Source organism: Leisingera sp. M527, assembly GCF_025141525.1.
Taxonomy (GTDB): Bacteria; Pseudomonadota; Alphaproteobacteria; order Rhodobacterales; family Rhodobacteraceae; genus Leisingera.
Window position 1 is genome coordinate 2,965,080 of record NZ_CP081037.1, and the last position, 55,632, is coordinate 3,020,711.

The 55,632-nt window shown below is 62.7% G+C and carries 57 protein-coding genes (2 of these 57 running past the window's edge); 29 read left to right on the forward strand and 28 right to left on the reverse strand.

All coding sequences use genetic code 11. The annotated features are described in order from the left end of the window. The 4 genes from K3555_RS14815 to coxB form a co-directional block, all read right to left on the reverse strand. Positions 1-17 carry the 5' end (the start) of a cytochrome c oxidase assembly protein gene (locus tag K3555_RS14815; protein ID WP_259997659.1) on the reverse strand. The gene continues 571 nt to the left of window position 1, outside the view, so only the first 17 of its 588 coding nucleotides appear in the window; it begins with the start codon at positions 15-17; the stop codon falls past the left edge of the window. Beyond that, a complete protein-coding gene (locus K3555_RS14820) occupies positions 17-181 on the reverse strand; it encodes a cytochrome C oxidase assembly protein (protein ID WP_259986640.1) in 165 nt (54 codons plus the stop codon). The genes K3555_RS14815 and K3555_RS14820 overlap by 1 nt, the downstream gene beginning before the upstream one ends. Before the next feature lies 1 nt (position 182). Next, positions 183-1,124, reverse strand: a complete 942-nt coding sequence (gene cyoE / locus K3555_RS14825; RefSeq protein ID WP_260005981.1) for a heme o synthase — start codon at positions 1,122-1,124, stop codon at positions 183-185. A gap of 96 nt (positions 1,125-1,220) precedes the next feature. Then, on the reverse strand, positions 1,221-2,066 hold the full coding sequence (coxB, locus tag K3555_RS14830; RefSeq protein WP_260005982.1) for a cytochrome c oxidase subunit II: 846 nt from the start codon (positions 2,064-2,066) through the stop codon (positions 1,221-1,223). Between the two features lie 198 nt (positions 2,067-2,264). Here coxB and tldD point away from each other — a divergent pair, with 198 nt between their 5' ends. The 5 genes from tldD (at position 2,265) to K3555_RS14855 (ending at position 9,725) form a co-directional block, all read left to right on the forward strand. Continuing rightward, on the forward strand, positions 2,265-3,686 hold the full coding sequence (tldD, locus tag K3555_RS14835; RefSeq protein WP_260005984.1) for a metalloprotease TldD: 1,422 nt from the start codon (positions 2,265-2,267) through the stop codon (positions 3,684-3,686). 239 nt (positions 3,687-3,925) lie between these two features. After that, on the forward strand, positions 3,926-5,107 hold the full coding sequence (gene dprA, locus K3555_RS14840) for a DNA-processing protein DprA (RefSeq protein WP_260005990.1): 1,182 nt from the start codon (positions 3,926-3,928) through the stop codon (positions 5,105-5,107). Positions 5,108-5,302: 195 nt separating this feature from the next. After that, positions 5,303-7,930: a type I DNA topoisomerase gene (topA, locus tag K3555_RS14845; RefSeq protein ID WP_260005991.1), complete on the forward strand. Its 2,628-nt coding sequence runs from the start codon at positions 5,303-5,305 to the stop codon at positions 7,928-7,930. Between the two features lie 443 nt (positions 7,931-8,373). Then, a complete protein-coding gene (locus tag K3555_RS14850; RefSeq protein ID WP_129371720.1) occupies positions 8,374-9,096 on the forward strand; it encodes a CoA transferase subunit A in 723 nt (240 codons plus the stop codon). Beyond that, entirely contained in the window at positions 9,096-9,725 is a 630-nt protein-coding gene (locus tag K3555_RS14855; protein WP_259997649.1) for a CoA transferase subunit B, read from the forward strand. Before K3555_RS14850 ends, K3555_RS14855 begins: the two co-directional genes overlap by 1 nt. 72 nt (positions 9,726-9,797) lie before the next feature. Here K3555_RS14855 and K3555_RS14860 read toward each other — a convergent pair whose 3' ends face one another. Next, a complete protein-coding gene (locus K3555_RS14860) occupies positions 9,798-10,274 on the reverse strand; it encodes a hypothetical protein (RefSeq protein WP_260005992.1) in 477 nt (158 codons plus the stop codon). A gap of 247 nt (positions 10,275-10,521) precedes the next feature. Here K3555_RS14860 and K3555_RS14865 point away from each other — a divergent pair, with 247 nt between their 5' ends. Beyond that, entirely contained in the window at positions 10,522-11,091 is a 570-nt protein-coding gene (locus tag K3555_RS14865; protein ID WP_260005993.1) for a TetR/AcrR family transcriptional regulator, read from the forward strand. A gap of 7 nt (positions 11,092-11,098) precedes the next feature. Here K3555_RS14865 and K3555_RS14870 read toward each other — a convergent pair whose 3' ends face one another. Next, positions 11,099-11,908: a lytic transglycosylase domain-containing protein gene (locus tag K3555_RS14870; RefSeq protein ID WP_259986673.1), complete on the reverse strand. Its 810-nt coding sequence runs from the start codon at positions 11,906-11,908 to the stop codon at positions 11,099-11,101. Between the two features lie 355 nt (positions 11,909-12,263). On the opposite strand from K3555_RS14870, the gene K3555_RS14875 reads away from it, so the two are divergent. The 17 genes from K3555_RS14875 (at position 12,264) to K3555_RS14955 (ending at position 28,697) form a co-directional block, all read left to right on the forward strand. Then, complete coding sequence (locus K3555_RS14875; protein WP_129371725.1) at positions 12,264-12,455, forward strand: Flp family type IVb pilin; 192 nt, start codon at positions 12,264-12,266, stop codon at positions 12,453-12,455. A 394-nt stretch (positions 12,456-12,849) separates the two neighbouring features. After that, entirely contained in the window at positions 12,850-13,041 is a 192-nt protein-coding gene (locus tag K3555_RS14880; protein WP_129371726.1) for a Flp family type IVb pilin, read from the forward strand. A 343-nt stretch (positions 13,042-13,384) separates the two neighbouring features. After that, positions 13,385-13,561, forward strand: a complete 177-nt coding sequence (locus K3555_RS14885; protein ID WP_259986674.1) for a hypothetical protein — start codon at positions 13,385-13,387, stop codon at positions 13,559-13,561. A gap of 98 nt (positions 13,562-13,659) precedes the next feature. Further along, on the forward strand, positions 13,660-14,517 hold the full coding sequence (gene cpaB / locus K3555_RS14890; protein ID WP_259986675.1) for a Flp pilus assembly protein CpaB: 858 nt from the start codon (positions 13,660-13,662) through the stop codon (positions 14,515-14,517). Positions 14,518-14,732: 215 nt separating this feature from the next. Further along, on the forward strand, positions 14,733-16,139 hold the full coding sequence (locus tag K3555_RS14895) for a type II and III secretion system protein family protein (protein WP_259986676.1): 1,407 nt from the start codon (positions 14,733-14,735) through the stop codon (positions 16,137-16,139). Between the two features lie 15 nt (positions 16,140-16,154). Further along, positions 16,155-16,784: an OmpA family protein gene (locus K3555_RS14900; protein ID WP_259997637.1), complete on the forward strand. Its 630-nt coding sequence runs from the start codon at positions 16,155-16,157 to the stop codon at positions 16,782-16,784. A 154-nt stretch (positions 16,785-16,938) separates the two neighbouring features. Beyond that, positions 16,939-18,168, forward strand: coding sequence for an AAA family ATPase (locus K3555_RS14905; protein ID WP_260005998.1), 1,230 nt, complete (start codon positions 16,939-16,941; stop codon positions 18,166-18,168). 23 nt (positions 18,169-18,191) lie between these two features. Further along, positions 18,192-19,628 carry a CpaF family protein gene (locus K3555_RS14910; protein WP_259986679.1) on the forward strand — a complete coding sequence of 479 codons (1,437 nt, stop codon included), beginning with the start codon at positions 18,192-18,194 and terminating at the stop codon, positions 19,626-19,628. Next, positions 19,628-20,596 (forward strand): type II secretion system F family protein, encoded by a 969-nt coding sequence (locus tag K3555_RS14915; protein ID WP_259986680.1) that lies wholly within the window; start codon positions 19,628-19,630, stop codon positions 20,594-20,596. The genes K3555_RS14910 and K3555_RS14915 overlap by 1 nt, the downstream gene beginning before the upstream one ends. Before the next feature lie 10 nt (positions 20,597-20,606). Then, positions 20,607-21,578 (forward strand): type II secretion system F family protein, encoded by a 972-nt coding sequence (locus tag K3555_RS14920; RefSeq protein ID WP_259986681.1) that lies wholly within the window; start codon positions 20,607-20,609, stop codon positions 21,576-21,578. Between the two features lie 11 nt (positions 21,579-21,589). Further along, positions 21,590-22,180: a tetratricopeptide repeat protein gene (locus tag K3555_RS14925; RefSeq protein WP_260006000.1), complete on the forward strand. Its 591-nt coding sequence runs from the start codon at positions 21,590-21,592 to the stop codon at positions 22,178-22,180. Between the two features lie 30 nt (positions 22,181-22,210). Continuing rightward, positions 22,211-23,059 (forward strand): lipopolysaccharide assembly protein LapB, encoded by an 849-nt coding sequence (locus K3555_RS14930; protein ID WP_260006002.1) that lies wholly within the window; start codon positions 22,211-22,213, stop codon positions 23,057-23,059. Positions 23,060-23,062: 3 nt separating this feature from the next. Then, positions 23,063-23,560, forward strand: coding sequence for a prepilin peptidase (locus K3555_RS14935; protein ID WP_259997632.1), 498 nt, complete (start codon positions 23,063-23,065; stop codon positions 23,558-23,560). Between the two features lie 151 nt (positions 23,561-23,711). After that, entirely contained in the window at positions 23,712-25,019 is a 1,308-nt protein-coding gene (locus K3555_RS14940) for an ATPase (RefSeq protein WP_260006003.1), read from the forward strand. A gap of 90 nt (positions 25,020-25,109) precedes the next feature. After that, a complete protein-coding gene (locus K3555_RS14945; protein WP_260006004.1) occupies positions 25,110-27,527 on the forward strand; it encodes a ligase-associated DNA damage response DEXH box helicase in 2,418 nt (805 codons plus the stop codon). A 37-nt stretch (positions 27,528-27,564) separates the two neighbouring features. Next, a complete protein-coding gene (gene pdeM / locus K3555_RS14950) occupies positions 27,565-28,215 on the forward strand; it encodes a ligase-associated DNA damage response endonuclease PdeM (RefSeq protein WP_260006006.1) in 651 nt (216 codons plus the stop codon). Positions 28,216-28,289: 74 nt separating this feature from the next. Beyond that, the gene (locus tag K3555_RS14955; protein WP_260006008.1) at positions 28,290-28,697 is read left to right on the forward strand and encodes a PaaI family thioesterase; all 408 of its coding nucleotides are present in this window, start codon (positions 28,290-28,292) and stop codon (positions 28,695-28,697) included. A gap of 90 nt (positions 28,698-28,787) precedes the next feature. On the opposite strand, the gene folD is transcribed toward K3555_RS14955, so the two are convergent. The 18 genes from folD to ruvC form a co-directional block, all read right to left on the reverse strand. Further along, a complete protein-coding gene (gene folD, locus K3555_RS14960) occupies positions 28,788-29,690 on the reverse strand; it encodes a bifunctional methylenetetrahydrofolate dehydrogenase/methenyltetrahydrofolate cyclohydrolase FolD (RefSeq protein ID WP_259988087.1) in 903 nt (300 codons plus the stop codon). A 103-nt stretch (positions 29,691-29,793) separates the two neighbouring features. Beyond that, positions 29,794-30,099 carry a chorismate mutase gene (locus K3555_RS14965; protein ID WP_260006010.1) on the reverse strand — a complete coding sequence of 102 codons (306 nt, stop codon included), beginning with the start codon at positions 30,097-30,099 and terminating at the stop codon, positions 29,794-29,796. 59 nt (positions 30,100-30,158) lie between these two features. Continuing rightward, a complete protein-coding gene (locus tag K3555_RS14970; RefSeq protein ID WP_259986691.1) occupies positions 30,159-31,835 on the reverse strand; it encodes a formate--tetrahydrofolate ligase in 1,677 nt (558 codons plus the stop codon). Positions 31,836-32,023: 188 nt separating this feature from the next. Next, entirely contained in the window at positions 32,024-32,599 is a 576-nt protein-coding gene (locus K3555_RS14975; RefSeq protein ID WP_260006011.1) for an MOSC domain-containing protein, read from the reverse strand. Positions 32,600-32,873: 274 nt separating this feature from the next. After that, the gene (gene ftsH / locus K3555_RS14980) at positions 32,874-34,787 is read right to left on the reverse strand and encodes an ATP-dependent zinc metalloprotease FtsH (RefSeq protein WP_259986693.1); all 1,914 of its coding nucleotides are present in this window, start codon (positions 34,785-34,787) and stop codon (positions 32,874-32,876) included. Between the two features lie 78 nt (positions 34,788-34,865). Then, complete coding sequence (gene tilS / locus K3555_RS14985) at positions 34,866-36,119, reverse strand: tRNA lysidine(34) synthetase TilS (RefSeq protein ID WP_260006014.1); 1,254 nt, start codon at positions 36,117-36,119, stop codon at positions 34,866-34,868. Then, entirely contained in the window at positions 36,116-36,946 is an 831-nt protein-coding gene (ybgF, locus tag K3555_RS14990) for a tol-pal system protein YbgF (protein WP_260006018.1), read from the reverse strand. Before ybgF ends, tilS begins: the two co-directional genes overlap by 4 nt. Positions 36,947-36,950: 4 nt before the next feature. Continuing rightward, positions 36,951-37,460, reverse strand: a complete 510-nt coding sequence (gene pal / locus K3555_RS14995; protein ID WP_027259881.1) for a peptidoglycan-associated lipoprotein Pal — start codon at positions 37,458-37,460, stop codon at positions 36,951-36,953. 91 nt (positions 37,461-37,551) lie between these two features. Then, positions 37,552-38,877 carry a Tol-Pal system beta propeller repeat protein TolB gene (tolB, locus tag K3555_RS15000; protein ID WP_259986696.1) on the reverse strand — a complete coding sequence of 442 codons (1,326 nt, stop codon included), beginning with the start codon at positions 38,875-38,877 and terminating at the stop codon, positions 37,552-37,554. Continuing rightward, a complete protein-coding gene (locus K3555_RS15005) occupies positions 38,874-40,013 on the reverse strand; it encodes an energy transducer TonB (RefSeq protein WP_260006020.1) in 1,140 nt (379 codons plus the stop codon). Before K3555_RS15005 ends, tolB begins: the two co-directional genes overlap by 4 nt. Positions 40,014-40,028: 15 nt before the next feature. Further along, positions 40,029-40,520 (reverse strand): protein TolR, encoded by a 492-nt coding sequence (tolR, locus tag K3555_RS15010; protein WP_129371750.1) that lies wholly within the window; start codon positions 40,518-40,520, stop codon positions 40,029-40,031. Between the two features lie 3 nt (positions 40,521-40,523). Then, positions 40,524-41,219, reverse strand: a complete 696-nt coding sequence (tolQ, locus tag K3555_RS15015; RefSeq protein WP_259986698.1) for a protein TolQ — start codon at positions 41,217-41,219, stop codon at positions 40,524-40,526. Positions 41,220-41,324: 105 nt separating this feature from the next. After that, positions 41,325-41,708 carry a tol-pal system-associated acyl-CoA thioesterase gene (gene ybgC / locus K3555_RS15020; protein ID WP_259986699.1) on the reverse strand — a complete coding sequence of 128 codons (384 nt, stop codon included), beginning with the start codon at positions 41,706-41,708 and terminating at the stop codon, positions 41,325-41,327. Between the two features lie 61 nt (positions 41,709-41,769). After that, positions 41,770-42,312 carry an RNA 2',3'-cyclic phosphodiesterase gene (gene thpR, locus K3555_RS15025; RefSeq protein WP_260006025.1) on the reverse strand — a complete coding sequence of 181 codons (543 nt, stop codon included), beginning with the start codon at positions 42,310-42,312 and terminating at the stop codon, positions 41,770-41,772. Beyond that, positions 42,312-42,980, reverse strand: a complete 669-nt coding sequence (locus K3555_RS15030) for a hypothetical protein (RefSeq protein WP_260006027.1) — start codon at positions 42,978-42,980, stop codon at positions 42,312-42,314. Before K3555_RS15030 ends, thpR begins: the two co-directional genes overlap by 1 nt. A 364-nt stretch (positions 42,981-43,344) precedes the next feature. Then, positions 43,345-44,376, reverse strand: a complete 1,032-nt coding sequence (ruvB, locus tag K3555_RS15035) for a Holliday junction branch migration DNA helicase RuvB (RefSeq protein ID WP_259997607.1) — start codon at positions 44,374-44,376, stop codon at positions 43,345-43,347. 144 nt (positions 44,377-44,520) lie between these two features. Next, positions 44,521-45,210 (reverse strand): Holliday junction branch migration protein RuvA, encoded by a 690-nt coding sequence (gene ruvA / locus K3555_RS15040; protein WP_260006029.1) that lies wholly within the window; start codon positions 45,208-45,210, stop codon positions 44,521-44,523. Between the two features lie 13 nt (positions 45,211-45,223). Further along, complete coding sequence (gene ruvC, locus K3555_RS15045; protein WP_260006031.1) at positions 45,224-45,721, reverse strand: crossover junction endodeoxyribonuclease RuvC; 498 nt, start codon at positions 45,719-45,721, stop codon at positions 45,224-45,226. Positions 45,722-46,047: 326 nt separating this feature from the next. On the opposite strand from ruvC, the gene K3555_RS15050 reads away from it, so the two are divergent. Further along, positions 46,048-46,266, forward strand: a complete 219-nt coding sequence (locus K3555_RS15050) for a DUF1127 domain-containing protein (protein WP_260006032.1) — start codon at positions 46,048-46,050, stop codon at positions 46,264-46,266. A gap of 170 nt (positions 46,267-46,436) precedes the next feature. Here K3555_RS15050 and K3555_RS15055 read toward each other — a convergent pair whose 3' ends face one another. From K3555_RS15055 to K3555_RS15065, 3 genes are all read right to left on the reverse strand, one after another. Continuing rightward, the gene (locus K3555_RS15055; RefSeq protein ID WP_260006034.1) at positions 46,437-46,781 is read right to left on the reverse strand and encodes a hypothetical protein; all 345 of its coding nucleotides are present in this window, start codon (positions 46,779-46,781) and stop codon (positions 46,437-46,439) included. Between the two features lie 103 nt (positions 46,782-46,884). After that, a complete protein-coding gene (locus tag K3555_RS15060) occupies positions 46,885-47,757 on the reverse strand; it encodes a 50S ribosomal protein L11 methyltransferase (protein ID WP_259986707.1) in 873 nt (290 codons plus the stop codon). A 146-nt stretch (positions 47,758-47,903) separates the two neighbouring features. Then, positions 47,904-49,139, reverse strand: a complete 1,236-nt coding sequence (locus K3555_RS15065; protein ID WP_260008547.1) for an MFS transporter — start codon at positions 49,137-49,139, stop codon at positions 47,904-47,906. Positions 49,140-49,261: 122 nt separating this feature from the next. Here K3555_RS15065 and K3555_RS15070 point away from each other — a divergent pair, with 122 nt between their 5' ends. After that, entirely contained in the window at positions 49,262-50,323 is a 1,062-nt protein-coding gene (locus K3555_RS15070; protein WP_260006036.1) for a YeeE/YedE family protein, read from the forward strand. 137 nt (positions 50,324-50,460) lie between these two features. Here the strand turns inward: K3555_RS15070 and K3555_RS15075 are convergent, their stop codons facing one another. Beyond that, positions 50,461-52,656, reverse strand: coding sequence for a primosomal protein N' (locus K3555_RS15075; protein WP_260008548.1), 2,196 nt, complete (start codon positions 52,654-52,656; stop codon positions 50,461-50,463). Positions 52,657-52,737: 81 nt separating this feature from the next. Here K3555_RS15075 and fsa point away from each other — a divergent pair, with 81 nt between their 5' ends. The 4 genes from fsa to K3555_RS15095 all read left to right on the forward strand — a co-directional run. Then, positions 52,738-53,391 carry a fructose-6-phosphate aldolase gene (gene fsa, locus K3555_RS15080; protein ID WP_259986709.1) on the forward strand — a complete coding sequence of 218 codons (654 nt, stop codon included), beginning with the start codon at positions 52,738-52,740 and terminating at the stop codon, positions 53,389-53,391. 397 nt (positions 53,392-53,788) lie between these two features. Beyond that, positions 53,789-54,487: a DUF484 family protein gene (locus tag K3555_RS15085; protein WP_260006037.1), complete on the forward strand. Its 699-nt coding sequence runs from the start codon at positions 53,789-53,791 to the stop codon at positions 54,485-54,487. Beyond that, positions 54,484-55,404, forward strand: a complete 921-nt coding sequence (locus K3555_RS15090; protein WP_259986711.1) for a tyrosine recombinase XerC — start codon at positions 54,484-54,486, stop codon at positions 55,402-55,404. The genes K3555_RS15085 and K3555_RS15090 overlap by 4 nt, the downstream gene beginning before the upstream one ends. A 51-nt stretch (positions 55,405-55,455) precedes the next feature. Continuing rightward, positions 55,456-55,632 carry the 5' portion of a GDCCVxC domain-containing (seleno)protein gene (locus K3555_RS15095; protein WP_259997598.1) on the forward strand. Its footprint extends 51 nt past the window's final position, so only the first 177 of its 228 coding nucleotides appear in the window; it begins with the start codon at positions 55,456-55,458; its stop codon lies beyond the right edge, outside the window.

The following is a 55,632-nucleotide window of genomic DNA, read 5'->3' on the forward strand; positions in this document are numbered from 1 at the left end:
GGCCCCTGCAACGCCATCAGTTCTGCTCTCCCTGGGCGTCCGGGAATTTGAAAGTGGCCGAGGTCACCTTGGCCATGGTCAGCGCCATCACCAGCACCACAAAGGCGCCCAGCAGGATGCCAACACCCTTATTGAGGCCGGAGCGGCGTTTGTGGATCTCATGCTGTTTTCGCAATGCCATCTTACCAGCCTCCCAGGCCGTAGGGCTTCAGCAATGCTTCTGCCAGGATCGCACCGAAATGCAGGAACAAGTAGAGCAGCGACAGTTTGAAGAAGCTGCGCTCCACCTTGAAGTTATCGTTCTCGGAATCGTCCTCATCGCGGCGGGTGATCTTCCAGGCGCCGTGCAGGAACAGCGCGTTCATGACCAGCGCTGCGGCCAGATACAGCGGGCCGCCGATGCCGGAGAACGCGGTGCCAATGGCCAGCACCGCCAGCAGGACTGTGTATACCAGAATATGGATACGGGTGGCGCGGCGGCCGTGGGTCACGGTCAGCATCGGCACGCCGGCGTCGTCATAGTCCGAGCGCATGAACAGCGCCAGCGCCCAGAAATGCGGCGGCGTCCACATGAAGGTGAGCAGGAACATCAGCCAGGGCTCAACCGACATGGTGCCAGTGGCGGCAATCCAGCCGATCACCGGCGGGAAGGCCCCCGCAGCACCGCCGATCACAATGTTCTGCGGTGTCGCGCGTTTCAGCCACATGGTGTAGACCACCACATAAAAGAAAATGGTGAAAGCCAGGAAGGCGCCGGCAAAAACATTCGCCGCCAGCGCCAGCATGATCACCGACAGGCCCGACAGCGCCAGACCCAGCGCCAAAGCCTCGCCCGCCTCCACCTTGCCGGACGGAATCGGGCGGGTCCTGGTGCGCTTCATCACCTTGTCGATGTCAGCGTCCCACCACATGTTGAGCGCACCGGACGCACCGCCGCCAATGGCGATGAACAGGATGGCGCAGAAGCCGATAACCGGATGCACGGAGACAGGCGCGGCCAGCAGCCCGACCAAAGCGGTGAACACCACCAGCGACATGACACGGGGCTTCAGCAGGGCGAAGTAATCGCCGAAACTGGCTTCGTCTTCATATACACGGCTTGCGTTGATGCTTGCGTCGCTCATCTTGGGTCCTTTGGCGGCAATAGGTGCGCATTGCTGCGCACCCTGATCTTTTGACTATACCACACGAAGCGCTCTCAAGCTCCGTATGGCCAGGTCTCAGTTGGAGGCGACCTGATAGGCCTGCGGCAGGCCCGCGTATTCTTCCTTGGCGCCTTCCAGCCAGGCGTCATATTCCGCCTGAGTCACAACCTTGACGGTGATCGGCATATAGGCGTGGTCCTTGCCGCACAGCTCGGAGCACTGACCGAAATAGATGCCTTCCTTGCCTTTATCGACGTTGAACCACAGTTCTGCCAGACGGCCAGGAACAGCGTCCTGTTTCACGCCGAATGCGGGAATGGTCCAGGAGTGGATCACGTCAGCCGCAGTCACCTGCATCACAACGGTTTTGCCCGACGGCACCACAACAGCCGTGTCGGTGGCCAGCAGCCACTCGTCCTCGGCATAGCCGTTTGCAGCCAGCTGGTCCTTGGGCAGCAGGAAGCTCTCAAAGCCGAATTCGTGGTCGGTGTATTCATAGCCCCAGTACCACTGGTAACCCGTCACCTTGATGGTGATGTCGGCCTTGGGGATTTCCTGCTGGGCAAACAGCTGCGGCAGCGAGAAGGAACCGATGAACACCAGCACCAGGATCGGGATAATGGTCCAGGCGATTTCAACCGGGGTGTGGTGGGTGAACTTGGCCGGCGTCGGGTTGGCGCGCTTGTTAAAGCGGACAATGGCGTACAGCATCAGGCCGGCAACAAAAACACAGATCACGGTAATGATCACCAGGATCATGTAATCCAGTTTCTGCAAGCCATCCGCCAGCGAGGTCGCCGCCGGCTGGAAGTTCAGGCCGCCGTCAACCGGCTTGCCAATGGTTTTCAGACCTTCTTGCGCCATTGCCGGAAGGCTTGAAAGGCCGGCGAAAAGGCCCGAAAGCATCAAAGCGTTTTTCATGTTCTGTCCTGATCGGTTGATCGCATTGTTCCTGCGGCAGCACGAAATGCGGGGGGAATCATTGATTCCCACAAAACGCACCTGCCCCGTTGTCTTTGACGCTGGTTAAAATCATATTCGGGGACACAGATAAAGAGGCAGCCAAGCGTCAAACCGTCGCTTTCTTGATTTAGATCAAAAAAATCCGAGGACCGTGCCATGGAAAACCCAGCCTTCCGTCCCTTTGAAACCGCGCTCCCCGAGGATGAGGCCCTCGCCAGCTTGCGCGATGCGCTGAATGGTGCAGAGGATGGCGAGATCTTTGCAGAGCGCCGCAAATCCGAAGCGCTGTCCTTTGATGACGGGCGGCTGCGCAGCGCCAGTTATGATGCCTCCGAAGGCTTTGGCCTGCGGGCTGTGAACGGCGATGTGGCAGGATATGCGCATTCTACCGATGTCTCCATTGCGTCACTGAAGCGGGCGGCAGAGACCGCCAAGCTGGCAGTGGGAACCGGCGGCGGCACCTATTCGGATGCGCCGCAGGCGACCAATGCCAAGCTGTACACCGATGCCGACCCGATCAGCGCCATGCCGTTCCCGGTGAAGGTAGAAACCCTGCGTGAGGTTGACGCCTATGCGCGCGGCTTGGACCAGCGCGTGGTGCAAGTGTCTGCATCGTTGGCCGCCTCGCTGCAGGAAGTGGAGATCCTGCGCGCTGACGGAACGCGTGTGCGCGACATCCGCCCGATGGCGCGGTTCAACGTGTCGGTGATCGTGGAAAAGGACGGCCGCCGCGAAGGCGGCTCGGCCGGCGGCGGCGGGCGGCTGGGGCTGGACGGGCTGGTCGACCCTGAACATTGGCAGGCCCAGGTGCAGGAGGCTTTGCGGATTGCGCTGGTGAACCTGGATGCGGTGCCAGCGCCCGCCGGAGAAATGGATGTGGTGCTTGGCCCCGGCTGGCCCGGCATCCTGCTGCACGAGGCGATCGGCCACGGGCTGGAGGGCGATTTCAATCGCAAAGGCTCCTCGGCGTTTGCCGGGCTGATGGGCCAGCAGATCGCCGCCAAGGGCGTTACAGTACTCGACGATGGCACCATTCCCGACCGGCGCGGATCCATCACCGTGGATGACGAAGGCACCCCCAGCCAGAAAACCACTCTGATCGAGGACGGCGTGCTGGTCGGTTTCATGCAGGACCGCCAGAACGCACGGCTGATGGGGGTTTCCCCCACCGGCAACGGGCGGCGTCAAAGCTACGCCCACGCGCCGATGCCGCGGATGACCAATACCTATATGCTGGGCGGCAAGGCCGATCCCGGTGATCTGGTCGCAGGCATCAAGGACGGCATCTGGGCCGTGGGATTCGGCGGCGGCCAGGTGGACATCACCAATGGCAAGTTCGTGTTCTCCTGCACCGAGGCTTACAGGGTGAAAGACGGCAAGGTCGGCGCACCGGTTAAGGGCGCCACGCTGATCGGCGACGGCGCCACCGCGCTGAAACAGATTCGCGGGCTTGGCAACGACATGGCGCTGGACCCCGGCATGGGCAATTGCGGCAAGGCGGGCCAATGGGTGCCGGTTGGCGTCGGCCAGCCCTCGGTGCTGATGGGCGGCCTGACGGTGGGCGGGTCAGCGGCCTGAGGCAGCGCAAATTCACGGTAAAACCATGTTTTGACCGTAAAAATCCGGGCCGCCCGCCAGTGTTGCCGGCCCGGGTTACGGCAATGCCTCCCCGTTCGAACTGTGAGCGAAAGGTAATTTCCCCCATTTTCCGGCTACTTAAGAAAATTTTCGGGGAATTGGCCGAAAACCTTCCGGCGTTCACCACCTGTTAACCCCCTTAAGGTTAATTCTGGTTCTGCAAACAGGCGGAGCTGCGGATGACCGAAGAAACACTTTCTTCCACTCACCCCCCACTCCCACCCACCACGGAAGATACCCGGTTTTCCTGGCTTCGCCTTTTGCGCTCTAAACGGGTCGGCCCGGTGACCTTTCACCGGCTGCTCGCCGAATATGGTTCAGCGCAGAACGCGCTGGATGCGTTGCCCGAAGTGGCACGTTCCGCAGGTATCAAAGGGTATGAAACATGCCCCGCCAAGGCGGTAGACGCTGAAATTAGGACCGCAAAAGCCGCCAAAGCGCGGCTTTTGTGCTTTTCCGACCCGGAATACCCTGAACTCCTCCGCAGCCTGAAAGATGCACCGCCGCTGTTGTGGGCCATTGGCGACCTTGCGGCATTGCGGCGTCCGATGATTTCCATGGTCGGCGCCCGCAACGCGTCTTCGCTGGGGTTGCGCATGGCCAGATCGCTGGCGCAAAACTTGGGCGACGCCGGCTATACTGTTGTCTCCGGCATGGCCCGCGGCATCGACACCGCCGCGCATCAATCGGCGCTGCAAACAGGAACAATTGCCATTCTGGCGGGCGGCGCCGATGTGATCTACCCGGCAGAAAACGCCCGGCTTGCCGAAGACATAACCGGAACCGGACTGCGCCTGTCAGAGCAGCCGATGGGCAAGACACCGCAGGCCCGCGACTTCCCCAAACGCAACCGGATCATTGCCGGCATGTCCCGCGCCGTTGTGGTGGTGGAGGCGGCCGCCAAATCCGGCAGCCTGATCACGGCCCGCGACGCGCTGGACTACGGCCGCGAGGTTCTGGCGGTGCCCGGCCATCCCTTTGATGCCCGCAGTTCCGGCTGCAACAGGCTGATCCGCGACGGCGCCTTGCTGGTCCGCAGTGCCGCCGACGTGCTGGAGGCGCTGCCGCCGCAAGACCTGTCACAGGAACAGGCGCCGGCAACCGGCAGTCCGCAGCAGGCCCTGGCCGGCCTGCCGCAGCAGCCGCCCGAACGGCGCAGCCTTGCGCAGACCAACGCCCTGCATCAGCAGATCCTCGGCAGGCTCGGGCCCTCCCCCACATCTGAGTCCGACCTGCTGCGCGAACTTTCCTTGCCGCCGCAGCTGCTGGCCCCGGCGCTGACGGATCTGGAGCTGGAAGGCGCGATCCGGCGCCAGCCGGGCGGGTTGCTGTCCAAGGCTTTTCCGGAAAATGAAGACTGACCCTGCGCGCCTTGCCTTGCCCCTGCCTGCCGCGCCGGACAGCAGGAACAGGCTGCCGCGAACCGTCGGAATACCACCGTAAAAGGCCCGTTTCCCGCCGCGTCGAATGCACCTGGATTGACAATCTCCCCTTGCGCCCCACATCCTGCCCCGCCATAGAACCCGCAGAAGCGGTCCGAAGAGGTTACAGAATTTATGCCAGTAGTCGTTGTCGAATCCCCGGCCAAAGCAAAGACAATCAACAAATATCTTGGCTCCAACTATACGGTTCTGGCGTCTTACGGGCATGTGCGCGACCTGCCGGCCAAGGATGGTTCGGTCGACACTGACGCCGATTTCGACATGACCTGGGAGGTCGGCAATGATTCCCGCAAGCACGTCAAGGCGATTGCCGACGCGCTGAAAGAGGACAATGCGCTGATTCTCGCTACCGACCCCGACCGCGAGGGCGAGGCGATCAGCTGGCACCTGCAGGAGGCGTTGACCAAACGGCGCTCGATCAAGAAGGACACGCCGGTCAGCCGGGTGACATTCAACGCGATCACCAAAGAAGCGGTGACCGAAGCGATGCAGAACCCGCGCCAGGTCGACATGCCGCTGGTCGAGGCCTATCTGGCCCGCCGCGCGCTGGACTATCTGGTGGGCTTCAACCTGTCGCCGGTGCTGTGGCGCAAGCTGCCGGGCGCGCGGTCCGCGGGCCGGGTGCAATCCGTCTGCCTGCGCCTGATCGTCGAGCGCGAGATGGAGATCGAAGCCTTCAACGCCCAGGAATACTGGTCCGTGCGCGCCCAGATGGCGACCCCGCGCGGCCAGGAGTTCGAAGCCCGCCTGACGGTGCTGGGCGGCGACAAGCTGGACAAATACAGCCTGAAGACGTCCACCGCTGCCGAACTGGCGGTGCAGGCCGTGGCCTCGCGCCAGCTGTCAGTGCTGTCGGTCGAAGCAAAACCCGCTTCCCGCAACCCCTCTGCCCCGTTCATGACGTCGACCCTGCAGCAGGAAGCCAGCCGCAAATTCGGCATGGGCGCGCGCCAGACCATGAACGCCGCGCAGCGCCTTTATGAGGCCGGTCACATCACCTATATGCGGACCGATGGCATCGACATGGCGCCCGAAGCGGTGCAGGCCGCGCGTGCCGAGATCGAAACCCGCTATGGCGCTGAATATGTGCCCTCCTCCCCGCGGATCTACAAGAACAAGGCGAAGAACGCCCAGGAAGCGCACGAATGTATCCGCCCGACGGATATGAGCCGCGATGCGGCCAGCCTGAAGGTCACGGACGACGATCAGCGCAAGCTCTATGACCTGATCTGGAAGCGCACCCTGTCGTGCCAGATGGAAGGTGCCCGTCTGGAACGCACCACTGTCGATATCGGCTCGGATGACAAACAGGTGGTGCTGCGCGCCACTGGCCAGGTGATGCTGTTTGACGGTTTCATGCGGGTTTATGAAGAAGGCCGCGATGATGTGGCCGACGAAGACGACAAGCGCCTGCCGCAGATCATGCAGGGCGAAGCGCTGAAATTTGCATCCTCGCTGGCCGCGCAGGCTGACAAGGCCGGCAAAGAGGCATCCGTGCTCTCTGAAGACGGCGCTGTGCTGGCGCTGCAGCACCATACCCAGCCGCCGCCGCGCTATACCGAGGCGACACTGGTCAAGCGGATGGAAGAGCTGGGCATCGGCCGCCCCTCGACCTATGCCTCCGTGATCACCACGATCCAGGACCGCGAATACGTCCGCAAGGACAAGAACCGCCTGTTCCCCGAGGACAAAGGCCGGATCGTTACGATCTTCCTGCTGAATTTCTTCCGCAAATACGTCGGCTATGAATTCACCGCCAATCTGGAAGAAGAACTGGATGATGTCAGTGCCGGCAACGGCGACTATAAGGAACTGCTGGGCAAGTTCTGGCGCGATTTCTCGGCTGCCATTTCGGAAACCTCCGAGTTGCGGATCACCGAAGTGCTGGATGTGCTGGATGACGCCCTTGCACCGCAGCTTTATCCGCCGCGCGAAGACGGCACCGACCCGCGCGTCTGCCCCAAATGCGGGGCGGGCCAGCTGCATCTGAAAACCTCGCGCACCGGCGGCTTTGTCGGCTGCGGCAATTACCCGGAATGCACCTACACCCGCCCCATCGCCGGCGAAGGCGCTGATGGCGACGAGCGGCTGCTGGGGATGGATGGCGAAGATGAGATCCACCTGAAGGCCGGCCGCTTTGGACCCTATGTTCAGCGCGGCGAAGCAACGCCCGAAAACAAGAAGCCGCCGCGCGCCAGCCTGCCCAAGGGCTGGAGCAAGGACGATATGGACCTGGCAAAAGCGCTGACCCTGCTCAGCCTGCCGCGCCAGATCGGCGACCACCCCGAAGGCGGTGTGATTGCCTCCAACTTCGGCCGCTTCGGCCCCTATTTGATGCACCAGCTGCCCGAAGAGGAAAAACCTGTCTACGCCAACCTCAAGGACCCCAACGACGTCTTTGAAATCGGCATGAACCGGGCGGTGGAACTGCTGGCGGAAAAGCGCGCCAATCCGGGCCGCCGCGGCAGCCGGGCTGCTGCCAAACCGCTGAAGGAGCTGGGGGATCACCCCGACAGCGGTGGCGCCATCAACATCATGGACGGCCGCTACGGGCCTTACGTCAAATGGGAAAAGGTCAATGCCACACTGCCCAAGGACGTGGAACCCAAGGACGTGACCATGGAAATGGCGATGGAGCTGATTGCGGAAAAATCCGCAAAGGGCGGCAAGAAGAAGGCAGCGGCCAAAAAGCCCGCAGCCAAGAAAAAAGCAGCCCCTAAGAAGGCCGCAGCGAAAGATTGACAACCGGCGGCGTGGACTTGGGCGGGGTGCTCCCGCCGGTTCCAGGCGCATTGACATGCGCCCTCACCGTTGGGCCCGGCGCCGCTAACGCGGCGCGGGTCATGTCCTGCCCGCGTCCTTCTCTATTCTGCGCTGCGTCAAGGGCGGCCCTGCCGCTGCGTCAGCGGCTTGACCTTGGCGCGGCGCAGAACAGTTTCACTCCCGCGAATGCCCAATAAGGACAAAGCTAACCTTATTGGCTTATCAGCAAAGCTTTCCTTTGCGCCGCAAAGCGGCGCCACGCCCAAGGCTGATGGAGCATCTGCCGAAGGCAAATGCACCAGGAAGGCACGGGAGCCTTGCCCTCTCTGTTCTCCGTAGAAATACGTGCCCGTCTCCGTATTCATTGACTCTGCTCCAGCAGGCAGCCAGAAATCCCGCAACCGGCATACTGGGAGAACTCCATGAAGAAGGTATATTCCAACGCTGCTGAAGCGCTCGACGGGCTGCTTCACGACGGCATGTACATCGCTGCGGGCGGTTTTGGCCTCTGCGGCATCCCCGAACTGCTGCTGCAGGCGATCAAGGACGCAGGCACCAAGGATCTGACCTTTGCCTCCAACAACGCCGGCGTCGATGATTTCGGCATAGGCATCCTGCTGCAGACCCGGCAGGTGAAAAAGATGATCTCGTCCTATGTGGGCGAAAACGCGGAATTCATGCGCCAGTACCTGAGCGGCGAGCTGGAACTGGAATTCAATCCGCAGGGCACCCTGGCTGAACGCATGCGCGCGGGCGGCGCAGGCATTCCGGGCTTCTTCACCAAGACCGGCGTGGGTACAGTGATTGCCGACGGAAAGTTTGAAAAGCAGTTCCCCACCGGAGCGGACGGCGCCATGGAGGACTACATCATGGAAGAAGGCATCTTTGCCGACCTCGCCATCGTAAAGGCCTGGAAGGCGGATGAGACCGGCAACCTGGTGTTCCGCAAGACCGCCCGCAACTTCAACGCGCCTGCTGCCACCTGCGGCAAGGTCTGCGTGGTCGAGGTCGAGGAGATCGTGCCGACCGGCTCGCTGGACCCGGATTCGATTCACCTGCCCGGCATCTACGTGCACCGCATCATCCAAGGCCAGCACGAGAAACGCATCGAACAGCGCACCGTGCGCAAGCGGGAGGAAGCATAATGCCCTGGGATCGTAATCAGATGGCGGCACGGGCCGCGCAGGAGCTGCAGGACGGCTGGTATGTGAACCTCGGCATCGGCATTCCGACGCTGGTGTCCAACTACATCCCCGAAGGTGTGGAAGTGACCCTGCAATCGGAGAACGGCATGCTGGGCATGGGCCCCTTCCCCTATGAGGGCGAAGAGGACGCCGACCTGATCAACGCGGGCAAGCAGACCATCACCGAACTGCCGCAGACCGCCTATTTCGACTCGGCGCAGTCGTTTGCGATGATCCGCGGCGGCAAGATCGCCATGGCGATCCTGGGTGCGATGGAAGTGGCCGAGAACGGCGATCTGGCAAATTGGATGATCCCCGGCAAGCTGGTCAAGGGCATGGGCGGCGCCATGGATCTGGTCGCGGGTGTCGGCCGTGTGGTGGTCGTGATGGATCACACCAACAAACACGGCGACAGCAAGGTTCTGAAGGATTGCACCCTGCCGCTGACCGGCAAGGGCGTTGTCGACCGGATCATCACCAATCTGGGCGTCCTGGACGTCGTGGACGGCGGCCTGAAGATCGTTGAGTTGGCGGATGGTGTCAGCGAAGACGAGATCCGCAGCGCGACCCAGGCCACCCTGGTCGACTGATCCCGGATCAGATCTGACAATCAGGGCCCGCCGGTTTCCGGCGGGCCTTTTCATTGCAAATCCGGTTTGCAGTCAAACCCCGGCAGCAGACCCGGGCCGTGCGCGAGGCCGTTGGGTGTGCCAGATGGCGCCTTCGGGCGGGTTGACGATTTCATACATGTAAACGCGCTTATCGTACCAATTGACGATCTTCTCCCGGCCGTCTTCGAACACCACCACGCAATAACTGCCCCTGGCCGGGTCACAGCTGTCGCGGCCAAGCAAGGTAACGATAACCGGATCCACCAGATGCCGGTTGAACAGCACGATCGCCTTGGTCTGCTTGCCCGAAACATACAAAGCACCTGCAAACAGGCCCGCGGCCAGCAGCACAAAACCCAGGCCCGAGAAATTCCGGAACGGGTTGACCTTTGCGAGTCCCGGAGCAAAGGCGACAAACACCATCCGCCCGAAAATCCCGGTAAAAGCGATCAGGCCGAGCATTGCAAAGGTGCTGGTGGCCTCTTGCGAACCCGCGGCAAGCGCCGCCGGATCAATTCCCAATTCCAATTCCTGTCTCCAATTTTTCAAAGCCAAATGATGCGGCTCAATCCTGTCAATTCCAGCACCATAGCGGCGGCGGCAGGAAAAGAACAAAAACTTTGCAGAAAACACACCATTTCAAGACGTTGCGGACGGGTCACTGGGCAGGCTCGCAGAACTCCGGTTACGCCCTGCTTTCGCTTGTTAAACTGATTTGAGTTGCCTGCCCCTTCCTCCGCCAATATGAACAGACCGGTACAGATAGAGATGAATCATGCGCCCGAACAAACGAGACGAATTGGTCCGCAAAGCCCTGGACGTGTTCTACCGCAGCGGATTTCACGCCACGGGAATGGACACGCTGGTCAAGGAAACCGGCGTCTCAAAAACCTCCATGTACAAGCATTTCCGCACCAAGGATGACCTGATCAGTGCTGTTCTGCAGCTGCGGGACGAGAACTTCCGCAACTGGCTCTATGGCCGTATGGAGGCCCTGTCGGACACACCGGCGGGACAGCTGATCGCTGTTTTCACCGCTCTGGGAGAGTGGTTCGGCAAGCCCGGGTTTGCCGGCTGCATGTTTGTAAAGGCCAGCTCTGAATTCCAGGACCATGCGCATCCGGTGTACCGGCAATCCAGTGAACATAAGCAGATGCTGCTGGACCATTTCACTGCGCTGGCCCAATCAGCCGGGGCGCCTGATCCCGCAGCATTGGCCCGGCAGCTTTTGATGCTGAAAGAAGGTGCCACTGTCCTGGCCGCCATGTCAGTCACCCCTGCCCCGGCAGAGGACGCGCTGCAATCCGCGCGGATACTGTTGCAGCCTTATCTGAAAGACAGCTGACCGCGCCTTACTTGCCCAGCCTGAAAACGCATCCGTCGGACAAAAACTGCGGCGGTGTCATACATAGGCCGCGCGCCACCTGATAGGCGGCCAGAACCTTGGGCACATAGTCGCGTGTCTCGGCAAAGGGCGGCACCCCCTGGTGCGAGCGCACGGCCCCTTCGCCGGCATTATAGCCAGCCAGCACCAAAATCGGATCGCCGCCGAATTCCCCCATCAGCCAGTCGAGATACTGAATACCGCCCGCAATGTTCTGCCGCGCCTCCAGCGCGTCACTCACCCCGAAACGTTTGGCAGTATCAGGCATCAGCTGCATCAGCCCCTGCGCCCCGGCAGCGCTGACCGCATCAGGCTTGCCGGCGGATTCGACCGCGATCACTGCCAGGACCAAGGCCGGCGACACCTCGGTGCCCAGGCTTTCGGTCAGGATCTGCACACCGCGTTCCTGCACAATATCCTGCATCAGTTGCAACCGCGGGGCCGCCAGGCCTTTAGCTCCGCTCAAGGCCTGCAGGGCGTCATCCAGACGCCCCGGCCCCGATCCCTCTAGTCCAAAGGCAACCTTATCCCAGAACCAGCCATAACGGCCGGCCGGCTTTGCGCTGCTGTCTGCGGCTGCTTTCAACGCAGGCGCCGGGGGGGCTGGCTCAGGCTGCGGCTCAATCTGTATGGTAATGCGCTTGCCTGTGCCGGACGCCGGCGGTTTGATGCGTTTTGCCTCGAACTGCGGAAAAGGCCGGGGCTGCACCTCCTCAGCCACTGCAGCCAGTGGCATGGCACAGGCTGCCAGCGCCAATACAGTGTTCCCGAATGACATTGCCCTGCCTGCCTGCGGTTTCAGTTCGTTCCAATCTGTGAAAATTGACGCCCGAAGGCCAGTATTCCTGCCCCGGAATCTGGCGCAACCGCCTTATTTGCCCCGGACTGGCGCTGAAATATCACGGGGCACGGTGAAGTAAGAAAAAATTAATGCCGCAAAAACAGGTGGATGCACAAGTTATTTCCGAAAAGTAAAAATTGGGCAGCTATTTCCGGGTTTCAGCCCAAATCCTGCCACGCTGCACTGGCTATATGTATTCATCCAAGCCGGACAGTGGTCGAGCAGGTGAGAGAGCAGACCCTGGCGAGATGGCGGGATTACACATTCAGAGATCCTTTGGAGGGACCGAACCATGATCAAGTTTTTCAAAAGCTTCCGCAAAGACTTCCGCAAAGACGAATCCGGCGCCGTGACCGTTGACTGGGTCGTGCTGACCGCAGCTGTCGCCGCACTGGGCGGCGTGGTTTACACCGCTGTGCAGGATGGCGCTTCCACCTTGTCGAGCGACACCGGTTCCTACCTGAAGACCAAAAAACCGACCTAATTGCCGGCGGCGGCGTATATACCGCATCGCGACACCGCAATTCGGGCCGCTCTCTTCGGAGGGCGGCCTATTCCGTTTCCGCTCCACTGCGGGAAAGTCCGGACCTGCATTTTCAACCGGCTGGAACTTTGAAAGCCCCGGCACGCGGGAAGATCCGCCAACCTCGCAATATTCTTTCCGCTTAGCTGTAGAAGACGCCCTTTCTGACACATGCAGTTTCTTGCCAAAAAGTTAAAATTAGGCAGCCAATTCCGAATTCTCGCCCCAATCCTGCCATGCTCAGCTGGCTATATGTACTCATCCAAGCCGGTCAGTGCCCAAGCAGGTGAGAGAGCAGGCCCTGGCAAAACGGCGGGACAGCATTAATTCAGAGATCCTTTGGAGGGACCGAACCATGATCAAGTTTTTCAAAAGCTTCCGCAAAGACTTCCGCAAAGACGAATCCGGCGCCGTGACCGTTGACTGGGTCGTACTGACCGCAGCTGTCGCCGCACTGGGTGGCGTGGTCTACACCGCTGTTCAGGATGGCGCGTCCACCCTGGCAAGCGACACTGGCTCCTACCTGAAAGGCAAGAAGCCGACCTGATCGCAGGCGGTGGCATCCAATCCGCACCGCAGCACAGTAATTCGGGCCACTCTCTTCGGAGGGTGGCCCTTTTCATTCGGCACTTCTGCAATGAGGCTGGTCCCGCATAAAGTTTTCTGGCGAAATCAACCGATTAATATGAGTTTGGGAAGTGGGATGCGAGACAAACCCTGCGTCAAAAAGCACTTCCTTCCTTACCTCTCACATTAATAGGTTATTAGGCAAAAAGCACGGATTACGCCCCATTAACGCCCCATTCATGAAGCTTAATGATACTAACACGGGATTGCTTTCAGCAGGCGATCCTATCCCTTGAATCCCTTTGGGCAGCGAGGTCCGCAACATGAAGAAACTATGGTCATTCATTGCCAGTGACGACGGAGCGGTAACCGTTGACTGGGTTATCCTAGCTGCCGCCGCAATCGGGCTTGCCGTATTGATTGCCGGGATGACGCAAGACGGTGCGCTTGGCCTGGCCCAGGGGCTGGCAGACTATATGAGCAATTGGAACTTTGGCTGAGGCTTGGGGGACACCATCAATTGCCGCCACAGTTCGAGTGATCCAGCAGCCGGTTCCGCCCCGCGGGGCGTCGGCTGAAATCTATGAGAGGTAACACAATGCGTGCAGTTTTCGGACTGGTGCTGATTGTCGGTGTGGCCCTCGCGGGCGGCGCCGTCATGATGGCAAAAAACTATATCTCGGCCTATCAGAATGAACTGGCGCGCGAACGCGCAGCCCGCGCCGAAGCGGTGCCGCTGGTGGATGTTTTTGTCGCCACCAAACCCTTGAAATACGGCGAGCGGCTGTCCCAGGACGCAGTGCGCACTGTGCGCTGGCCCGAAGATGCCATTCCCGAAGGTGCCTATATCACCCATGAAGAGCTGTTTCCGCCACATGCCGGTGATCAGCTTAGAGTGGTTCTGCGCGCCATGGAAACAGATGAGGCCATCATGGCCCTCAAGGTCACGGCACCTGGCGAAGACGCCGGCATCACATCGCGGTTGCAGCGCGGTATGCGCGCCTTTGCAATCAAGGTCGATGTCTCCTCAGGTGTTTCGGGTTTCCTGCGGCCTGGCGACAAAGTGGACGTCTATTGGACCGGCATGATGCCGGGATCGGCCGGCAACCGCGGTGAGGTCACCCGCCTGATCCAAACCAATGTCGAACTGGTGGCCATTGACCAAAGCGCCGGCGGCGACATCAACGAAGCCGTCATTGCCCGCACCGTCACCGTTGCCGCCCACCCCAGGCAGGTCGCCGCGCTGGCACAGGCGCAAACCACCGGGCGGCTGTCGCTGGCCCTGGTCGGCGCCGGGGATGACACCATTGCTTCGTTTGTCGAAGTGGACCAGCGCAGCCTGCTGGGCCTGGGGGCATTGGAAGCGCCGCAAGAAGTGGAAAAGGAAAAAGTCTGCACCATCCGCACCCGCCGCGGCGCTGAGGTTGTGGAAATTCCGATCCCCTGCACAAACTAGGAATTTCATTTCCGCGCGGACCGTTAACAGGCTCAGCCGTCCTTTTTCAGCAAGGGGCGGCTGTTTTGCCTGTTGCGCAGGCCCCACAATGGCCCGCAGACAGGAACACCCCAGAAGCCATTGATTCTTGCAATAATTCGGGATCTGCACCACAGTGCCCGAAAGAGCGGGCAAAAAGACCCGGATTTTGAGGCGTGATCGGAAAGGCAGGTCACATGGCAATTGGACGGTTCGTAGCGGCGGCCCTGGTGGGTCTATCGCTTATTGGTATGCCACAGGCAGATGGGGCATCAGCGCAATCCTTGCGGGTGGTGAAAAAAGGCACGGTTTCACGACTGGACGTGCCGATGAACCGCGCCGTGGTGGTGGAAAGCGAAACCCCTTTTGCTGAGCTCAGCATCGCCAACCCCGGCATTGCAGATATTTCCTCCCTGTCCGACCGCACGATCTATGTGCTGGGCAAGTCGCCCGGCCTGACCACGCTGACGCTGCTTGATGGTTCCGGCCGGCTGATCACCAATGTGGACGTGCGGGTGGCCGCGGATGTGACCGAATTCAAGGAACGTCTGCGCCAGATCCTGCCTAATGAAAAAATTGAAGTCCGCACCGCCAACGACGGCATCGTTTTGTCCGGCACCGTGTCCAGCGCAGTGCGGCTGCAGCGGGCGCTGGACCTGGCCGAACGCTATGCGCCGGAACGGGTCAGCAATCTGATGTCGGTCGGCGGTGTGCAGCAGGTCATGCTTAAGGTCCGCTTTGCCGAAATGCAGCGTTCAGTCTCAAAGTCGCTGAGCGCCTCGCTGGGCTTTAACGGCGGTACCGGCAATGGCCGCACCGGCGGCATCAACACGTTGAACACATCCGGCGCGCTGGCCAACTCGCTGGCCGGCAACATCCCTGCCGCCAACGAGAACACCGGCGCCTTCCTGTTCGGCTTCAACGCAGGTTCCGTCCAGGTCAGCCTCCTGCTCGAAGCACTGGAGCAAAAGGGCGTGGTCCGCACCCTGGCAGAACCCAACCTTTCCGCCCTGTCAGGGCAGGAGGCGAAATTCCTGGCTGGCGGCGAATACCCGGTTCCGATTGCTCAGGAAGGCGGCGTCATCACTGTTGAATTCAAACCCTTCGGGATTGAGCTGAATTTCATTCCCAGGGTGATCGACGGCGATCTAATCAATCTTGAACTGAATGCTGCTGTGTCGGCCATCGACCCTTCCAATGCGCTGGAGCTGAGCGGCCTGACCATCGACGCCTTCACGCGGCGCGAGACCTCGACCACGGTGGAAATGCGCGACGGCGAGAGCTTTGCCATCGCCGGGCTGATCCGTGATGAATTTCTCGACAACTCTTCACAGCTGCCCTGGCTTGGCGACGTGCCGGTGCTGGGCGCGCTGTTCCGCAGCGCCGATTACCAGCGCGAACAGACCGAGCTGGTGATTATCGTCAGCGCCCACCTGGTGACTCCGACCCGCGGCGAGGCGCTGACCCTGCCGACCGACCGGGTGGCGCCGCCAAGCGAAAAGGATCTGTTCCTGTTCGGGCGCACCTCCCGCACCAAAAACGGACCGGCGGCTGAAGTGGCCAAGCAGGATTTCAACGGCTCTTACGGCTACGTGCTGGACTGATAGGGAGTGGCACAGATGATCAGAACCGCTGCAATTTTCGGCATTCTTCTGGCCGCAGCCGCCTGCGAACGGGAGGCCGGCCGTGAGCTGAACCGCTCAGGCGACTTTGGCGAGGCGACCCTCAGCAATGCGGCAGTGATGAGCGGTGAGCGCAGCTTTGCCATCCAATTGGCCGGCCGGTTCGCCAAAGAAGTGCCCACGACGATCAACTTCGATTTTGACAGCGCCCGGCTGGATCAGACCGCGCGGTCGGTTCTGGACCGCCAGGCAGTCTGGATCAAGCAATTCCCCGAGGTGCGATTCCGCGTCTTCGGCCACACCGACGCGGTCGGCAGCAACGGCTATAACAAATCCCTCGGCTTGCGCCGGGCCCGCGCGGCTGTGAACTATCTGGTTTCCCGCGGCATCAGCCGCAGCCGGCTGGAAGCAGTGGTCTCGCACGGCGAAACCCAGCCGCTGGTCCCGACACCTGAGCGCGAACGCCGCAACCGCCGGACGGTGACCGAGGTCAGCGGATTCCTTAAGCGCCACCCGACGGTGCTGGACGGGAAATACGCCCAGATTATCTATCGCGAATATCTGGAAAGCGCGATTCCGGGCACCACATTGACCGAACAGCAGTCGCTGGAGCGCACGCTGCAGTAGGCAGAAGACGCGGCCAGCTGGTTACGAAGTAGTAACAATTCCCCAGATTTGGGGATTTTTGGCCCCAATATCGCCTAGATTGCCACCGACATTGTTTCCAAGAGGCGGACTGTGCCCAAAGCCCGGTCTGCCCAAGTGAACAAGGATGATGGCGATGAGCAGCGGAATGCCGCAAACAGACACACCTGCGATTGTTGCCTGCACGATCAGCCGGGACGTGCAGAATTTCGACCTCCTTATCGAAGACATGGAAGCCGTCCTGGGAGAGGCCTGGGGCGATCTGGGCTTTACCGAAGCGCTGGCTTTCTTTGGCCAGGCCGAAGCAGAACCGCTGCAGTTTGTGGCCCTGGCCATCGACAGCGCCGATGAGGGCGATCTGCCGCTGATGGGAGAGATTATCAGCCAGGCGAAGTCGCGCGGCATCAAGGTGATCCTGATCGCCGAGGACGTGACCCCAGCGGCACTGCATACGCTGCTGCGCCAGGGTGCCGATGAATTTGTGCCCTACCCGCTGCCTGAACAGGAATTGCAGGCTGCCATCGAACGGCTGCAGGCGCCGGAACCAGAGGTTGCGCAGAACCCGCATCAGCTGCAGTCCGGCAGCCAGCGCGAAGGCGCGGTGATCGTCTGCCACGGCCTGGCAGGCGGCACCGGATCGACCACCATGGCTGTCAACCTGGCCTGGGAGCTTGCAACGCTCAGCGAACATGACGAGCCCAGCGTGTGCCTGCTGGATCTGGATCTGCAGCACGGTTCGGTCTCGACCTACCTTGACCTGCCCCGCCGCGAGGTGGTGATGGAAATGCTCAGCGAAACTGAAAGCATGGACGCGGATCTGTTTGGCCAGGCGCTGCTGCCGTTTCAGGAAAAGCTGCAGGTTCTGACAGCTCCGTCAGAACTGGTGCCGCTGGATCTGCTGTCGCCCGAGGATATCACACGGGTGATCGGGATGGCGCGCAGCCACTTCGACTTTGTTGTCGTCGACATGCCCCATACGCTGGTGCAATGGTCTGAAACCGTGCTGAACATGGCGCATGTTTATTTCGCGATGATCGAACTGGACATGCGTTCGGCACAGAACGCGCTGCGGATGAAACGGGCGCTGCAGTCCGAAGACCTGCCGTTCGAAAAACTGCGCTTTGCCCTGAACCGGGCACCGAAGTTCACCGATCTTGCCGGCAAAAGCCGGGTCAAACGGATGGCCGAATCCCTAAGCATCTCCATCGACCTGCAGCTGCCCGATGGCGGCAAGCAGGTTCTGCAGAGCTGCGACCACGGGCTGCCGCTGGCCGTTTCGGCAGCGAAGAATCCCTTGCGCAAAGAAATCGCCAAGCTTGCAGCCTCGCTGCACGCATTGGGCCGAAGTGAAGCCGAAGCCGCCTAAGCGGCTGAACCGGGGGTGAGTTGATGTTTTCCAAGTACAAAAAGCAAGCGGCCAAACCTGCCGCGCCTGCGTCTGAGCCGGTTGCGGTCGCGGCGGCTGCTGCCGCGCCTGCTGCCAGTCTGCGGCGGCCGGTCCAGCGCAAAGCCGCCGAGGCGCAGCCGATGGATAAGGACCGCAAGCGCAAGGAGCGTTTGGGGGAGATTAAGATCCAGTTGCACCGGGAGCTTCTGGAGAACCTGAACCTGGCCGCGCTGGAACGCGCAGGCGAGGCAGAGCTGCGATCTGAGATCGCCACGATTGCAACCGAGATCCTGGCGGAAAAAGGCATTGTTCTGAACCGCGAGGACCGCCAGCAGCTGAACAAGGAGCTGTATGACGAGGTCACCGGCCTTGGCCCGCTTGAGGCGCTGCTGCAGGACGACACGGTCAGCGATATCCTGGTGAACGGCCCGCAGCAGATCTTTATTGAACGTGATGGCAAACTGCAGATCAGCGACATCACCTTCAAGGATGAGAAGCATCTGATGCGGATCATCGACAAGATCGTCTCGGCTGTGGGCCGCCGTGTTGATGAAAGCAACCCCTATGTGGACGCCCGCCTCGCCGATGGCTCGCGCTTCAACGCGATGGTGCCGCCGGTTGCGGTGGATGGCTCGCTGGTGTCGATCCGGAAATTCAAAAAAGACAAGCTGGGCATCGACGACCTGGTGAATTTCGGCGCCTTCACTGAGGAGATGGCCGCCTTTCTGCAGGCCGCAGTTTCGACCCGGTTGAATGTCATCGTCTCGGGCGGTACCGGTTCGGGTAAAACCACCACGCTGAATGCGCTGTCCAGCTTCATCGACAATTCCGAGCGGATCCTGACGATCGAGGATACCGCGGAACTGCAGCTGCAGCAGACCCATGTGGGACGGATGGAAAGCCGCCCGCCCAATGTTGAAGGCAAGGGCGAGGTCTCCCCTCGCGACTGCCTGAAGAACGCTCTGCGGATGCGCCCTGACCGCATCATCGTCGGCGAGACCCGCGGCGAGGAAGTCATCGACATGCTGCAGGCGATGAATACCGGCCATGACGGCTCGATGACCACGATCCATGCCAACTCGGCCCGCGACGGGATTTCACGCCTGGAAAACATGATTGCAATGGCAGGTATTGAAATGCCGCTCAAAGCGGTGCGCAGCCAGATCTCCTCAGCTGTGAACCTCATTGTGCAGGCCTCGCGTCTGCAGGACGGTTCCCGCCGGATGACCTCCATCACCGAAATCACCGGCATGGAGGGCGACGTGATCTCGATGCAGGAAATCTTCCGTTTCCAGCGGGTCGGGCTGACCCCGGACAACAAGATCATCGGCCATTTCACCGCCACCGGGGTGCGCAGCCATTACTCTGAGCGCTTCCGCCTTTGGGGCTTTGATCTGCCGCCGTCGATCTATGAACCCACCGTGATGGAGGCACGCTGATGCAACTGAGTGCCGAACCGCTTATCTACGGCTTGATTTTCTTCGGGGTTCTGGCCCTGGTCGAAGGCCTGTATCTGTTCACCTTCGGCAAATCCATCAGCCTCAACAGCAAGGTGAACCGCCGGCTGGAGATGATGGAGAAGGGCGGCAACCGCGAACAGGTGCTGGAGCAGCTGCGCAAGGAGCTGGGCCAGCACGCCAAGTCGCAGTCCATCCCGCTCTATTCACTGCTGTCGGAGCGGGCGCAGAAAGCGGCGATTGCCTTTTCGCCCAAGCAGCTGATCCTGATTATGGCCGCCCTTGCTGCCGTTGCCTTTGCCGGCCTCAGCATCGGCACTTCGGCCCCCCTGCCCGTCCGGATCCTGGGATCCGTCATCATCGGCGTTGGTGCGGTGTTCTTCTGGGTCAACAAGAAAGCCGCCAAGCGGATGGCCATGATCGAAGAACAGCTGCCGGATGCGGTGGAACTGATGGTGCGCAGCTTGCGCGTCGGCCATCCGTTCACCTCGGCTGTGCAGATCGTCGCAAATGAGGTTGAAGACCCCCTGGCGACCGAATTCGGCATCATCTCAGATGAATGCGCTTACGGCCGCGATGTTGGCGAATCGCTTAAGGAAATGGCGGAACGGCTGGACATGCAGGACATGCGCTTTTTGGCTGTTGCCGTCACCATCCAGCAGCAATCGGGCGGCAACCTGGCCGAAGTTCTGGCCGGCCTGGCCAAGGTGATCCGCGCCCGCTTCCGCCTGTTCCGCAGGGTCAAGGCGATCACCGCCGAGGCGCAGTGGTCGGGCAAATTCCTGTCAGGTTTCCCGCTGTTCTGCCTGATCGGGATCCTGGTCAAGGATCCCAATTATTATGACGGCGTGCTGGACCATCCCTGGTTCATCCCCGCCTGTTTTGCGGTGGGTGTGATGCTGACTGCCAACCTGATCGTCATGCGCGTGCTGACCAACATCAAAGTGTAAGGAGGGGACCGTGGAATTTCTGACCGGAATAAACGATTACCTGACATCGCAATTCGGCGAGTTCGGCCCGCTCCTGGCGCTTGGCATTGCCGGGCTGTTCATGATCCTGCTGGCGGTTCCGCTGCTGCTGAACCAGCCCGAGGATCCGCTGAAGAAGCTGCAAAAGAACATGGCGCCCGAAACCCGGAACAAACCGCAAAAACAGCGGTTGCGCCAGGCCGACCGCAACGAGCAGCTGCAAAAATTCGCAGGTTTTCTGGAACCGCAGAACGAAGACGAACTGTCAGCAATGGAACTGAAGCTGCGCCAGGCGGGGTATCACTCCAAGGACTCGGTGCGCCTGTTCCATTTCCTGCAGTTTGCTCTGGGCATCCTGGGCCTCGTGGCCGGGCTGTTCTTTGTCTACGTACTGAAGGCCGATATCGATTATGACAGCCAGCAAATGGCGATCCGCATCATCGGGCCTGGCGCGGCCGGCTATTTGCTGCCGAAATACTGGATCACCCGCCGGATTGAAGAGCGCAAGCAAAAGATCACCGAAGGCTTCCCGGATGCACTGGACATGATGCTGGTCTGTGTCGAAGCCGGCCAGTCGCTGGACCAGGCGATTGTCCGCGTTGCCAAGGAGCTGCACGCCTCTTTCCCGGATCTGGCCGAAGAATTCGAGGTTGTCGCGCAAGAGATGAAGGCAGGCAAGGAAAAGGACAAGGTCCTGCGGGACATGGCCACCCGCTGCGGGGTGCAGGATGTCTCCTCCTTTGTGACTGTGATGATCCAGTCCGCCAGCTTCGGCACCTCGATCGCAGACGCCTTGCGGGTTTATGCCGGGGAAATGCGCGACAAGCGTGTGATGCGCGCAGAAGAGGCCGCAAACAAGTTGCCCGTGAAGATGACCCTTGCCACAATGGGCCTGACAGTCCCGCCGCTGCTGATCATTCTGGTCGGCCCGTCGGTGCAGGGCATCATGAACATGGGCAACTGAGGCAACCGAACATGAACTCATCAGGACGGGCCGGGCCGGGCCGTCCCTGCCGTGCTATTGCCGCCGCCAGCGTTGTTGCGCTGGCGGCGGCCTGCGCGCCGGGCGGGCTGAAACAGGACAAGGGCAGCCCTTGGGCGCCAAGCGGCAATCACCGCCAGCAGGCCGAGGACGGGCTGGTGGTCGGCCACCGGCTGATGGCAGCGGGCCAGCATGAACTGGCACTGGACGCCTTCACCCGCGCTGCCCTTGACCACGGGCTGACGCCAGAGGTTCTGTCCGGCATGGGCAGTGCCAAACTGGGCCTCAGGCGGCTTGGCCAGGCAGAAGATCTGCTGCGCCAGGCGGTGGATGCGGACGGCACCTGGCCGGAACCGATGAACAACCTGGGCGTCGTGCTGATGGAGCGCGGCAAAACCGCCGAAGCGGTGCAGGTGTTCCAGCGCGCCTATGCGCTTGACAATGGCGAAAGTGACGCAATCCGCGATAATTTACGCCTTGCTCTCGCAAAGCTTGAAAATCCTGCGCATACTGACCCTCAAAATCAAGATTATAAATTGGTGCGGCAAGGCGGCGGCAGCTACCTGATAAGCCAAGCACCATGACAGAGGCAGAGCAGTAAAAAGGACGCACCAATGCGCCAGCAGTATTTCCTATCCGCTTCTCTGGCAGGGGCGCTGCTTTTGTCGGCCTGCGCAGAGAAAGCCGATGAAACCGTGGAACGGGCCTTTCAGGAAGTGAATGTCATCGACGAGAGCAATCTGAATGACGTCATGCTCTCGGTCGCCGATCCGAACGAGGCGGTTGCCCATTTCCAGCGGACGCTGAAGAGCAGCCCGGACCGGATTGAACTGCAACGCGGGCTGGCCTATTCGCTGATCCGCGCCAAGCGCACCACGGAAGGCACCACCGCCTGGAAAAAAGTTGTCTCGATGAAGGGCGTCACAAGCGAGGATCATGTTCAGCTGGCAGGCGCACTTGTGCGCAGCGGCGAATGGGACGCGGCCAAGGCAGAACTGGACAGGGTTCCCCCAACCCATGAGACCTATGAGCGCTACCGCCTGGAGGCAGTTGTGGCTGATGCCGCCAAAGATTGGAAACGCGCCGACAGCTTTTATGAAATCGCAGTTGGATTGACGACAAAACCAGCGAAAGTGATGAACAATTGGGGCTATTCCAAGCTGACCCGCGGCGATTTCGCCGGCTCTGAGCGGTTGTTCGGCGAAGCAATCCGTCAGGATCAACGCCTGTTCACAGCCAAGAACAACCTGGTTCTGGCCCGCGGCGCGCAACGCAATTACACCCTGCCGGTGATCCCGATGGATCAGACTGAACGCGCATTGCTGCTGCACACGCTGGCGCTGTTGGCAGTCAAGCAAGGCGACGTCAAGACCGGCGAGAATCTGCTGCGCGAAGCAATTGACACCCACCCGCAGCACTTTGAGGAAGCCTCGCGCTCGCTGGCGGCCCTGGAGAACGGCTGATCCATGCAGTTCCCGGCCCATGCAGCCCTGTGGTTCCTGCCCTTTGTTCTGCCACTGTGCTACACAGTCGCGCTGACGGATCTGCGCGGCATGCGCATCCCCAACTGGGCCGTCGATTTGCTAGCCGTGATCTATGTGGTTGCAGGAGCGGTGCTGATGCCCAGCTGGACGGACTACGGCTGGCATCTGCTGCACCTGCCGGTCGGCATCGGCCTGGGTTACTTGTTCTATGCAGCCGGTGCTGTCGGCGCGGGCGACGCCAAATTTGCAGGCGCCGCGGCACCTTTCTTTGCGCTTGGCGACCTGCGGCTGTTGATGATCATCTTTGCGGCCACCCTGCTGGCGGGTTTCACCGCCCACCGGATCGCCAAATACACCCCCCTGCGCCGGCTGGCGCCGCAATGGCAAAGCTGGGACACCGGCAAAAGCTTCCCGATGGGCCTGTGCCTGGGCGGCACCCTGGCCCTCTACCTGGTGCTGGCAGCGCGCTTTGGCAGCTGACTGCATCCGCTGCAAAAACTTCGCTGGAAATCCGCCGCCTCCGCGGAATTGCTGCAGCTCTGCCCCGCTGTTGCCACAGTCCTGAATAGTCTGTTTCCTTGAACGCCCCGGCTGCCGGGGCACGGATCCGATCTTAGGGACAGGCACCGCCATGAACATGCAGAACCTCACCGTGATGGCCCCGCCCGCCCCCAAAGGGCTGGCGCAGATGCAGCTGCCGCTGGTGATGATGCGGGACATCCTGCTGAAGACCATCTTCCGCAAAAACGTCGAGAACGTCACCGAAATTGCCGAGGCAATCTGCCTGCCCGGCGCCGTCACCCAGGAACTGGTGGATATCGCCCGCGAGCAAAAGCTGCTGGAGGCCACCGGCACGCTCAACGCCAACAGCGGCAACGAAATGGGCTACCAGCTGACCGATGCGGGTAAATCGCGGGCGCTGGATGCGCTCAGCCAGTCGGAGTACTTCGGGGCGATGCCGGTGCCGCTGGACGTCTACCGCGCGCAGGTGAAACGCCAGTCGATCCGCAACATCCAAGTGTCCCGCGACCAGCTGACCAATGCCATGGGGCATCTGATTCTGCCAAACAGCCTGCTGGACCACCTTGGCCCGGCCGTCAGCGCGGGCCGCTCGATCCTGATGTACGGCCCGCCGGGCAACGGTAAATCTTCAATCTCCAACGGCATCCGCGACGCTTTGGGGGATCACGTCTATGTGCCGCGCGCCATTGAATACTCGGGCCAGGTGATCACGGTCTATGACCCGATTGTCCACACCGAAGTCGCGCAGGAACCCGAGGACCCCAACGCCCTGCGACGCCGCCGCCGTTTCGACGAACGTTATGTCATGTGCCAGCGCCCCACCGTGATCACCGGGGGCGAGCTGTCGCTGGACATGCTGGATCTGGTCTATAACCCGACCGCGCGCACCTATCAGGCACCGCTGCAGCTGAAATCCACCGGCGGCATCTTCATCGTCGACGACCTTGGCCGCCAGGCGGAACCGCCGCAGTCGCTGGTCAACCGCTGGATTGTGCCGCTGGAGGAAAGCAAGGACATCCTGGCATTGCAGTCAGGTGAGAAGTTCGAAGTGCCCTTTGACACGCTGGTGATCTTCTCCACCAACTTCCACCCGAACAAGATTTTTGACCAGGCAGCCCTGCGCCGGATATTTTTCAAGATCAAAATCGACGGCCCGGACCAGGAAAACTACCTCAAGATCTTTGCCATGGTGGCCCGCAAGAAAGGCATGCCGCTGGACGAAGGCGCCCTGGTGCACCTGCTGAAAAAGAAATACCCGTCGATCGATAACGTCTATGCGAACTACCAGCCGGTGTTTCTGATCGACCAGATCATCGCGATCTGCGAATTTGAGGGCATCCCCTATCAGATGTCCCCCGAGCTGATCGACCGCGCCTGGGCTAACATGTTCGTCAAGGACGAAGAGATCGTGAAGTGATCCCCGCCGGCAGACAGGCGGCAGCAAGAGTTTTCGAAAACTCTTGCAAAACTTTTCGAAAAGTTTTGGGCCTTCCCCTAAAAGGAAGGGATGAGCAAACTTCCTAAGGTCATTCTAGGCTGGTTTACCGCCCGCGGCTGGTCCATCCACCCGCACCAGCACTCCATGCTGGACTGCGCCGGGGATCCGGCAACCCTGCTGATCGCCCCCACCGGCGGCGGCAAGACCATGGCCGGCTTTCTGCCCACCCTCGCCGATCTGGCAGAAAGCCCTCATGACGGGCTGCACACCCTCTATATTTCACCGCTCAAGGCCCTTGCTGCAGACATCAAGCGCAACCTGCGCGCCCCGGTCGAAGATATGGGCCTGCCCATCCGCATTGACGACCGCACCGGCGACACGCCGTCTTCCCGCAAAAGGCGCCAGCGCGCCGATCCGCCGCATATCCTGCTGACCACACCGGAAAGCCTGGCGCTGCTTACCTCCTACGAGGATGCGGCCCGCACTTTCAAAGGGCTGAAGCGGGTGGTGGTGGACGAGATCCATGCGCTGGCCGAAAGCAAACGCGGCGACCAGCTGATGCTGGCCCTGGCGCGGCTGCAAACGCTCTGCCCTGATCTGCGCCGGGTGGGCCTGTCAGCTACCGTGGACGACCCGCAGGCCATTGCCAGCTATCTGGCCTGCCACCCGGACCCCTGCAAAATCGTGCAGGCAGACCCCGGCCCCGCCCCGGACATCCGGATGCTGGAAACCGCAGAAGCGCCACCCTGGGCCGGCGGCGGCGCGGCCTATGCCATCGCGGCGGTGATGGAACAGATCCAGGCGCATAAAACCACGCTGATATTTCACAACACCCGCGCCCAGGCCGAGATTTTCTTTCGCAATCTCTGGCTCGCCAATGACGATGCGCTGCCGATCGGGATCCATCACGGCTCCCTCGACCGGGGCCAGCGCGAACGGGTCGAAGCCGCCATGGTCCGCGGCGAGCTGCGCGCCATTGTCTGCACCGGTTCACTGGACCTCGGCATCGACTGGGGCGATGTGGACCTGGTGATCCAGATCGGCGCACCGAAGAACGTGAAACGCCTGGTCCAGCGCATCGGCCGCGCCAACCACCGCTACAACGCGCCGTCCAAGGCGCTTCTGGTGCCCGCCAACCGGTTTGAAGTGGTGGAATGCCGTGCCGCGCTGGACGCTGTCCGTGCAGGCGATCTGGATGGCGAGGCGCGCGGCCCCGGTCCCCGCGACGTTCTTTGCCAGCACATCCTGATTGCAGCCTGCGCCGGGCCGTTTGATGCAGATGAACTCTACACCGAAGTAACCAGCGCCGGCGCATATGCCGCCCTCACCCGCGCCGGTTTCGATGCCTGTCTGGATTTCTGTGCCACCGGCGGCTACGCGCTGAAAGCTTACGACCAGTGGCAGCGCCTGTTGCAACGCCCGGACGGCAAATGGCAGCTGCGCGATCCGCGCGCCGCCCAACGCATCCGCATGAACCTGGGCACCATCCAGGACGCCGACCTCGTCAAGGTGCGCCTGAAGCGCAGCCGCGGCGGCAAGCCCCTGGGCGAGATCGAGGAGGCCTTTGCCGCCACCCTCACCCCCGGCGACACCTTTCTGATCGGCGGCCGGACCGTGCGATACGAGGGCTTGCGCGAAATGACCGTCGAGGTCACCCGCACCCCCGGCAGGAAACCGAAGATCGCAGTGTTCTCCGGCACCAAATTCGCCACCTCCACCCAGCTCAGCGCGCGCATCCAGGAGATGTTCAGTCAGGACAGCTGGCCAGAGCTGCCCCGCCACACCGCCGAATGGCTGGAACTGCAGCGCGACGTCTCGGACCTTCCCCGCGCCGGGTCGCTGCTGATCGAAAGCTTTCCCCGCGACGGGCGCGAGCATGCCTGCATTTACGGCTTTGCCGGCCGTAACGCTCAGCAAACGCTGGGGCTGCTTCTGACCAAGCGGATGGAGGAGCTTGGCCTTGATCCGCTTGGCTTTGTCTCGACCGACTACGCCACCTTGATCTGGGGGCTGGAGCCGCTGACCGACCCGGCCCCGCTGTTCGATGTCACAGCCCTGCGCGAGGGGCTGGACGGCTGGCTGGCCGGCAACGCAGTAATGAAACGCGCCTTCCGCGGCGCGGCGACCATCGCCGGGCTGATTGAACGCAACACACCCGGGCAACGCAAGAACGGGCGCCAAGCAACATTCTCCTCCGACATCCTCTATGACACTCTCAGGAAATACGACCCGGACCACCTGCTGATGGGCATCACCCGCGACGAAGCCCTGCGCGGGCTGGTGGACTTTGGCCGCGTTGAGCAGATGCTGGCACGGATCAATGGCCGGATCACCCTGCGGCGGCTGGACCGGATCTCGCCGCTTGCAGCGCCGCTTTTGCTGGAGGCTGGCAAGGTTCCGGTCAAAGGCACAGCGCAGGAAAAGCTGCTGCAACGCGAGGCCGAAGCGCTGATGCGGCTATCCGGACTGGACCGGCTGGCGCAATAGCGCTTGCCTGTTCAGCCTGCGCGTCTAAGACCACAGCATGAACGGATTTGATTTCAACCTCGCCGGCGCCCGCCTGACCGCGCTCGGCTCCGGCGCGCTCTGGTGGGCGGACCACCGGCTGCTTTGCGTCTCCGACCTGCATCTTGGAAAATCCGCACGCCATGCGCGGCGCGGCGGCAGTGCCCTGCCCCCTTACGAAGGCCGTGATACACTCAACCGCCTTGAGAGACTGGTCGCAGACCTCAACCCGGCAACTGTGGTTTGCCTCGGCGACAGCTTCGACGATGATGCCGCAGCCACTGCATTGCCGGCCCCGGAAAGACGCCAAACCCAAGACCTGATGCAAAACCGCCGCTGGATCTGGATCGAGGGAAACCACGACCCCGCCCCAACCGGTCTTGGCGGGGAGCATTTGGCGGATTTGCGGGTTGGCCCCCTCACTTTCCGCCACATTGCTGATCCGCCGGCAACGGCGGAAATCTCCGGCCACTACCATCCCAAGGCCCGCGTCCGCAGCAACTCACGCCCCTGTTTCCTGCTGGACACCTCCCGCCTGATCCTGCCGGCCTTCGGCACCTATACCGGCGGGTTGCGCAGCACCGATCCGGCACTTGCAGCATTGATGGAGCCGAATGCCTTGGCCATTCTGACCGGTCCGCAAGCCCTGCCGATACCGATGCCCCGCTAAGTGGCGCAGCGTCACCGCCATGGAACCGCCTCTTCTCTTCTATGCTTGGCCTCAGCACAAGAAGGACATTCAAAATGGAACACCGCATCCGCAGCAGTTTCGCCAAGCAAAGCATGATGCAAACCCTGGGCGCAAACATTGAAAGTGTCTCGGATGGCGTAGTGGTGATCACTGCGCCGATCCTGCCCGGCAGCCGCCAGCAGCACGATGCGGCCCATGCGGCGCTGAGCTTTGCCATCGGCGACACCGCTGCCGGATATGCGGCGCTGACAAAAATGCCGGAAGACAGCGAAGTGATGACAGCTGAGATGAAGATAAACCTGCTCGCTCCCGGAGCCGGAGACTACCTGCGCGCGACCGGCAAAGTCATCAAACCCGGCCGCCGTCTGGTCATTGTCACCGCAGATGTCCACGCCGTTTCAGGAGAAGACAAAAAGCTGATTGCCATCCTGCAAGGCACCATGGTGCCAGTCTCTTCCTGAACCCCACCCCTTCATCTTTGTAAAAAAATACTCCCGCCGGAGGCGTCCGGCGGGAGCTGTTTGGTACAGGTTTCAGCGTTCTGCGCTGCCTCAGGCGGTCAGGCCTTCGGGCTCTTTCAGACCGTTGGCGCGGCAGCAGGCGGTGACGGTGTTCGCGAGCAGGCAGGCAATCGTCATCGGGCCGACACCGCCCGGAACCGGGGTGATGGCGCCGGCGCGCTCGGACGCAGAGGCAAAGTCGACGTCGCCGACCAGCTTCATCTTGCCTTCCCCTTTTTCGGGCGCATCAATCCGGTTGATGCCCACGTCAATCACGGTGGCGCCTTCCTTGATCCAGTCGCCCGGCACCATTTCCGGGCGGCCCACGGCGGCCACAACGATGTCGGCGCGGCGCACCACCTCGGGCAGGTCCTTGGTGCGCGAATGCGCGATGGTCACGGTGCAGCTGTCGCCCAGCAAGAGCTGCGCCATCGGCTTGCCGACGATGTTGGAGCGGCCAATGACAACCGCATCCATGCCCGACAGCGAGCCGTGGTGCTCGCGCAGCATCATCAGGCAGCCCAAGGGCGTGCAGGGCACCATCGATTTCTGGCCGGTGCCCAGAAGGCCGACATTGGAGATGTGGAACCCGTCGACGTCCTTCTCCGGCGCGATCGAGTTGATCACCAGGTCTTCGTTCATGTGCTTGGGCAGCGGCAGCTGCACCAGGATGCCATGCACCGAAGCGTCGTTGTTCAGCTGCTCGACCACGGCCAGCAGGTCCGCCTCGGAGGTGTCCGCATCCAGCTTGTGCTCATAGGAGTTCATGCCGGCCTCAACGGTCTGCTTGCCCTTGGAGCGCACATAGACCTGGCTTGCCGGGTCTTCGCCGACCAGAACCACGGCGAGGCCCGGGGTGATGCCGTTTTCCTCTTTCAGCCGCGCCACATGCTCGGCCACCTGGCCGCGCACCTTGGCCGCAAAGGCCTTGCCGTCAATCAGAGTTGCTGCCATTTGATCTCTTCCTCTTTGCCGCAGACGCGGGCGTCCGCCCGGATGCCTGCCCTATTCCTCTTTAGCGGTCGCGATGCCCGAGCCGCAGGTGCCCTGCTCAGCATCACTCCTCACGGATCACCCGCGCCTCGCGGGCAATCGACCACTCCACCAGCTGCCGCCACAAACGCTCAGCCAGATCGGGGTCCAGCCCTTCCCTGTCAGCCGCGGCGCGGGCATTCAGCACCACTTCCTCAACCCGGTCCGGGATCCGCGCCGGCCAGCCGTTTGCCTGCTTCAGCGCGACCGCCCGGTCGATGTATCCAGCCCGCACGGCCAGCAGCGCCACCAGTTCCCGGTCCAGATGGTCGATCTGAAGCCGAAGGCTGGCCATATCGCTGCAGGCATCTGGCGGGGTGCGTGTGCTCATGTCTTAAAACTCTCACGGCCCGGGATGGGTCCCGGGCCGTGAGTGCCGCATATCGCCGTTTAGAACAAGCCTTCGATCTGGCCGTCGTCATTCAGGCGGATGGTTTCCGAGGCCGGCTTGCGCGGCAGGCCCGGCATCGTCATGATCTCGCCGCAGACCGCCACGATGAAGCCGGCACCGGCCGACAGGCGGACCTCACGCACCGGCACCGAATGGCCGGTGGGCGCACCGCGCAACGACGGGTCGGTCGAGAAGGAATACTGGGTCTTCGCCATGCAGACCGGCAGATTGCCGTAGCCTGCGTCTTCCCATTCCTTCAGCTGGTTGCGGATCTTGTTGTCGGCCAGCACCTCGTCGGCGCGGTAGATGCGCTTGGCGATGGTGTCGATCTTGTCGAACAGCGACATCTCGTCCGGGTAGATCGGCGCAAAGTTGGCCTGGCCCGCATCGACGATCTCGACAACCTTTTCGGCCAGCGGCGCGGAGCCTTCCGAGCCCAGCTCCCAGTGGCGCGACAGAACCGCCTCAACACCGTGAGTCGCTGCGTAGGCTTTGACGGCGTCCACTTCGGCATCGGTGTCGGTCACAAAGTGGTTGATCGCGACGACAACCGGCACACCAAAGGATTTGATGTTCTCGATGTGGCGGCCGAGGTTGGCGCAGCCGTTGTTCACAGCCTCGACGTTCTCAGCACCCAGGTCAGCCTTGGCGACGCCGCCGTTCATCTTCATCGCGCGCACGGTGGCAACCAGCACAACCGCGGACGGTGCGATGCCTGCCTTGCGGCATTTGATGTTCATGAACTTCTCGGCGCCCAGATCCGCACCAAAGCCTGCCTCGGTCACCACATAGTCGGCGACTTTCAGCGCGGTCTTGGTGGCAATAACCGAGTTGCAGCCGTGGGCGATATTGGCAAACGGGCCGCCGTGCACAAACGCCGGGTTGTTTTCCAGGGTCTGCACCAGATTCGGCTGCATCGCGTCTTTCAGCAGCACGGTCATCGCGCCTTCGGCCTTGATGTCACGGCAGTAGACCGGGGTCTTGTCGCGGCGGTAGGCCACGATGATGTCGCCGAGGCGCTTTTCCAGGTCCTTCAGATCATTCGCGAGGCACAGGATCGCCATCACTTCGGAGGCCACGGTGATGTCAAAACCGGCTTCGCGCGGGAAACCGTTGGAGACGCCGCCCAGGGACGCGGTGATGGTGCGCAGGGCGCGGTCGTTCATGTCCACAACCCGGCGCCATGCGACGCGGCGGGTGTCGATGTCGCATTCATTGCCCCAGTAGATGTGGTTGTCGATCATCGCCGACAGCAGCGAGTGGGCCGAGGTGATGGCGTGGAAATCGCCGGTGAAGTGGAGGTTCATTTCCTCCATCGGCACCACTTGCGCGTAACCGCCGCCTGCCGCGCCGCCCTTCATGCCGAAGTTCGGACCCAAGGACGCCTCGCGGATACAGATCATCGCGTTCTTGCCGATCCGGTTCAGACCGTCGCCCAGACCCACGGTGGTGGTGGTCTTGCCTTCGCCCGCCGGTGTCGGGTTGATCGCGGTCACCAGGATCAGCTTGCCGTCTTCCTTGGACTGAACCGAGTTGATGAACGACTGGGACACCTTTGCCTTGTCGTGGCCGTAGGGCAGCAGATCGCCGCTGGAAATCCCGATCTTCGCACCAATCTCCTGGATCGGCTTCTTCTGCGCTTCACGCGCAATCTCGATGTCACTCTTGTAGCTCATGGCAAGGTTCCTGCTGAGTTTGCATACAATCGCCGGCACAGAGATGCCGGTTTCGCGATAGACTTAGCCAATATGCGGCAAAACACGCGCGTGATTTCCGACATTATCCTGCCTCGAAGCGGCGTGAGGTCTTTCGCAGGCCCTGCAGAGGTTCCTTAAAGGAAACGCTTTCCCTTTAAGGAGGGGATTCATGGTGCCCAGGCGCGTTGATCCGGCACAAAGAGGGCGAATTCGCCGCCCAGGTTCACACTTCCTGGCCGTTCAACCCAGGCCGTGATTCCCCGGCGGTTCTTTGCGGCAGGCTTGAACCGGGCGCCACATCCTCTGTGATCTTTTTCAATCTCCCGCCCTGGCAGCACACAAGGCCGGTTTTCCATATCGACAGTCAAGGTCACCCCGTCCGGTCCCTGCAACCGGGAACCAGGAGGTACAAAGGTAAAGTCCGGGATGCCGCGCAGGATGATAGTGGCGCCCAGATGGGCCGGGTCGACCCGCTCCATTCCCATGTCCGCGGCAATCACAGCCAGCTCTTCCTCGGACAGGATCGTCAGCTGGCGGACATTGCGGATTTCGGTGCCTTCAGGGTAGAGATTGCGGACCCGCACGCAGGAGGCGCGGTTCTCCCCTTCGTGGCGTTCACCGGCAATGCCGGAAAACCCAAGCTGCAACTGGCCGGCCGGTTCCGCCCGCAGACCATCGCCAGCCGGAACCATGCCCAGCCAGGTGATTTCCCCTTTGAATCCGCTGTCCCGCAATACCGGCATTGCCTGTTTCTCCTGCTGAAGTTTGATCAATCCCGGCGAAGGCTACACGCTTTGACAATGGTTGCCAGCGCGAAAATGCCTGATACCCCTTTGTTTCCGGATGAAGAAATCGCGCAGCCGTCCAAAGGATCGGATCGCAATGGCGATCCGATCCGGGCGGGGGCCGCGGCGGGCAGCAAAGCTGCCCGCCGCGGCCCCCGCCACCCGTCCCAAAAACAAATGTCCCGGAAACCGCAGCTGGTTTCCGGGACATTTCATTTTCAGGTTAGGATCCTTACGCCGTCGGCTCAGGCTCCATGCCGCCCTCCGGCGGGGATTTTTTCGGCTTGGCCTTGGGGATTGCGGTCACCGAGGCATTGCCCTCATCCTCGCCGCCATCTTCGTCATCGCCGGCTTGCGGCGGCTCGCCATTCATGACGCGCTTGATCTCTTCACCGGTCAGCGTCTCGTATTCCAGGAGACCCTGCGCCAGACGTTCCCACTCTTCATGATGGTCTGTCAGAATCTGGAACGCGCGGTCATAACCGGCCTGGATGAAGCTCTTCACCTCTTCCTCGATCATCTCCTTGGTATTTGCGGAGACCGAGAAGCCGGCAGTGTTGCCCGAATAGCCCTCATGCGCTTCGGCATAGTCGATATTGCCGACCTTGTCGGACATGCCCCAGCGCATCACCATGGCGCGGGCCAATTGGCTGGCCTGCTGGATGTCGCCGGCCGGGCCGTTCGACACATGGTCCTCGCCGTATTTGATCACTTCAGCCGCTTTACCTGCCATCGTCATGGCCAGCTTCTGCTGGCATTCGTCACGGTGCCAGTTCAGCCGGTCCATTTCAGGCAAGGACACCACCATCCCCAGCGCGCCGCCGCGCGGAATGATTGTCGCCTTATAAACCGGATCGCATTCCGGCAGTATATGGCCGACAACCGCATGGCCGGCTTCGTGATAGGCGGTCTTTTCCTTCTGATCCTGGGTCAACACCATCGAGCGGCGCTCGGCTCCCATCATCACCTTGTCCTTGGCCGATTCGAAATCTTCCATGGTGACAAAGCGGCGTCCGACGCGGGCCGCCATCAGCGCCGCCTCATTGACCAGGTTGGCCAGATCCGCACCCGAGAAACCGGGCGTACCACGGGCGATGATGCGCAGATCAACGTCGGGACCAAGCGGCGTCTTGCGGGCATGCACGCCCAGGATCTTTTCGCGACCTTTGATGTCGGGGTTGCCGACGGTCACGTTGCGGTCAAAGCGGCCCGGACGCAGAAGTGCGGGATCCAGAACGTCCTTGCGGTTGGTCGCCGCCAGGATGATCACGCCCTCGTTGGCCTCAAAACCATCCATCTCAACCAGCAGCTGGTTCAGCGTCTGCTCACGCTCATCATTGCCGCCGCCATAACCGGCGCCACGATGGCGGCCGACGGCGTCGATCTCGTCGATGAAAACAATGCAGGGCGCGTTTTTCTTCGCCTGCTCGAACATATCGCGCACACGGGAGGCACCGACGCCCACGAACATTTCGACAAAGTCGGAGCCAGAGATGGTGAAGAACGGCACGCCCGCCTCGCCCGCAATCGCGCGCGCCAGCAGCGTTTTACCAGTGCCCGGAGGGCCCACCAGCAACGCACCCTTGGGGATCTTGCCGCCCAGGCGCGAGAATTTCTGCGGGTTGCGCAGGAATTCGACGATCTCTTCCAGCTCTTCCTTGGCTTCATCAATGCCGGCCACATCGTCAAAGGTCACCCGGCCATGCTTTTCGGTCAGCATCTTGGCCTTGGACTTCCCGAATCCCATGGCGCCGCCCTTGCCGCCGCCCTGCATCCGGTTCATGAAATAGATCCAGACGCCAATCAGCAGAATGAACGGGAGCAGCGTGATCAGGAAGGACTGAAAACCCGACTGCTGCTGTTTTTCAGCGCGCACCGGAATGTTCTTGTCGATCAGAAGTGCGGTGACTTCGGCATCAGCCGGTTTGATGGTAACATAGTTCTGCCCATCGGTCGTGGTGTAGCGCACCTGCTCCCCGTCCAAAGTGACGGTGCTGACCTTGCCGGTCTCAACCGAGCTGACGAAGTCCGAGAAAGTGCGTTCACGGCTCTGCATCGTGCTGCCGGAACCGCTGAACAAATTGAACAGCGCCAGAATCAGCAGAAACAGAACAACCCAGAAGGCGATATTGCGAGCGTTGCCCAAGGAAAGTTCTCCCTATCAGATAGGCGCGCCACACGGGCCGCCTGCGTTGTGCTTAAAATAAGGATCATTCGAGCAGGTTCAATGCGATAAAAGGGATGCAAAGAACTCTTCTTCGGTTCCTGCCGTTTCCGCCGACCAGCCATTGGCAAATCCAGCCGCTGGTGCAGCCGCCAATTCCCCGCCCCGCCACACTGCCGGAGTGGCCTGCAGCACGGCGCCCGGCATCCCTGCAGCACGCCAGTCCGGGCATAGCTGCAGACCCTTTTGGCCTAGCGCGCGAATCTCGCAACCCTTTGCGTCGCCGCCATAAACCTTCCACCTGCCGTCCCAGGCCTGCCCCGGCAGAGAGACCTCGCCGCGCACGGAATTATATTCGCGGCAGATCCATATCTGTTTGCTGGTGGTGACCAGACGGCAGCCCGCCAATGTGGCCGATCCGCCGTTGCGGGCCGCCAGAACGGCTTTTTCCATCGGCACACGGCGCGGCGGGTAAGCAGTGCCGGAAATCCACTGAATGGAGCGCACCAGCAGCCGGTGGCTGATTTCACTGGGCAAAGTGCGGAATTTGCGCTGACACAGGGCAACGGCCCCCGCCTGCACATGCGCCAGGTCGCGGGCGGCCAGGAATACATACCAGTCCAGCGCTTCACGCGCCTTGGCCATGTTGCGGGCAATCTTGGCAAAAACCGCAGGGGTCAGGCCCAGCGGCGCCAGTTCCTGCAGCGCCCGGCGCACCCGGACCCGTTCGAATCTGGTATCCTCGTTGCTCGGGTCTTCGGACCATGCAATGCCGCGGCTTTCCAGATAGTCCCGCAATTCGCAACGGGTTACATCCAGCAGCGGCCGCAGCAGCGTCACGCCGTTGTGCGTGCGCCGCTCTGCCATGCCCGACAGCCCGGTCACACCAGAGGCACGCGCCATCCGCATCAGCACCGTTTCAGCCTGATCATCTGCGGTGTGGCCCAGAGCCAGCACCGGGATGCCGTGGCGCCGTGCCCAGCCGGTCAGCAGATCATAGCGCGCCTCGCGGGCCTGATTCTGCAGATTGCCGTTCTGCGGCCCGTCTTCCCAGCGCAGCACCTCATGGCTGATGCCAAGCCGGGCTGCTGCCGCCCCCGCGGCATCGGCCTCTGCCGCCGCTTCCGGACGCAGCCCGTGATCCACAGTGGCGGCAAACAACGCGACCTCGCCGCCGGCGAAACAGTCGTGCAGCAGATGCAGCAGCGCCATCGAATCACCGCCGCCCGAGACAGCGATTCCCAGCCGGTCAGGAAGGGCGGAGCGGAACTGGCTCCGCACCAGGGGCAGGATATTCTGCCGCGCGCCCGTCAAGAACAGCCCAGCTTGGCCATTTCCGCCGCGGCCCCGGCCTCTTCTGCCGCACCCGGAAAGCGCACGCCGACCTCGGCCAGCGTCACGCAGGCCTGATCGGTCTGGCCAAGGCGGCCCAGTGCAGAGCCCAGCTCAAACAGCGCCTTGGGGGCCACCGGCCCGGCGGAATTGCCGGAGAACGCCGCCAGATAGGCCCGCGCGGCCTCGCGGGTGTCACCGAGACCATCCAGCGCCTTGCCGCGGCTGAATTCGGCGGCCGGCGCCAGCGGGCTGCCCGGGTAGACCTGATTGAAGGCCGCGAATTTCTCCGCCGCATCCTGGTAAAGCCCCTCGGACAGCAGTTTTCCGGCAGCGTCAAAGTCTGCCTGCTCGCCGATTGCCAGCTCACCTGCTGCCGGGCCGCCCGCGCCCTCCGCCTCAATGGCGCCTGCACCGGCAACCGGCAGCTCGCCGCCGCCCAGCGTGGTTGTCTCGCCCAGGGCGCCGATATCGCCACCTTCCAGCTCGACCAGCCGGAATTCCAGATCTCCGATCCGGTTGGTGCCATCGCTGACAATCCGGTCGATCCGGTGGTTCATCTCCTCGGTCTGCAGGGTCAGCCGCTGCAGCTCGCTTTCAATCGCCCCGACCCGGTCCAGAACGGTATTGCCGGATAGATCCGCCGAGGGCGCGCCAGTGGTCGACAGCTCCCGTTTCAGCCGCTGGATCTCGACGTGCAAGACAGTCAGTTCCTGGCGGATATCGGCGAGGGTCTGCTGATTCTGCGCCGCCAGCGGCAGCGGCAGCAGCAGTGCAGAGGCCAGAAGCGCAATGCGCAAGGATTTCATGGCGTTACCCCGTCAATCCGCCTGCCAGCACCGTCACCGCGCGGCGGTTCTTGGAATAGCAGACCTCGTCCGAACAGATTTCCAGCGGGCGTTCCTTACCGAAGCTTACCACCTTGATGCGGCTGCCGGCGACCCCTTGGGACATCAGGTATTCACGGGCGGCATTGGCGCGTTTCGCACCCAGGCCAAGGTTGTATTCGCGGGTGCCCTGCTCGTCCGCGTGGCCTTCGATGGTGACCACATAATCGGCGTTCCGTGCCAGCCACTGCGACTGGCCTTGCAGCGTTGCCTGGGCCGCAGGCGACAGGGTGGACTGGTCGATTGCAAACAGCACCCGGTCGCCTACGGTCTGCTGGAAATAGGCCGGGCTGGCCGGATCCAGCGCGCCTGCACCGGCGCCTGCACCGCCTGCCCCGGCCCCGCCGCCGTTCAAATCGTCGTTCCATGGGTTGCTGCTGCAGGCTGTCAGCCCCAGCACGGCCACCGCCGCCATTGCCAATTTCAAACCGCTCATATCGTCTGCCTATCCCTTTGCGTTTCTTAACCCGAAACTAGCATAAGCCCGGGGGTGGTACTATGCGCGTATCCCCGCCTTAACGGCCCATTTACTGCTGCAGCGGAGACCAGGCCGGGTCCGAGGCACCGTCCGGCGTCCTTACCGGCTTCAGATTGCGCCCTGTAATGTCCACCGAATAAAGCAACGCCCGCCCAGTGCTGCCCTGGCTTTCACGGGTGAACATGATCACCCGGCCGTTGGGCGCCCATGTCGGCCCCTCGTCCAGGAACGAGGCGGTCAGCAAGCGCTCCTCGCTGCCGTCGGTGCGCATCACGCCGATATGGAACCGGCCCTTGTTCTGTTTGGTAAAGGCAATCATGTCGCCGCGCGGCGACCACACCGGGGTGCCATAGCGCCCCTGGCCAAAGCTGATCCGGCGCGCCTCGCCGCCGCTTGCGGGCATCACATAGAGCTGCTGACTGCCGGAGCGGTCGCTTTCAAAGACAACCTGCGACCCGTCCGGCGAAAACGACGGCGCGGTCTCGATCGAGGGCGCCGAGGTCAGCCGGGTCTTGCCCCCGGTCCCGATATCCATCGAGAACAGATCGGTGTTGCCGCCCTGGGTTTGCGAATAAACCACCGTGCGCCCGTCCGGCGCAAACCGCGGCGCAAAGCTCATGATGCCGTCGCCGCTGGACAGGATCTTGCGCTGCACCTGGCCCACATCCAGCACGTGGATCTGCGGAAAGCCGCTCTCATAGCTGGTGTACAGCACCCGGTCGCCAGTCGGCGAGAACCGCGGTGCCAGCACAAGAGACGCACTGTTGGTCAGATACTGCACATTGGCGCCGTCGTAATCCATGATCGCCAGCCGTTTGCGGCGGTCGTTCTTGGGGCCGCTTTCAGAGACATAGACCACCCGGCTGTCGAAATAGCCGCTCTCGCCGGTGATTTCGCTGTAGATGGCATCGGCCACCTTATGCGCCATCCGCCGCCAGCCGCCGGTAGTGCCGGAGAATTGCAGCGCGCTTTCCAGTTCCTTCTCCGCAAACACGTCATAGCCGCGGAACCGCACCGTCAGCCGGTTGCCGGTGACGCTGACAGCGCCAGTGATCAGCGCCTGCGCGTTCACCGCTTTCCAGTCGGCGTACTTCACCGGATTATCAAAACCGGTCACCTTGGAGATATGGGCGCTGGCGGGCACTTCGCGGAACAGTCCGGTACCGCTGAGATCTTCCGCCACCACCCGCGCGATCTGCGCCGCATGCTCCGCAGCCGAAGGGGTCTCGGGCACAAAATCCGGCACCGCATAGGGCAACGGCTCAATCACACCCTGATCGATCTCGATGCGGAGCGGGCCGGTCTGCGCCGCAGCGGCGCCCGCCCCGGCCAGTGCCGAAGCCCCGATCAGCAGAGCTGCCAGAATTTTCCTCATTTGATCCGCATCCTTTCCGGATTGAATGTCATCTCAATATCACGCCATTGCGCGTATTTTTCAGGGGGAAGCTGAAACCCCTTGGCTCCGCAGCGGATTATTGCCCGACGGGCGGCCCCAAAGGCCTGTTGTGCCGCCGATGACGACCCTCCAGTGCTTGACAGCATCCGGATGCTGCCGCTGTCCGGCTTGCCGTCCTGCGCCAGAGACACCGTCACCACCACCGTGGTGTTCAGCGCATCCGTCGACAGCGACCCCACATTCCAGCACTGCGAGACCGCAACGCGCAGGGCATCCTTTTCGCCCAGTGTCAGCGGCGGGCCGGATGGTTCCGGCGCTTCAACATCGGCGCCGCCTGCCAGGGCTTCCGCCAAAGCATCCTCCACTGCGGAGGGTGTATCCGCAGTCTCCGGCTCCGGCTGCGCCTGCTCGGTCGGCTGGGCCGCTTCCACGGCCTCTTCCGGTTGCGGCTGCGGCCGGGCCGGCCGTGTCCTGGGCCGCACCGAGACCTCCGGCGCAGCAGAGGCTGCAACGTCCTCGCCTTCGTTTTCTTCGGTCACGATCCGGTCGCTGGCGGCCTCGGGCGCGGTGGCTTCCTGCACCTCCTGTTCGGTCTCGGCGCCCTCTTCCGGTGCCACTTCCGGCTGGGCAGTATCGTCAACCCTGGTGTCCGGTTCTGGCGGCGCAACAGGCTCAGGCGCGACACGCTCCACCGGGCGCGGCGCAGTTTCAGGGCGCACCTGCGGCACCAGTGCAGCTATCTCCGGCTCCTCAGCCGCTGCAGGCGGCGTGTCCGGCACATCCGGCTCGGACTGCGGCTCGGGGATCTCTGTCACCTGCGGATCCGGCGCCGCCGGCGTGACCGGTTCGGGCTGGACAGTTTCAGGTTCCGGGTCCGGCTGCGGCGCGGGCTCCGGTGCGGGTTGCACTTCGGCCGGTTCATTCAACGGTGCAGGTTCGGGGGCAACTTGCGGCGCCTGGCGCTGCTGGCTGAGCTTTTCAAACTGCTCTGCCGATATCAGTGCCACCTGCTGCACCCGGGACGGCAACGGTTCGGAGGGGAACCAGGCGCCAAAGACAACCCATCCCATCAACAGCCCGTGTCCGGCAAGAGAGATCCTGGTTCCGGTCTGCACCGCCCGCGTCCCCGCTTATTGCCCTGCGCCCTCAGACGGCTGCCCGTCCAGGGCCGGGCCGCCGGTGTCCGTCACCAGCCCAACATTGGAAAACCCGCCTGCGTTCAGCGCACCCATCACCTGCATGACATCCGCATAGGCGATCCTGCCGTCCGCCCGCAGGAACACCCGGTCCGAGCTGCGCTCGGCCGCAATCGCCCGCAGCTTGGGCACCAGTTCATCGCGCGAAACCGGCGTGGTCTGGATCTCCACCCCGCCCTCGGCGGTCATCGTGACGGTCAGCGGTTCTTCCTCATCGCCGGGCAAGGCGCCCGCTGCGGTCTTGGGCAGCTCTACCGGCACGCCGACCGTCATCAGCGGTGCCGCCACCATAAAGATAATCAGCAGCACCAGCATCACATCCACAAAAGGCGTGACATTGATTTCCGACATCACCCTGCCGCGTCCGCGGCGGCGTCCGCGGCGGCGGTTGCTGCCTCCTGAAGGCTGCTGGACTGCGGCGCCCATAGCTCAGGAATCCAACTGGCGGCTGAGGATGGTGGCGAACTCATCGGCAAAGCCCTCGTAGCCGCCAATGATGCGATCGCTGTCAGCGCTAAGCTTATTATAGAAAACCACCGCCGGAATTGCCGCCAGCAGACCCAGCCCGGTCGCCATCAGCGCCTCGGCAATGCCGGGCGCCACCACGGCAAGGTTGGTGTTCTGCTGTTCTGCAATCTCGATAAAGGCGGTCATGATGCCCCAGACAGTACCGAACAGACCCACAAACGGCGCGGTGGAGCCGACGGTGGCCAGGATCGACAAGCCGCTTTGCAGCCCTTCGGTCTCCTTGGCGATGGCCACATCCATCGACCGGTCGATGCGTGCCTGCGCGCCAGGGATCAGCCCGCCGTCGCTGCGGTGGCTGCGCCGCCATTCAGTCATGCCCGCGGAAAAGATCCGGGCCGCCTGACCCGGCGGCCTTGCCCCGACCTGGTCGAACAGCTCATCCAGCGGATTGCCGGACCAGAAGGCCCGGTCAAAGGCATCCGCCTCGCCGCGCGCCTTGCGGTAGTTGATGGTCTTCTGAACGATGATGCCCCACGACCAGACCGAAGCCCCGATCAGCATCAGCATCACCAGTTTCACGGTTACGGTGGCCCGCGCGAAAAGGCCCCACATGGAGAAATCAATCTCCTGCGCCAGCGCCAGAGTTTCTGCTTCCATTCGCCTGCTCTACGATTTCCCGGCCGTTTCTCCGGCCTTATTTGGCCAAAGGCTAGCCCAGTTCAATGTCAAAGGCCATTAAAACAGGCGCCACTGCGCCAAATGTTACCGCAATGCGCGAATCTCTGCCGGAAGCCGCGCAGGCCGGCCGCCTGTGGTGATGCAGACGATGGTGACCTGGGCCCGGAACAGCGGCTGGCCGCCGCGCGTGACCTCTTGCATCAGCACCATCCGGGCCGGTGTCACATTGTGCAGCGCGGTAGTGACCAGCAGTTCCTCGTCGAATTTGGCGGGCGCCAGGTAATCCGCCTCAATCCGGCGCACAACATAGATCCGCCCGGCCTCGCGCATGGCGTTCTGATCGACACCAATGCCGCGCACCCAGTCGCTGCGCGCACGTTCAATAAAACGCAGGTAGTTGGCGTGATAGACGATCCCGCCCATGTCGGTGTCCTCGTAGTAGACCCGCACCGGGAATTCGTGGATCATGCTCTGCGCTCCTGTGGTTTGGCGGGCAATCTATGGCTGGGGCCGGGCCGCTGCAAGCGCCTCAGCCCTCCAGCGGGTATTCCGCCAGGACATCATAGCGCGCGCCTTCGGGGGCCAGCGTGGACTGGTAAAGTGCAAAACAGTCCGCATCGGCCTGCAGCCGGAACCCCGCCGCCGCTTGCAGGAAACCGGCGATCTTCTCCAGCTGCCCCGGCTGCAGATACCGCGGGAACCGGGCCAGCGTCACATGCGGGCGGAACCGTTCCCGCGCCAAAGCAATTCCCGCCGCCTGACAGGCACTGCGCACTTGGTTCCGCAGGCGGCTTAGCTCCGGTGTCTTTTGCACCGCCGCAGCCAGCACCCGCGGCTGCCTGCCGCCAAAGGTCTCCAGCCCCTGAATGCTGAGGGTCAGAACCGGCGCGCGGATGCCTGCGAGGTCCTGATGCAGGGCTTGCAGCATCTGTTCCGGCTGATCATCCAGAAAGGCCAGCGTCAGATGCATATTCTCTGCAGCAACCGGCCGCCCTGCGGGCAGCTCTTCCTGCACACGCTCCAGCGCAATCCGGGCTGCATCAGGCAGCGGCAAGCCCGCGAAAGACCGCATCAGGACTGCGGTTGCCCCGCCGCCGGCGCTTGCAACCGTGCAAACAAGCGCAGGGCGTGGGACTTGTCGTCCGCGGCCACCGGCATCATCCGGTCATAGGCTGCCGCTATGATCCCTGCAGTTTCGGGGCGCAGAATGGTGGCGCCGGTCTCCGGCAGCACCGCCAAGGGGGAGGTTTCAGCAAAGGCCGCATCACCCCACATCAGCGCCACCTGCACCGCCTGGGTGAGCGCCAGCGTTTCGGCGGGTATCTGCGCCATCGCCCCCTGCATCCGCAGGAACACAAACGCCGCCTTGATGCCGCCCTGATCGTCAAACCGGAACGCCCGGTACTGGCTGGCCTCCGCCGCCTTCAGCCGTGCCACCAACGGCGCAAGCCCGGGGATCAGCCGGTCCAGATCAGGCACTTCCAGCAGTTCGTCCCAGTCCAGGAAAAAGAAGAACATCAGATTCGAGCCCAGCTCAGGGTCGGTCTCGGCCATCTGATGTCCTGCCAGCGTCATCACCGCTTCCAGCGCTCCCTTAACGGTTTTCAGTGTCTCGTCCTGAACCCCGAAGACGATCGGCGCCACCGGCCGGCCCCAGCGGGCACAAGCGTATGAGCCGTCTTGGCGGGTGAACAGGGCTTCGATCTGTTCGGGCGTCAGGTCTGGCAGCTGGGCGGTCATATGCGTCTCCTTGATCCTGCCCTGTCTATGCCGTCTGTGCCGCGCGGCGGCAAGGGGGGCTCCCGCGCCTGTCCGGCCCCCTGGCTGCGCCAGGCAGCCGCAAACAGCCTTGGGCCGGGCACCGCTGGCGCGGCGCATCCCGCATCATCGCAAGCGGATGCGGCACAGCTTCTTTCTGGGTGGAAATACTCCCGCCGGAGGCAGCGCCGCGCGGCCGCGCGGCGCCCCGCCCGCGCATCGCAGCGGCGCATCTGTCCGGCCCGCCCGGCACCAGCAGAATAGGTCACCACTCCTGACACAATGTTTCGCGCGCGAAACATTTGGACAGCTAGGCTGACACAACTTATAGTGGTTTTCCCGCTGCCTACCCGAACAGATCGTTCCGGGAGCGCGGCGGCGCCATCCCCAGGTGGGTCCAGGCCTTTTGCGCCAGCATCCGCCCGCGCGGGGTGCGCTGGATCAGGCCCTGCTGCAAAAGGTAGGGCTCTATTACCTCCTCCAGCGCGTCGCGGCTCTCGGACAAGGCGGCCGAGATCGTCTCGATCCCCACCGGTCCGCCGCCGTAATTCTCGGCCAGCAGGGTCAGATACCGCCGGTCGGCGCCATCCAGCCCCAGCTGATCCACCCCCAGCCGGGTCAGCGCGCCATCGGCCAATTCGCGGGAGATCGTGCCATCGCCCTCCACAACCGCAAAGTCCACAACGCGGCGCAAGAGCCGGCCGGCGATCCTGGGGGTGCCGCGGGCGCGCCGCGCGATTTCGCGGGCGCCAGCATCATCCGCAGGCGCACCCAGCTTGCGGGCATTGCGGCGGACAATCTCGAACAGCTCGTCAATGGTATAGAACTGCAGCCGGGTCGGGATGCCGAAGCGGTCGCGCAGCGGTGTGGTCAGCAGGCCCATCCGGGTGGTGGCCCCGACCAGGGTAAAGGGCTGCAACTCGATCCGCACGGTGCGCGCCGCGGGGCCTTCGCCGATCACCAGATCCAGCTCGAAATCCTCCATCGCCGGATAAAGCACTTCCTCCACCGCCGGGTTCAGCCGGTGGATTTCGTCGATGAACAGCACGTCGCTGGCTTCAAGATTTGTAAGGATCGCTGCCAGGTCGCCGGCCTTAGCCAGAACCGGGCCGGAGGTCATGCGGAAATTCACCCCCAGTTCACGGGCAATAATCTGGGCCAGAGTGGTCTTGCCAAGACCGGGAGGGCCGTGGAACAGCGTGTGGTCCATCGCCTCGCCGCGGCGGCGGGCGGATTCAATAAAGACCTTCAGGTTGGCGCGGGCTTCAGCCTGGCCGATGAACTCGCCAAGCCCCTGCGGGCGCAAGGCACGGTCGTTGTCCGCAGCACTGTCTTCCGGCAGCGGCTCAGGGCGCAGGGCAGGGTCGGCGTCAATCATGGTACGGGTCTCTCTGATATGTCCCGCCCGGCTGAAGGCCGGGCAGCGCCCGACCCTCCCGTTTTGCCGAAGGCAAACCTTTGGTTTGACGGGAGGGCGCTTCGCACCCACCCAGGGCCGGGCGCTGCCCTTGGTGTTTCATCTTCACCCCTTCGGCGCCAGCAGCCGCAGAGCCGCGCGGATCAGCTCGGCCTCATCCGCATCCGGATAGGTAGCCGCAGCCTCGGCCACCGCAGCAGCGGCGTCCGAGGGACCATAGCCCAGATTCCCCAAAGCCGACAGCGCCCCGGCAGAGGCAGCAGCGGCACCCGTGGGTTTCTTTGGCGGCGCCTTGCGGGCCGGCTTGGCAGCAGGTGCCGGCCCGGCGTCCTCAACCACCTCCAGTCCGGGGCCGTCCATCGCACCCGCCACAGCGCCCCCCATGGCCATCACACCCGGCGCCTTGTCCTTGAGGTCCAGCACGATGCGCTGCGCGGTCTTGGGGCCGACGCCCTTGGCCGCCTTAACCGAGGCCCAATCGCCCAAAGCAATCGCCCGGCTCACGCCATCCGGCCCCAGTGCGCCGAGGATGGCCAGCGAGACCTTGGCCCCCACTCCCTGCACCGATGTCAGCAGCCGGTGCCATTCCTTCTCCACCAAAGAGGTGAAACCATAAAGCTGCATCAGGTCTTCGCGCACCACCATCTCGGTATAAAGCGCGACCGCCTCGCCCGTGCCCGGCAGCGCCGCCATGGTGCGGTCGGAGCAATAGACAATATAGCCGACGCCGCGCACGTCGATCAGCACATGGTCCTGCGCCCGGTAGTCGAGCCGTCCCGTCAGCTTGCCAATCATGCCAATTCTCCGGTCATGCGGGTTTCTCCCTCAGCTGCCGCTGCTGCGTGCCGCCGTAATAAGCATGGCAGATGGCAATCGCCAGTGCATCCGCTGCATCGGCACCTTTGGGCGCACAGCCGGGAAGCTGCAGTTTGACCATATGCATGACCTGCTCCTTTTCGGCGTGCCCCACGCCCACCACGGTCTTTTTGACCCGGTTGGGGGCATATTCACCCACCGGCAAGCCAGCCTTGGCGAGCGTCAGCAGCGCCACGCCGCGCGCCTGGCCCAGTTTCAGGGTGCCGGCACCGTCCTTGTTCACAAAGGTCTGTTCGATCGCGGCCTGATCCGGGGCATAGGCCTCAATGATCTCGGTGACCTGATTGTGCAGCGACAGCAGACGCTCACCCAGATCATCGCCATCCGAACAGCAATGGCCGTTGGCAACATGGCTCAGCCGCGGGCCATTTGATTCGATGACCCCCCATCCAAGGGTGCGCAGCCCCGGATCAATTCCCAGAATCCGCATGATGTGCCCGGTCCCCGTCTGCTCTTTGCAATTATTTTTCCAACGATTAGCACAAAACGCGAACATGTCCAATTGCTTTCCCTGCGCGCCGCCCGCCGCCAAGGAGGCAAATCCTGTCCTGAAACCGACCTTCCGCAATAGGCGGAACGACATTTCCCGGCAAAAGCAGTGCGCAGGCAAACCGCCCTTGTTACTAAGGCGCAAAGCTATGCGCACCGTGCATATGACGCATGCAATTTCGGATCTTGCCGGGTTGGATTTTCCTCACTAGATGCCCGCCATCGCAACATCGCGACGAAGCCAACATCAGATCAGAGGACACGGATATGGCCGCATTTGACACCACCCGCACCACCTATGGTTCCACCGGCCTGTTTGGCCGCTTCGGCGCACTGGTTGCAACCGCAACCGGCATGTTTGCTGCCTGGAATGACGCCCGTGCAACCCGCAACGCCCTGTCGGGCCTGTCCGACCGCGAGCTGGCCGACATCGGCATGTCGCGCGGCGACATCGAGACCGTTGCAACCGGCAAAACTGTTTTCTGAGACCCCCTTTTAACGCCCTGCCTCCTCCCTCGGGGCGACTAGGGAAACGCCGCGGACCTTTCAGGGCCGCGGCGTTTTTTGTTGCCGGATTGCGCGGCAGGGCCGGGCCGCAAAAAAAGGCCGCCGGCTCCCCCTGCCAGCGGCCTTTTGGTCCTTTGCTGGCATTGCTGTCAGCGCAGAACGGGTCCGATTTTCCGGGCCAGGAAGACTGATACCGGGTCTGCCTGCATCAGGAAGGCGCCCGCGCGTTCAATGCCGCTGCCGTCGGCCAGTGTCCGCACCCGCGCGTCATAGCTGCCAAAGCCAAGCGCGGCCATCAGGAAGCCTTTGAAGAGCAAAAACGCCGCCGCGAAGAAAATCAGCGAGCGCCCTGAAATCCGGGATTGCAGCCGCTGCGGCTCTACCACCAGCAGCCCGTCCGGCCGCAGTTTTGCGGAATAGCCCGCGGACAGAGCTTCATGTTTGCGGTTGATATGCTTCAAACGCGCCTGGAACTGATCACGATGTTCGCCCATTACGAGCCTCCGAACTGGCCCCCACCAGCGGATGGCCCATCTTTGGCTCGAATTGGGGCGAAAATGCGGCAAACCATTCAAATTCGCCGCAAAGTTAAGTCAATCAGCCCGCTTTACGGAGAAGTAACGTTGTCCATTCACCAATTTCATCCCGGCGCTCGGGATTGATGCCGTTCTGCGCATAAACGTTAACCACGTCTTCGGCCTGCTCATTCAGGATGCCCGAGAGAATCGCATAGCCGCCGGGGCGCAGATTCGCAGCGACATCCGGCGCCAATGCCACCAGAGGGCCCTTCAGAATATTGGCGAAGATGAGGTCGAACGGCGCCTGCGCCTGCAGATCCGGGTGATCAAAACCGGCGGCTTCCACACAGGCAACCTGGCCTTCCATGCCATTGGCCTTAAGATTTGCTTCGGCGACTTCAACTGCAACCTGGTCAATGTCGCTGGCCAGAATGGTGCCGTCCCAGACCCGGGCTGCCGCCATTGCCAGCACCGCGGTGCCGCAGCCGATGTCGGCCACTTTTTCGCCATGAAAGCCCTGATCCAGCAGATGATCCAGCGCCTTGAGGCAGCCCAGCGTGGTGCCGTGGTGGCCGGTGCCAAAGGCCATTGCCGCCTCGATCAGCAGCGGGATCCGGTCCGCAGGCAGCTTGTCCGCGTCATGCGAGCCATAGACAAAAAAGCGGCCCGCTTCGACCGGCGCCAGTTCGCGGCGCACATGGGCGACCCAGTCGGTTTCCGGCAGTTCCGAAACGACAAAGGGTTTGGCTTCGTGCATCGAGGCCAGCAGGGCAAGGCCGGCTGCATCCGGAGCATCGGTAAAGTAGCCGCCGACTTCCCACAGGCCGGAACCGTCCTCCATCTCAAAGACGCCCACGCCGCTGGGTTCCGGGGTCAGGCGTTCCATGGCTTCGCCCAGCGCTTCGGCCTGGGCTTTTCCGGTGAGCGTGGTGAGGGCAGTGAATGTGGGCATGGCGTCTCTCCTGAAACTGTTGCCCAGCGCCTAGGTCGCCGCGCCGCCCGCGTCAAGCACCCCGGCCTGGCCGCAGGCCAGGCAGCGCCCGCGCTCACTGTGTGCGCGGGCGCCCGCCCCGCGGCTGGCGCCACGGGGCTGCAGGACTATTCCGCCGGCGCCGGGCTTGCGTATTTGCTGAAGATGGTCTCATTGCCAGGTTCCGGATGGCGCGGGATCAGCAGCGACAGGGACAGCGACACCAGCGCCATGGCCGCCGCCAGGACAAAAACCATTCCGGGCGACAATACCCACAAAAGACCCAGCAGCACCGGCAGAAACACCGCTGCAATATGGTTAATGGTAAAGGCCACCGCTGCGGTCGGTGCAATATCCCCGGGATCGGCGATTTTCTGGAAATAGGTTTTCAGCGCCAGCGCCAAGGCAAACAGCACATGGTCGATCACGTAGAGCACCGCCGCAACAGCCACGCCCCAGCCGAACCAGTAGATCCCGCCATAGGCCGCAAAGACAATTGCCAATCCGGCATATTCAAAGATCAGCGTGCGCCGTTCGCCGAACATGGCCACTGCCTTGCCCAGCATTGGCGCCAAGACAATGTTGATCACCAGGTTGATCAGGTAAAGCCCGGTCAGCTCATGCACATCAAAGCCGAATTTTTCGACCATCATGAAGCCTGCAAAAACCACAAAGATCTGCCGCCGCGCGCCGGCCATGAACTGCAGCGCGTAGTACAGCCAATAGCGTTTGCGCAGGATCAGCTTCTTGGTCTGCGGGTGCGGCGCATCGAACTGCGGATAGGCAAACAGTGCAAACACAGCGATCAGCGCCGTTGCCCCGCCTGCGGCCAGAAACACGGTGTTATAGGTCAGATCAAACCGGTCCCAGGTCAGCACGATGAGGCCATAGACCACCAGCGTCGCCGCTGATCCCGCAGCCACCAGCCAGCCCAGCGTCTGCGGCGCTTTCTCCTTGGACAGCCACTGCAGCTGCAGCGACTGGTTCACCGTCTCGTAATAATGAAAGCCGATAGAGCTGAGCAGCGTCACCATCAGCAGCCCGCCCAGCGACGGGAACCAAGCGGTGACAGCCGTGGCCACTCCCAGCAAGGCAAGCGAAATCAGCCCCAGCACCTGCTCGCGCACAAACAGGATCACCGCAATCACGCCGACGGCCAGGAAACCCGGGATCTCCCGCACCGTGTGCAACAGGCCAATATCGGCGCCGTCGAAATGCGCTGCCTCGATTACGAAATTGTTGAGCAATGCGCTCCAGGCATTAAAGGCGATCGGCATCGCCAGCGCCATCACAAACAGCAGCACCGTTGGACGGCGCCAGAAGGGGAGGCTTTGCGCCTCAAGCAGGGGCATGGGCTTGAACATATCCAGCATCTACGCCCCCCAAGAGGATTTGGCGAGAGGGCAGCGGCCAATGCACATCTGATCTGCATCAATGCAGAGGTGGCCGCATAAACATATTACCATTCGTGAATGGGAGATGTGTGATGGATCTGGTTCCTCTGGTTGAACATATCGGCGAGGCCCCTGCCGCCGCGTTGTTCGGGCTTCTGACCGGCGCTGTCTTCGGGGTGGCGGCGCAAAGATCGCGCTTCTGCCTGCGGGCAGCTACGGTGGAATTCGCCAGCGGCCGCCTGGGGGACAAGGTTGCGGTTTGGCTGCTGACCTTCTCCACGGCTGTTGTCTGGGTGCAGGCGGCGCAGATGCTTGACCTGATGGACAGCGCCGATGCCCGGATGATGGCGGTGCCCGGCAGCTGGTCCGGCGCCATCCTGGGCGGGCTGATGTTCGGCGGCGGAATGGTGCTGGCGCGCGGCTGCTCGGGGCGGCTCCTGGTGCTGGCAGCCACCGGCAACCTGCGCTCGGTTGTGTCCGGGCTGATCTTTGCCGTCGTCGCGCAGATCAGCCTGTCCGGCCTGCTGTCACCTGCCCGGGACTGGCTTGCCGGGCTCTGGATTACCGAAGGCGGGCGCAATCTGGATCTCCTGGCCGCGCTGGGGCTGCCTAAGGCGGGCGGGCTTGTACTGGGCCTAGCCACCGCCGCCCTGGCGCTGGTGCTCGCGCAGCGCAACCGGATCGGCGCGGCAAGACTGGTCTTTGCCTCCGGCGTTGGGTTTGCTGTCGCGCTGGGGTGGGCGCTGACTTATGCGCTCAGTCAGGTCAGCTTTGATCCGGTGCAAATCGAGAGCGCCACCTTCACCGGACCATCGGCGCACACATTGATGTTCTTCCTCGACCGGAATGCGGTTCTCGAGTTTGACATAGGCCTGGTTCCCGGCGTGTTCATCGGCGCAATGCTGGCCGCTGCGCTGGCCGGAGAAATGAAGCTGCAGGCTTTTGACAGCCCCTCCACCATGCGCAAGGCAATGATTGGCGCGGCTTTGATGGGCTTTGGCGGCATGCTGGCCGGCGGCTGCGCGATCGGAGCAGGCGTCACCGGCGGTTCGATTTTCACTGGCACCGCCTGGGCCGCGCTGTTCTGCATGTGGGCCGGGGCGGTCGCTACAAGCATGCTGACCAGAGATCACGCCGAAAGCCTGCGGGTTTGATCAAACAATAGATGCGAGGCTCTGCCTCGCGCTCCGGGATATTTTCAGCCAGATGAAGAAGGGATCCGTTATTCATCTGGCCCCAAGTATCCCGGGGGAGGCCGCAGGCCGGGGGCAGAGCCCCCTTCTTTCCGGCATCAAAAGAAACTCTGAGGATCAATATCAATGCTCAGGCGCAAGTCCCCTTTGAGACGCAAGGGCGCGGTCCAGCGGGTGATCGCCGCTTGCAACGGCACGCCCTTTGCCGCCTTGATCAGCAGCCGTACCCGGTGGCGGCCGCGGACGCGGGCGATGGGCGCTGGGGCCGGGCCGAATACCTGGGCACCGATCTGGCGCAACGGGCCGTCGTTGCGGGCCATCGCATTGCCCAGATCAAAGACTGCTGCCAGGTCCGGCCCCGACAGAATGATGCCCGCCATCCGCCCATAAGGCGGCACGCCGGCGGCCTGGCGCTCAGCAGCCTCGGCCTTCCAGAAGCTCTCCTCGTCCCCCGACAGGATTGCCCGGATCACCGGATGTTCAGGCTGAAAGGTCTGCATCAATGCTTCGCCGGGCCGCTCTGCCCGCCCGGCCCGGCCCGCCACCTGGCGCATCAGCTGAAAGGTGCGTTCAGCTGCACGCAAGTCAGAGCCTTGCAGGCCCAGATCGGCGTCGATCACCCCCACCAGTGTCAGCATTGGGAAGTTGTGTCCCTTAGCCACCAGCTGGGTGCCGAGGATGATGTCCGCCTCCCCTTTCGCAATTTCCTCGATCCGGCTCTTCAGGGCACGGGCGGAGCCGAAGAGGTCGGAGCTGAGAACCGCAATCCGGGCCTCGGGGAACAGGGCAGTGGCTTCCTCCGCCAGCCGTTCAATGCCAGGGCCGACAGGCGCCATTTTGCCCTCCACCTCGCAGGACGGGCAGGCCTCCGGCACCGGCTTGGTCTCGCCGCACTGGTGGCACATCAGCCGCTTCATAAAACGGTGCTCCACCATCCGCGCGTCGCAATGATCGCAGGCCACCGGTGCACCGCAGGCGCGGCAGATGGTAACCGGCGCAAAGCCGCGGCGGTTCAGGAACAAGAGCGACTGTTCGCCCCGTTCCATCCGCAGCTTCATCGCCTGTTTCAGAGTGGGCGAGATCCAGGTGGAGGGCAGCAGATTCTCGGACCGCATATCGACGCTGCGCATCTCCGGCAGCACCGCGGCACCAAAGCGAGCCGTCAGATCCAAGCGTTTGTATTTCCCGGCTTCGGCGTTGACCCAGCTTTCCAGGCTCGGCGTGGCGGAGGCCAGCACCACCTGCGCCGAGCACATCGCCGCCCGCAGTACCGCCATATCGCGGGCGTTATAAAGCACCCCGTCTTCCTGCTTGTAGGAGGTATCGTGCTCCTCATCGACGATGATCAGGCCCAGATCACGGAACGGCAGAAACAGGGCCGAACGCGCACCGATCACCAGCTGCGCCGCCCCCTGCCCGACCATTTTCCACACCCGGCGGCGTTCGGTCATGGTGGCGCCGGAATGCCATTCGGCAGGATTGGCGCCGAACCGCGCCTCCACCCGGGTCAGGAATTCCGCGGTCAGCGCGATCTCCGGCAGCAGCACCAGCGCCTGCCGCCCGGCGCGCAAGGCTGCCGCCACGGCCTCAAGATAGACTTCCGTCTTGCCCGACCCGGTAACACCTTTCAGCAATGTGGTGCCATAGCGGCCGCTGTGGACCCCTTCGGCCAGTGCGGCGGCAGCGGCGGCCTGATCTTCTGTCAGCTGCTTGCTGGGCAGATCCGGGTTCAGGTTCGGATAAGGCAGATCACGCGGCGCCTCCTCCTCGCGCAGGGCGCCCTGCTTTACCAGCCCTTTCACCACCGAGGGCGTCACATCGGCCATATCCGCCAGCTCGCGCGGGGTGAAGGCGAGGCCGCCATACTCCTCCAGCACTTCCAGCACCCTTGTCCGGGCCTCGGTCATCCGGTCGGGCACGCCCTCGCCCCGGCGCAGGATCTTGCGCATTGAGGGCGGATCGGAAAGCCCCGGCGCCCGGGTCGCCAGCCGCAGCATGGCGGGCATGGGCGTCAGCGTGTAATCCGCTGCCTTGCCCAGAAACTGGCGCATCTCGGTCCGCATCGGGGCCACGTCCAGAACCCGGATCACCGCACGCAGCTTGGCCGAATCGAAATCGCCCGCACCCGGCCCCCAGACCACGCCCAGAACCTTGCGCGGCCCCAGCGGCACCTCGACATAGGCGCCTAAGTAACAGCCGCCCTCCGGTGCGCGGTAATCCAGAAGCCGGTCAAGGGGTTGCGTCGTCAGCACCCCGACCCGTTCGCCTGCCTGAAAGAACTCCTGCCCGCTCATGCTGCTGCCCATGTTGCCGCCCGTAATCCCATGAGGTAAAGGCAGAAGCGACAGAGGCCAACCCATCCAAAGGACTGCCCCATGAAATTCTTCGTAGATACCGCCGAGATCGACGCGATTGCCGAGCTGAACGATCTGGGCATGGTGGACGGTGTCACCACCAACCCGTCGCTGATCAAGAAATCCGGCCGCGACATCATCGAAGTGACCAAGGAAATCTGCAACCTGGTCGACGGCCCGGTATCGGCAGAAGTCACCGCAACCGATGCCGAGACGATGATCGCCGAAGGCCGCAAGCTGGTGGAGATCGCCGAAAACATCGCCGTCAAGGTGCCGCTGACCTGGGATGGCCTGAAAGCCTGCAAAACCCTGTCCGGCGACGGCCACATGGTGAACGTGACCCTGTGCTTCTCGGCCAATCAGGCGCTGCTGGCGGCCAAGGCGGGTGCCACCTTCATCTCCCCCTTCATCGGGCGTCTGGATGATATCAACCTGGACGGCATGGAAGTGATCGAAGACATCCGCACCATCTATGACAACTATGGCTTTGAAACCCAGATCCTGGCCGCCTCGATCCGTTCGGTGAACCACGTACTGGACTCGGCCCGCATCGGCGCCGATGTGATCACCGCGCCGCCGGCGGTGATTAAGTCGATGGTGAACCACCCGCTGACCGACAAAGGCCTGGATGCGTTCCTTGCCGATATCAAGGCGGCGGAGATCAAGATCCTCTGATCCCGTTTAGCGGATCCAGGACCGGGAAAGGCGCCCCTGATCGAGGCGCCTTTTTCTTTGCGAACTTTTCTACCAGTGTTTTTACCTGCGCCTTCATAACCGCAGCGAAGCACTCCCGCGTCCCCGCACTCCCCGGCTGACGCCGGACCGCATGGGGTCTTGGGCCCGGCAGTGCGCCTGCGGCGCGCTGCAGCGGCGTTTCACGCCGCCGCGCCGGGCACTCTGCCCGGCGCCCCGCCCAACGGACGCTGTGCAGGCCAATGCACTGCCGGCAGGCGGGAGCAGCGCCGCCGCTGCAATTTCCGCTGCAACTGCATTTTTCCGCAGCAAAGCCCGGTTCCCATGCTATACACGTCACCAAACCCGTCAGAGGTCCGGATCCGCAAGAGTTATTGACATGAGCAGTTCAGCCAACCTGGAAACCCAGTTGCGCGAGGCGATCCTCGCCAAACCCGACGCCGTGCTGCAAGACCAGCACCTGATGAATGCCCTTGTCGCCGCCAATGAGCGGGCAATGGGCTCCAACGTCGTGGATCTGCGCGGCATCGCGATGGAGCGGATGGCGGCGCGGCTCGACCGGCTGGAGGATACCCACCGCTCGGTGATTGCCGCGGCCTATGACAATCTGGCCGGCACCAACCTGATCCACCGCGCCGTGCTGCGGCTGCTGGAACCGCAGGACTTTGCCGGCTTTCTAGCCTGCCTGGAACAGGATATGCCGGAGATCCTGCGCGTGCAGTCCCTGGCGCTGGTGCTTGAGACCGCCCAGCCCGGCGGGGCCGAGATTGAACGCAAGTCCGGCGCCCTGAAGCTGTCAGGCCCCGGTTTCACCGAAAGCTATGCCGGCCAGCCCCGCAGCCAGCGCATTGTGACCCTGCGCCAGACCCAGGGCGGCAGCCCGCGTGTTTATGGGGCAAAAGCCGAATGGATCCGCTCCGAGGCCTGCCTGATGCTGGATCTGGGCGAGGGCCGCCTGCCCGGCATGCTGGTGATGGGCTCCGAAGACCCGCATCAGTTCTCGCCGATGCAGGGCACCGATCTGCTCGCTTTCTTTGCCGGCGTCTTTGAACGCGCGATGCGCTGCTGGCTGTCATGACATTGATCTCCCCGGCCTGCCGCGATGCCCTGCAGCTCTGGCTGGAGCGCTTGGGCGGGCTGGAGGCCGCCTCGGCCAACACGCTGGCGGCCTACCGCAGCGATGTCAGCGCTTTCCTGGCCTTCATGACCGGACACTCCGGCGGCCCGCAAGGGCTGGGTGCGCTGGCGCGGATCACCACTGCCGATATGCGTGCCTGGATGGCCTCGGAGCGCGGTTCGGGCACCGGTGCCCGCTCGCTGGCGCGCAAGCTATCGGCAGTGAAAACCTTTTACCGCTGGCTGGCGGAGCGCGAAGGGTTTGAGCCTGCCGCGGTGCTTTCTGCCAGGGCGCCGAAATTCCAAAAGAAACTGCCCCGCCCGCTGGCGCCGGATGCCGCCAAGGCGGTGCTGGAAACGGTGGAGCTGCAATCGCAGACCGATTGGGTTGCAGCCCGCGACGTGGCGGTGGTGACGCTGCTTTACGGCTGCGGGTTGCGGATCTCAGAAGCACTGAACCTGACGGGCTCCGACGCGCCGCTGCCGCCGGTGCTGCGTATTCTTGGCAAGGGTAAAAAGGAGCGGATTGTGCCGGTTCTGCCAGCAGCGCGCGACTCGGTGGACCGCTACCTTGCGCTCTGCCCGCATCCGCAGGAGGCGCAAGCGCCCCTGTTCCGCGGTGTGCGGGGCGGCGCGCTGAACCCGCGCCAGATCCAAGGGGTGATGGCCCGGACCCGCGCCCAGCTGGGGCTGCCCGCGACGGCAACACCGCACGCGCTGCGCCACAGCTTTGCCACCCACCTGCTGGAGGCCGGCGGCGATTTGCGGGCCATTCAGGAGTTGCTGGGGCACGCGTCCCTGTCGACCACTCAGGCCTACACGGCGGTGGACACCACGCATCTGATGGACGTCTACATGCGGACCCACCCAAAGGCATGACTTGACCCCAGGTCATGGCTGGGTTTTGCTGAAGCCAGGGAGGCCTGCCGAATGTCTGCAACTGACCCCGCAAAACCCGTCCTGACCAGTGTTCTTACCTGTCCCGCTTGCGGGCATGAGGCCGCAGAAGAGATGCCGCAAGACGCCTGCCAATGGTTTCATGAATGCCCGGCCTGCAGCGCCCTGCTGCGGCCAAAACATGGGGATTGCTGCGTTTTCTGCTCCTAC

Bases quoted from the DNA above. Each gene is read 5' to 3' on its own strand.
- K3555_RS15055 (WP_260006034.1), bottom strand. From the start codon at position 46,781: ATGGGCGAACATCGTGATCAGTTCCAGGCGCGTTTGAAGCATATCAAC.
- pal (WP_027259881.1), bottom strand. From the start codon at position 37,460: ATGAGCGGTTTGAAATTGGCAATGGCGGCGGTGGCCGTGCTGGGGCTG.
- K3555_RS15060 (WP_259986707.1), bottom strand. From the start codon at position 47,757: ATGCCCACATTCACTGCCCTCACCACGCTCACCGGAAAAGCCCAGGCC.
- tolB (WP_259986696.1), bottom strand. From the start codon at position 38,877: ATGAGGAAAATTCTGGCAGCTCTGCTGATCGGGGCTTCGGCACTGGCC.
- cpaB (WP_259986675.1), top strand. From the start codon at position 13,660: ATGCGTGCAGTTTTCGGACTGGTGCTGATTGTCGGTGTGGCCCTCGCG.
- K3555_RS14975 (WP_260006011.1), bottom strand. From the start codon at position 32,599: ATGCCGGTATTGCGGGACAGCGGATTCAAAGGGGAAATCACCTGGCTG.
- pdeM (WP_260006006.1), top strand. From the start codon at position 27,565: ATGAACGGATTTGATTTCAACCTCGCCGGCGCCCGCCTGACCGCGCTC.
- K3555_RS14855 (WP_259997649.1), top strand. From the start codon at position 9,096: ATGCCCTGGGATCGTAATCAGATGGCGGCACGGGCCGCGCAGGAGCTG.
- ybgF (WP_260006018.1), bottom strand. From the start codon at position 36,946: ATGAAATCCTTGCGCATTGCGCTTCTGGCCTCTGCACTGCTGCTGCCG.
- ybgC (WP_259986699.1), bottom strand. From the start codon at position 41,708: ATGATCCACGAATTCCCGGTGCGGGTCTACTACGAGGACACCGACATG.
- K3555_RS14870 (WP_259986673.1), bottom strand. From the start codon at position 11,908: ATGTCATTCGGGAACACTGTATTGGCGCTGGCAGCCTGTGCCATGCCA.
- K3555_RS14865 (WP_260005993.1), top strand. From the start codon at position 10,522: ATGCGCCCGAACAAACGAGACGAATTGGTCCGCAAAGCCCTGGACGTG.
- topA (WP_260005991.1), top strand. From the start codon at position 5,303: ATGCCAGTAGTCGTTGTCGAATCCCCGGCCAAAGCAAAGACAATCAAC.
- K3555_RS14970 (WP_259986691.1), bottom strand. From the start codon at position 31,835: ATGAGCTACAAGAGTGACATCGAGATTGCGCGTGAAGCGCAGAAGAAG.
- K3555_RS15030 (WP_260006027.1), bottom strand. From the start codon at position 42,980: ATGACCGCCCAGCTGCCAGACCTGACGCCCGAACAGATCGAAGCCCTG.
- K3555_RS15050 (WP_260006032.1), top strand. From the start codon at position 46,048: ATGGCCGCATTTGACACCACCCGCACCACCTATGGTTCCACCGGCCTG.
- tolR (WP_129371750.1), bottom strand. From the start codon at position 40,520: ATGGGCGCCGCAGTCCAGCAGCCTTCAGGAGGCAGCAACCGCCGCCGC.
- K3555_RS14850 (WP_129371720.1), top strand. From the start codon at position 8,374: ATGAAGAAGGTATATTCCAACGCTGCTGAAGCGCTCGACGGGCTGCTT.
- dprA (WP_260005990.1), top strand. From the start codon at position 3,926: ATGACCGAAGAAACACTTTCTTCCACTCACCCCCCACTCCCACCCACC.
- ruvB (WP_259997607.1), bottom strand. From the start codon at position 44,376: ATGATTGACGCCGACCCTGCCCTGCGCCCTGAGCCGCTGCCGGAAGAC.
- K3555_RS14955 (WP_260006008.1), top strand. From the start codon at position 28,290: ATGGAACACCGCATCCGCAGCAGTTTCGCCAAGCAAAGCATGATGCAA.
- K3555_RS15065 (WP_260008547.1), bottom strand. From the start codon at position 49,139: ATGTTCAAGCCCATGCCCCTGCTTGAGGCGCAAAGCCTCCCCTTCTGG.
- fsa (WP_259986709.1), top strand. From the start codon at position 52,738: ATGAAATTCTTCGTAGATACCGCCGAGATCGACGCGATTGCCGAGCTG.
- K3555_RS15075 (WP_260008548.1), bottom strand. From the start codon at position 52,656: ATGAGCGGGCAGGAGTTCTTTCAGGCAGGCGAACGGGTCGGGGTGCTG.
- K3555_RS14930 (WP_260006002.1), top strand. From the start codon at position 22,211: ATGCGCCAGCAGTATTTCCTATCCGCTTCTCTGGCAGGGGCGCTGCTT.
- K3555_RS14820 (WP_259986640.1), bottom strand. From the start codon at position 181: ATGGCATTGCGAAAACAGCATGAGATCCACAAACGCCGCTCCGGCCTC.
- K3555_RS14965 (WP_260006010.1), bottom strand. From the start codon at position 30,099: ATGAGCACACGCACCCCGCCAGATGCCTGCAGCGATATGGCCAGCCTT.
- K3555_RS14900 (WP_259997637.1), top strand. From the start codon at position 16,155: ATGATCAGAACCGCTGCAATTTTCGGCATTCTTCTGGCCGCAGCCGCC.
- K3555_RS14915 (WP_259986680.1), top strand. From the start codon at position 19,628: ATGCAACTGAGTGCCGAACCGCTTATCTACGGCTTGATTTTCTTCGGG.
- K3555_RS15085 (WP_260006037.1), top strand. From the start codon at position 53,789: ATGAGCAGTTCAGCCAACCTGGAAACCCAGTTGCGCGAGGCGATCCTC.
- folD (WP_259988087.1), bottom strand. From the start codon at position 29,690: ATGGCAGCAACTCTGATTGACGGCAAGGCCTTTGCGGCCAAGGTGCGC.
- K3555_RS14885 (WP_259986674.1), top strand. From the start codon at position 13,385: ATGAAGAAACTATGGTCATTCATTGCCAGTGACGACGGAGCGGTAACC.
- K3555_RS15090 (WP_259986711.1), top strand. From the start codon at position 54,484: ATGACATTGATCTCCCCGGCCTGCCGCGATGCCCTGCAGCTCTGGCTG.
- ruvA (WP_260006029.1), bottom strand. From the start codon at position 45,210: ATGATTGGCAAGCTGACGGGACGGCTCGACTACCGGGCGCAGGACCAT.
- K3555_RS14940 (WP_260006003.1), top strand. From the start codon at position 23,712: ATGAACATGCAGAACCTCACCGTGATGGCCCCGCCCGCCCCCAAAGGG.
- K3555_RS14880 (WP_129371726.1), top strand. From the start codon at position 12,850: ATGATCAAGTTTTTCAAAAGCTTCCGCAAAGACTTCCGCAAAGACGAA.
- tolQ (WP_259986698.1), bottom strand. From the start codon at position 41,219: ATGGAAGCAGAAACTCTGGCGCTGGCGCAGGAGATTGATTTCTCCATG.
- cyoE (WP_260005981.1), bottom strand. From the start codon at position 1,124: ATGAGCGACGCAAGCATCAACGCAAGCCGTGTATATGAAGACGAAGCC.
- K3555_RS14895 (WP_259986676.1), top strand. From the start codon at position 14,733: ATGGCAATTGGACGGTTCGTAGCGGCGGCCCTGGTGGGTCTATCGCTT.
- thpR (WP_260006025.1), bottom strand. From the start codon at position 42,312: ATGCGGTCTTTCGCGGGCTTGCCGCTGCCTGATGCAGCCCGGATTGCG.
- K3555_RS14910 (WP_259986679.1), top strand. From the start codon at position 18,192: ATGTTTTCCAAGTACAAAAAGCAAGCGGCCAAACCTGCCGCGCCTGCG.
- K3555_RS14925 (WP_260006000.1), top strand. From the start codon at position 21,590: ATGAACTCATCAGGACGGGCCGGGCCGGGCCGTCCCTGCCGTGCTATT.
- coxB (WP_260005982.1), bottom strand. From the start codon at position 2,066: ATGAAAAACGCTTTGATGCTTTCGGGCCTTTTCGCCGGCCTTTCAAGC.
- K3555_RS14875 (WP_129371725.1), top strand. From the start codon at position 12,264: ATGATCAAGTTTTTCAAAAGCTTCCGCAAAGACTTCCGCAAAGACGAA.
- K3555_RS15070 (WP_260006036.1), top strand. From the start codon at position 49,262: ATGGATCTGGTTCCTCTGGTTGAACATATCGGCGAGGCCCCTGCCGCC.
- K3555_RS14945 (WP_260006004.1), top strand. From the start codon at position 25,110: ATGAGCAAACTTCCTAAGGTCATTCTAGGCTGGTTTACCGCCCGCGGC.
- tldD (WP_260005984.1), top strand. From the start codon at position 2,265: ATGGAAAACCCAGCCTTCCGTCCCTTTGAAACCGCGCTCCCCGAGGAT.
- ruvC (WP_260006031.1), bottom strand. From the start codon at position 45,721: ATGCGGATTCTGGGAATTGATCCGGGGCTGCGCACCCTTGGATGGGGG.
- K3555_RS14935 (WP_259997632.1), top strand. From the start codon at position 23,063: ATGCAGTTCCCGGCCCATGCAGCCCTGTGGTTCCTGCCCTTTGTTCTG.
- K3555_RS14905 (WP_260005998.1), top strand. From the start codon at position 16,939: ATGAGCAGCGGAATGCCGCAAACAGACACACCTGCGATTGTTGCCTGC.